Below are 55,857 nucleotides of genomic sequence, written 5' to 3'. Positions count from 1 at the left end.
AAAAGAAAAGATAGTCAACTTTATTTTTTAACATTCTGAATCAACAAAAATCCACACAAGTTGTTCTTTAGTTATGCTTTTAAATAGTATCGCTCTGCTGTCGTCCAGTAGAGGATTATTACACTAATCAATCAAAGACATTTGCTTATCTTGTTTAGCGAGCTGACTATCATATCATGTTTATATAGTCTGTCAACCCTTTATTCTAATTCGTTTCAGTAGATTCACATGCTAATTATTAAGTGACTTATCACTTCCTAATTGCTGCCGCTTGTCTTGCTGAGGTGCGTATTATAGACGCTTTAATCTGAGTGTCAAGAAGTTATTTAGCTAACTTTATTTCAAGCGGTAAACCACTCCCACAACGCCGCTCTTCTGTTCCGACTGGGACGCATTATACTCGTTTTCATGCAGCGGTCAAGGGCTTTGTCTAAACTGTTTTTATTATAAGCCTAAAGGTAACGATTGTTAGTCAATCTGCTCATCCATACATTAATCATTAAATCTTTATTACTGTCCTAAACTTAGAACTAAAAAAGCCGCTTATGAATAAGCGGCTTTAAAGTCTACATACAATAGCTACTGTCGTTAACTGCTAGCTTTCGCCTTCATAGTACTAACGATACCTGATAGCGCATAGATAATACCTATAGCTAAAATACCAACCGGTATGTCATAGATCACAATACTCAGTACTAATACTGCAATAATTAAAGCCACAAAAGGGACTTTCTTTTTATCAAACTCTTTAAAGCTATAGTATTTAACATTACTGACCATTAGCAGACCACAGATGACTACCCAAGCGGCGAATGCAGCCATAATTAAATTATCCTGCTGGCCAATCCACTGGTTGTGATCGATAGCAACCATCACTGCTGCAGTAACTAAGATAGCGGCAAGCGGACTTGCTAAACCCACAAAATACTTTTTATCGACTATGCCAACTTGCACGTTAAAGCGAGCCAAGCGAAAGGCACCGCAAGCCGTAAACACAAAAGCACAACCTATACCAATTCGACCTAACGGCTCTAAAGCAAAGCTATAAACCAAAATTGCAGGGGCAACGCCAAAAGCCAACATATCTGCTAGTGAGTCATACTGCTCACCAAACGGGCTTTGCGCATTAAGCATCCGCGCCACTCTACCATCGGCACCATCAAGGATCGCCGATAGAAATATCGCTAAAGCAGCTGGATAAAAATCACCTCTAGTACTGGCTAAAATAGAGAAAAAACCGGACAGTAGCGATAAAGTAGTAATAAGATTGGGCGCTAAGTAAACACCCCTACTCACTACTGGCTTTCCTTCAGCCACTTCAGTCTCAATAACTTCAAAGGTCAGACCATCATAATTATCGTTATCTGCTAAGCGTATATTGAACTCATTCTCATTAATGAAAGGCGGCTGAGTAGCCGCGCTATCACTAATATTATTTCGAGTGTCATGGGGTGATTGCTCAGTGCTCATAACCGTATCCTTATTAGCCTATTCGCCGACTAACCAGCGCACATTAGTAGCACTATCTGGTGACAAGTTAGGCGCATCAGCAACTTTTAGTATCGGCTGTAAGAAACGCAAGATTTCACGAGCGTGATTATCGAACTGCCAAGGTGGATTGATAATAAGCATACCAGTGCCGTTAAGACCAACAGCAATATCGTTAGGATAGATATTAAGCTCACAAATCAGCTGACGTCTCATCTCAGTACGTTTTAGCTTTTTATAAAATAGCTCAACAGCATCGATGTTCTTGATTGGAAACCATAAAGCATAAGTGCCTTGTGGCCATTTATTATAAGCAGTTACTAATAAATCGATAAGACGAGTAAAGTCTTTGTGTTCTTGCTCATACGGTGGATCCAATAGCACTAAGCCACGCTTTTCTTTTGGGGGAATGACTGCTGTAATACCCTCAAAAGCATCACGATGTTGAATACCAATCGGTAATCTATGTAGCTGATAGTTTAGTGCATCATACTCGCTAGCTTTAGCTTCAAAGGCTTCGCCGCGTACGCCAGCATCTGGATTGGTTTCAATATGATGACCAATCCACCACGGTGATCCCGGACAGACTTTAGTATCGTAAGTAAAACGAGCTTGCTTAACCCCTTCTACATACTGTTTGACAGCAGCAGGAGCTTTTTCGGTATCAGCATTCACTACAGCTTGAATACCACCTTTGGCTTCACCGGTTTTGCGGGCCTCTTCACTGCCAAGCGAATACAGTCCACGACCGCCATAAGCGTCTAACACATAAAAAGGCTTATTTTTTTGCCCTAATTGATTGAGCAATTGTATTAATAAAATGTGTTTGACCACATCGGCAAAGTTACCAGCGTGGTAGGCGTGTTTATAGTTCATAAGTTCAAAAGTTTAAATAAGAAAAATTGCATCTATGGTAGCATAGGATGGCTAAAAGATAACGCTGGTTTTGGTAAATAGGCGTGATTGAGCACCGATTGATGCCGCTAGAGATAAATAAAGGTCTAACAAGGGTAAAAATGAGCGTAATCGCCAGTAATCTAACTACTAATTTAACTGATGATTTAAACAGTCATTTAAATAGTATAGACGCAAATCTTATAGAACTAGCTATCGATCATCCGATAGGTGCTGATAATCCACCTTTGCTTACTCCTAGCCCTAACTGCAATAGCAAGCTCAGTCCTGATGCCCATTCAGCTATTAATTTTAATAACCCTACCCAGCAAGGACTACAAAGCTCTGACTTTTTAGTCGATTGGCAAAACAACCTTAACGATAGCCAACTTGATCAGTTAGTAAATGACGGTTGGATAGTTATTGATAAGGTTTTCACTGATAAAGCGCTACTGGCTCTACAATCCGAGAGTGGTTTTGTCGATTATCGTCAAGCCCAGCTGACTGCTGGTATTCGCCTCAGTGATATTCGTGGTGATAAGATTCGCTGGATCACTGAAGACTTTTTTGCTGGATCTTATTACCTACAAAGTATTAACCAGCTGGCCACTGTCTTCAACCGTAGTTTATTCGCCGGTATTCGCCATAGCGAAGCACATTATGCTTGCTACCCTAGCGGTTTTGGCTATCAATGGCATAGAGATAATCCTGCTAATCGCAATGAGCGTGTTATATCAGCAGTGCTTTATCTCAATGATGACTGGCAAGCCAAAGACGGTGGTGCCTTAGAAATAGTGGATAAGCATGGAATTCATCATCAGGTAATGCCCGTTGCCAATCGTTTAGTGGTTTTTGATAGCGACTTACATCATCAAGTACAAATCGCTCATCGCCAACGCTACTCTATCGCAACTTGGATGCGCCGTGATGGCTTAGTACCGTTTGTTGAAGAAGGCAGTTTGTAAATGCTGGACTGAGCACAGCCTACCAATTATTCATAGAGTGAGCTATGCACCCAGACTACACAAATTAAACGGGGTCATTTAGAGTATATCAACACTTTCATTTAAAAATAAAAGGTTCGACATGTCTAATACTAACAAGCAAGCAGTAACCCATCAACAAGCCACTGTTGATCTTAGCATCACCTTGCTAGAACGTCCTTCAGTTACCCCTGATGATGATGGTTGCCAAGATATTTTATCAGAGCGTCTTACCCAGGCAGGTTTTGACTGCGAATTTATGTATTTTGGTGATAGAGATAAAACTGGCGAGCATGCCGAAGTCAAGAATTTATGGGCGCGGCGTGGCACTACAGATCCGGTGATTTGCTTCGCTGGTCATACCGATGTCGTGCCAACAGGCGATGAAAATAATTGGACTTATCCGCCATTTACCCCAACCTTAGCTGATGGCTACTTATGGGCACGTGGTGCTGCTGATATGAAAACTGGTATTGCTGCTTTTACGGTAGCCGCCGAACGTTTTGTCGCCACTCATCCTCAGCATAACGGCTCAATTGCCTTTTTAATCACTTCCGATGAAGAAGGTCCTTCTATCAACGGCACCGTTAAAGTCATAGAAGCTTTAGAGGCGCGTCAAGAGAAAATCACTTATTGCTTAGTCGGTGAGCCCTCTAGTACTGAGACTCTCGGTGATATTATCAAAAACGGTCGTCGTGGCTCTCTAGGGGCAGTATTAACTGTAACTGGCAAGCAAGGTCACGTAGCTTATCCCCATTTAGCCTGTAATCCTATCCATGCCGCCTTACCAGCATTAGCGCAATTAACCGCAGCGACTTGGGACGCTGGTAATGAGTATTTCCCTGCAACTTCCCTGCAAATCTCTAATATCAATAGTGGCACTGGGGCTACTAATGTCATTCCTAAAACTTTAGAGATGGTATTTAACTTTCGCTTCTCTACTGAAACGACTGAGGATGAGTTAAAAGCTAAGACTCATGCGATATTTGATAAGCACTTCGCAGATAGTAAGGCTGAATACGCAATCAATTGGAAGCTATCTGGTCAGCCTTTTTTAACTCCTGAAGGTAAGCTAGTATCGGCTTGCCAGCAAGCGATTAAATCTGTAACAGGCACTGACACTACCCTCTCCACTTCTGGTGGTACCTCCGACGGTCGCTTTATTGCGCCAACCGGAGCGCAAGTAGTGGAGTTAGGGGTGCGTAATGCCACTATCCATCAAGTCGATGAAAAAGTTGAGATTGATGATTTGGGTAAGCTTGCCCAGATTTATGAAGGAATTTTAGAAGGATTACTGTTAGATAAATAAAGCATTTTTCGATTTCTAGTTTCTAGTTTCTAGTTTCTAGTTTCTAGTTTAGTCGATGTTAAAACCGCTGTAAAACAAACTGAGCGCTGATGGTTTGTTTTACAGTTTCATCTCAACCTTGCCTTAGCGTTAGCCTTAGCCTTGCCTCAACCTCCACATCCATTAGTGATATCTCTCATCTCTATACCTCTCTATACCTTCCCCTAAACCTTTGGCAACTAAATTTTTGTATAGACCATCGATATTGGAATGGCTAAATATTGCTATCGTGTTGCAAACGATAATGATTATTGTTATTATTATTTCTTACAAATGTTTGGTTGTAATTAATAATAGCTAAATTTTAGCTATGCTTTTTTTAATAGTATCTAACTCCGGAGTTTATGAGATGCCCCACCCTTATCGATCTTGCACTTTATTTTTTTTAACGACCTTAGCGCTATCTATGCAAACAGCATATGGTCAAGGTAAAAATAGTCAACAAGAAATGAGTAATGATGCAGGACTGTCCGTAACTTTGGATGAGATTACCATTATAGGTAGTAAAGATAATGTGCCACTGCTGACTGGCTCAGGTTATTACGTAGACCCAGAGCAATTAGAAAACGAACAGATTACTGATATCAATCAAGTGCTAAAGACCGTACCAGGTATTTATGTCTCTGAAGAGGATGGCTTAGGTTTACGGCCTAATATCAGTATCCGTGCTGGTATCGGTGGCCGCAGTAGTAAAGTGCATCTAATGGAAGATGGCGTACCTATCGCACCAGCACCTTATGCAGCCCCTTCCGCCTACTATCATCCTACTGCCATGCGCTTATCTGCTGTTGAGATTCTAAAAGGTGCGCCTCTCCTACGCTATGGACCACAAACGACTGGTGGCGTGATCAACTATCTATCGACAGCTATTCCTAATAAAAATGGCGGACAAGCAACTGCCTCAATCAACGATCGTGGCGGCGTTGATATCCATGCTTATGCAGGCGGACGCCAAGGTGACTTTGCCGGTTCTGTTGAGACCGTACAGCAAAACGGCAAAGGCTTTAAGGAGATTGACGGCGAAGATATTGGCGACTATGACAATCAAGACTATGTACTAAAAGGACGCTATCAGCTAAGCCCTGCTCATAGTTTATTCGCTAAGGCTCAGTATTCTGACAAGTCTAGTGATGAAACTTATCTGGGACTAACAGATGCTGATTTTGATAAAAATCCTAATAGACGCTATGCGATGTCAAGTGTTGATAACATGCAAAACCAGCATACTGGACTGAACTTAAGCCATAACTGGTTAACAGATAATAATTCTGAGCTGCGTACAACGGCTTACTATAACAAGACCCATCGTAATTGGTACAAACTCAATGGCAATGTCATTAAGGCGTTTTATAAAGGTGATATTACTCAAGGTCAGCTAGATGGCACTGAAGATTTAGAAGGCATTCCGGTAAAAGCAAATGACCGTACTTACCATAGTACTGGCATCCAAACCAATTTTAACACTGATATTCCAACTGCTTATGGCGATCACAATATCGATGTAGGCGCACGCTTCCACCGTGACAAAGTGTCACGTTATCAACCAACGGATGTTTTTGATCAAGTCGATGGCCGTTTAGTCTATCAAAAAACTAAAGCCCCAAGCGCTAGTAATGATCGTCAAGAGACCGCTGATGCTACTAGCCTATGGCTCACTGACCGCTGGCAAGTCACTGACCCTTTAACTCTAAATCTTGCCTTGCGTTATGAGCACATCGATACTGAAGAGATAAGAGGCGTTAGCAGCGACAAGCAGGCCATTAAAAACAATACTCAATCTATCCTGTTACCAGGTTTGTCCGGCAGCTATCAGCTTAATGATGAGCTGCAGCTTATAGCTGGAGTACACAAAGGCTTTAGTCCATTGGGCGCAGGGGTATCTGAAAATGATGCTAATGAGCCTGAAGTCAGTATCAACTATGAGCTTGGCACTCGCTATATTGAGGGTAATAACTATCTAGAAGCCGTTGGGTTCTATAGTGACTTTGATTCCGTCCTAAAAAACTGTTCTGAGAACTCGCCTTGTGATTTGAGAACCTCGGGTACTGAAAAAGAGAGTGGTTCAGCAGTAATTGCTGGTTTAGAGCTATCGGCAGGCACGAGCTTTGAGAGGTCCGGCTATAGAATTCCACTCAATGCCACTTTTACCCATACTCAAGCAGAGCTGAGCGAAGATTATAAAAGCAACAGGGATGGTGATCGCCTGACTTTAGTACCCAAAAACCAAGCTAGCTTACGCGCAGGTATTGAGCTGGATTCAGGCTGGGACACCTACTTGACTGCAAAATACACTAGCGGCATCTGTGAGTCGGTAGGCTGTGAGCGTACTAATGAGCCACGTAGCGAAACAGAGTCACTACTCACTTTTGATGCTATCACTCACTTTCCTATAGGTTCTGACATTAAAATATTCGGTAAAATTGAAAACATCGCTGATAAACAAGTCATCGTCAGCCGCACCCCTTATGGTGCACGTCCTAACTTACCACGCACTTTTACTTTAGGCTTCAATAAAACCTTTTAATGGCTGTTAATAATAAGTTTTTTATTAAAAAGCCGCGACTAAAATAATAGTGGCGGCTTTTTTATGCTTAGACACTTCTGCTACTACAGCCAATCTGCTGCATTAGTCCAGTTAATGGTTAGATGAACAAAAAAACGCCACCATAGCTTTAGCTAAGCTTTGCAGATAATCAGTAAAGATTACTTCTACTGGGGTTAATAGACTTATTCAACACCAATATAAAGATCAACTTGACCATACTCTAAATTACCATCGATATAACGCTCAAAATCAACGTTAAAAGAGCGGGTATGCTCACAGCTTGAGCTATTAAAATACTCAGAAACCTTCTCCCAAGCATTCATTACAGTATTAGGCATATAGCCTTCTTCAGAGAACAGCAAATACTTGCCAGCAGGAATAGTTACTGCCACTTTAGTACCATTATAAGCCGTAGTTTCTGTACCTGTCTCTTCGCTCTCACCTTCTTGACTACCTAATTCCCAACCAGCCACGACATCAAAAGCACCGATTTCATCATCACTCTCGTAGTTGTGGTAAATACCATAGATGTCAGCATTATCTATCAAAAGACCAGCTTGATCTTGATAAAACTTTTGCCATAATCGACCTAGTTTTGCCGTTTCATGGCTGATCTCAGCGATGTTGGTAGTACGAATGCTGATACCTTTACAAGCTAACGCTGTGGTTAACTCTTTAATTTGTGGAGTCATGGTGTTGCCTATCCTGTTTTTTTGTTTAGAGTAGTGCTTATTGTAAAAAAATAATTAGAGCTCAGCAAAAATACTAGAGAGATAACTAATCAGCTTCATCAATCCAGTTCATTTGAATAGACTCTAAGATGCCTTCATTTGATTTATTAGGATCATCATCAAAACCTTCAAGCTCAGTTATCCAGCGATGCAAATCGGTAAAGCGCACATACTGTGGATCAGTCTCAGGGAACTTTTCGTAGAGTTCGATGGCGATATCTAAGCTGTCTGTCCATTTTAATTTTTGCGGGGTCATAATAGCTCCTTACAGGTTAGTAGCTTTGGTAGAAATAGATTAATAGCAATAGGGTGGAATTGATAGGCACCATCCTAACAAAATTCAGCGTCTACTGTATAGATAAGCTTAGCATCTAGACGACAGAAGAGTATCTTGCCCCATAAAAAACTCGTTATAAACAACTGTAGTTCATTGACCTTGCTAGTCTGACAAGGCAGCTGTGAGTATTAACGACTTTTAGGTAAGGCCTTAACCGCTACTTGGTGAGTATTCCACGACTTAATCACCTCAGTAAGCTGCTCCCCTAACATATCTAAGACACTAGGAGCACATTTACCTTGCTTGTTCATTAGCACAAACTTCGTCATGCCTACTGCCATCAATTGATTTTTTACTAGGAAACGATGCTCAAAGTAAACGTATTTGCTATCCCAGCCTGCCAGCATACTGTTTACCATCATTTTATCTAAGAACTTAATCTCTTTTAGGTAAACCACCTCTTGCATGGCGATGATCCATTGCAAACGCTCAGTGTCTTTTTGATGACAACAAGCCAGCAGCCAACGAGTGATATTGAGCTCAATAAAAGACAAATAGCGATAATTGGGCAGATGATTACGAAAGCCCATATCTTGTGGCAATACCCGATAGCTGCGTACCACTGGTGCAGTCAAAGTTTCCATGCTTAGTTTTTCATTAATAGCTTGCTGCTTTAATTGCTGCTTAAGCAAGCTGGTCATAATAAAAAAACGCAGTAACATATTCATAAGTAATATTCTTATTAACTAGTATAAGGGGTGCTAAAAAAGTATAACTGTATTTAGGATCGTAAGCATGCAAGGCTGCCAGCATTTAAAGCTAATCTTATCCCTAAGTGAAAAGCATACAACACCAAGAGCCGTTAACGCAAAAAAGCCACCGCAGTGACTTCCTTGTTAAGCATTGATGCCTTTTAAAAAACACTTACTGACTTATAAATAAAATCAGTGACCTGCGCCATTGATACTACGCACCATCTCTTCAACCATTTTCTTCGCATCACCAAAGATCATCATCGTCTTGTCCATATAGAATAGACTGTTATCCAAGCCAGCATAACCCGTACTCATAGAACGCTTAATGACCATAACGGTTTGCGCTTTAGTAACTTCCAAGATCGGCATACCAAAGATCGGTGAACTAGGATCTTCTTTAGCAGAAGGGTTCACTACATCATTAGCACCGATTACTAATACTACGTCAGTGCTAGCGAAGTCAGAGTTTATCTCATCCATCTCGATGATATCATCATAAGGCACATCAGCTTCAGCAAGCAAAACGTTCATATGGCCAGGCATACGACCAGCTACTGGGTGAATAGCGAAACGTACTCTAACCCCTTCGGCTTTTAGTAACTCATACAATTCTTTCACGGCGTTTTGTGCCCGCCCTTGTGCCATACCATAACCAGGTACGATAATCACATCGCTGGAATTGGCCATCAAGAAGCCAGCATCTTCTGCTGAGCCTGATTTGTAGTTTTTAGGAGCGCCATCATCGCTACCCGCTGCTACCGCTGTCGTACCCATTCCACCAAACAATACGTTCAGTAGTGAACGGTTCATAGCCTTACACATAATGTAGGACAAGATAGCACCCGATGAGCCCACTAGCGAGCCGGCAATAATCAACATCGAGTTGCCTAAAGTAAAGCCAATTCCTGCTGCTGCCCACCCTGAGAATGAGTTCAATAGCGACACTACCACTGGCATATCACCACCACCGATAGGCGCAATCCACATCCAACCAAACACTATGGCCAATACGGTCATCGCATAAAACGCTGGTAGTGAATCAGTAATAAAATACACCGCCCCAAAACCAACCATAGCGATAAATAATAACGCTTGGACTGGCTTGACCCAGCCGCCCACTAGCGTTTTGGCCCAGCTCTTAGCGGCCAACTTACCAAAGGCAAAGAACGAGGCAGAAAAAGTAATCGCCCCGATAAAGCAGCCGATAAATAGCTCTAAACGGGTGATAGTGCTATAAGCTTCCTCGGTATGTAATACAGTCGCTAAAGCAATAGCTACAGCGGCAAGACCGACGAACGAATGCATCAAAGCCACCGTTTCTGGCATCTGAGTCATAGCAACGGTTCTAGCTTTCCATAAACCGACTAGCGCGCCCAATACCATTGCGCCAACGATCATCCACACTACAGGCCCTTCTGCTAAGAAGAAAGTAGTCACCACAGCGATAGCCATAGCTACCATACCTAAGCGATTACCGCGAATAGCAGTCTTAGGACTGGACAAACCCCGTAAAGTTAAGACAAATAATATAGCCCCTACTAAATAGAACCAATCGGCATTAGCAGCAATCATAGTGGTCAAATTACTCATACTTTGCCCCCTTTGTTAGTAGCGTCATGAGCGATAACTTTTACTTTAGGTTTGAACATCGATAGCATACGTTCAGTCACTGCAAAACCACCGAAGATATTGACACTAGCTAAAAATACTGCAAAAGCACCAAGTAAACTAGTGGCAGTAAATGCACTGCCGTCGATAGTGACGGTCTGGAGCATAGCGCCGACTATAACAATACTAGACAGCGCATTAGTCACCGCCATCAATGGGGTATGTAGCGCTGGGGTGACGCCCCAAACTACGTAATACCCTACAAAAATAGCCAACACAAATATGGTAAAAATCGCAACGAATGGCGTGCTACTCATGGCTGCACCAGCTGGCGCTGCAGCTAAAATAGTGGTAATCATTTTATCCTCCTAAAATTTATCACTTTTGCTTATTAATAGTTATCAAAGAGCAGAGCTAAAAATTAACGCTTAGCAAGGCGCACTTGACCATCATGAGTTACTGCTAATGCGCCTTGGATTTCATCTTCCATATCCAGCGTTAGCGCCAAATTATTGGCTGTAGGGTTGTCTGCTGATTGTGCGATTAAGGTAGTAATAAAATTAACCAAATTATTAGCATATAAATCCGAAGATTGCGCAGCTAGCATTGAGGGAATATTGTCCGCACCCACTATGCGTACCCCATTATCAGTAGTTATAGTCTGATCAGCGACACTACCCTCGACGTTGCCACCAGTACCAGCAGCCATATCAATTAATACTGAACCGGCTTTCATTTTGGCGATGGTTGCTTGATGTATTAATCTTGGTGCTTGTCGACCAGGAATTTGTGCTGTAGTAATAACGATATCAGCCGCGCTAACCGCTTTGTCTACTATTGCGGCTTGATCCTTGATGTACTGCTCAGAAGGTGTCCAAGCATAACCGCCTGTCGCCTTAGCTTTTTGCGCTTCATCATCGCTCATAGGGACATCCAGCCATTTACCACCTAGTGACTCGACTTGCTCTTTAGCAGCAGGACGCAAATCACTGGCTTCGACTACGGCGCCTAAACGCTTAGCAGTGGCAATCGCTTGCAAACCGGCGACTCCTACTCCTAAGATAATCAATTTGGCTGGCTTGACAGTACCCGCTGAGGTCATAAACATGGGAAAGGGGCGCGCGTATTCGTTAGCCGCTAACAATACCGCTTTATAACCGGCAAGGTTAGCTTGTGAGGACAGCACATCCATATTCTGTGCCCGTGATAAAGTTCGCGGCAGTAGCTCCATCGCAAAGGCCGTAACGCCATGACTAGCATAATTATCAAGCTGAGTATTGCGATAAGGATCCAGCATACCGACTACTATCTGACCAGCAGTTAATTGCTCGACTAGGGTAGCTGGCAAGTCATGAACCGTCGTCAGGATACGAGCATCGGCAGCAGTTTCAGCAGCAGTAGCCGCAATACTAGCCCCAGCCGCTTGATACATAGCATCATCATAATAAGCACCACGACCGGCACCAGCTTGCACAATGACTTCAAAACCGAGTTTAAGTAGTTTTTTCACCGCATCTGGGGTAATAGCCACCCGATCCTCGTAGGTGTTATCTGCACTGATTACTCCGATTTTCATAGCATCTCCTTATGACAAATGAGTTTTGATTAATAGCTTTTGCTTAACCACTTCTGCTTAACAGCTTTTGCTTGATAGTTCTTTGCTAATACCCGCTGTTTAACTACTGCGGTTTCACTGAGGTTGTACTTATCATCTAACTAAAAGTATCTCGGTAAATATTAGCCACATAAGACAGTAGTATTTTAAATAGCGCTTTATTAGATAGTTGCTTTTTAATAACTCTGTCTTAAGTAGCTGTTTTTTAATAACTGTTTTAGCCATCTAAAGTATTATAGATTTACTAAATGCTTATGCTTAGTTCATCATTGCTTTTTATTATAGAGATATCGACGGTTACTATTCATTTACTATTGATGACTGACAAGTAAATAAAAAGTTAAGGGTTTACTGCATTTATATAACTTTTATTGTTATATTCAAATGTTTTATTTTTATCAACTATTATTGACCCTAGTTATAGCGATATTATCGACCGTTATATCAGCTAGGTTTTAGCAAGGCAGATGCAGTCGCTAAGGGCTTTGTGCTATGGTAGTCACAGTGTATTAATAAACCATAACGACTATAATTACTGTAAGGAATAAAGATGTACTTTTTGCTTTCTCCTGCAAAATCTCTTAATGAGACCGATGCTGTGCCACTAAATCTTGGCAACTACTACAGCCAACCAGCACTTATCGATAACTCAGCCCAGCTAATAAAAACTCTAAAAACGAAAGATCCGATAGATTTGCAAGAATTAATGAGCATCTCATTTGAGCTGGCAACCCTAAATGCTGAGCGCAATCAAGCTTGGCACCTACCATTTACAGCTGATAATGCTAAACCTGCAAGCTATCTATTCGATGGTGATGTGTATACAGGTCTTGATAGCTATAATATGGATAAAGACACTATTCTATATTTAAATGAGCACTTAGGAATTCTGTCAGGACTCTATGGTCTGTTAAAACCACTAGATTTGATGCAGCCGTATCGGCTAGAGATGGGCACTAAGCTTAAAAACGAGCGTGGTGATAACTTGTACGAATACTGGGGTGAGCAAATCACTGACGCTATTAATGAGCATATGGCAAAGAGTGAAAACAAAGTGTTGGTTAATTTGGCCTCCAATGAATACTTTAAAGCGGTTAAGAAAAAGGCATTGCAGGCCCAAATTGTGACCCCACGTTTTGAAGATGAGAAAAACGGCGTTTATAAAGTGATCAGTTTTTATGCCAAAAAAGCCCGTGGGCTGATGGTGAAGTATGCCGCTGATAACAAACTCACTGATGCTGAGCAGCTCAAGCAATTCGATTTAGCGGGCTATTATTATTGTACTGATGCTTCTAACGAGCAGACTTGGGTATTTAGACGGGATGCTGGGAATCAGTAACATAGTTTTTGAATTTTTAATGGCTATAAAATTTGGTCTGTCCTTCTTAAGTACCAACACATAAAAAACCCCGATAAGCTCTCGCCTATCGGAGTTTTCTTTTACAGCAATGTTATAAAGCTTTAGTAGCTATATAACATTAGGGTTTAAAAGCAGCTTACATCATGCCGCCCATGCCACCCATACCGCCCATTCCACCAACGCCCATGCCAGCCATAGCGTCACCGCTTTCTGGTAGGTCAGTGATCATCACTTCGGTAGTTAGCATAAGACCTGCGATTGAAGCCGCGTTTTCTAGTGCTGAACGAGCAACTTTAGCGGGATCAATAATACCCATTTCTAGCATATCGCCATATTCACCAGAAGCAGCGTTGTAACCATAGTTACCGCTACCGCTTTTCACTTCGTTAACCACTACTGAAGCTTCTTCGCCTGAGTTAGTTACGATTTGACGTAATGGAGATTCCATTGCACGACGTAAGATATTGATACCAGCATCTTGGTCATCGTTATCGCCTTTTAGCTCAGCTAGGGCGTTCATTGCACGAATTAGCGCAACACCACCACCAGGGACAACACCTTCTTCAACTGCTGCACGAGTAGCATGTAGAGCGTCGTCAACGCGATCTTTTTTCTCTTTCATTTCAGTTTCAGTGGCTGCGCCAACTTTGATAACAGCAACACCGCCAGCTAATTTAGCCATACGCTCTTGTAGTTTTTCTTTATCATAGTCAGAGGTTGACTCTTCTACTTGACGACGGATAGAGTCTACACGCTCATCAATAGCTGTTTTCTCGCCAGCACCATCAACGATAACAGTGTTTTCTTTACCGATAGTGACTTTTTTAGCAGTACCCAATTGCTCAAGGGTAGCAGTCTCTAAGCTTAGGCCAATCTCTTCAGAGATCACCGTACCGCCAGTCAAAGTAGCGATGTCTTGTAGCATAGCTTTACGACGATCACCAAAACCTGGTGCTTTTACCGCACAAGTTTTTAAGCCGCCACGCATGTTGTTCACTACTAGAGTTGCCAATGCTTCGTTTTCAACATCTTCTGCGATGATTAGCAAAGGTTTGCTTTGCTGCATTACTTGCTCAAGTAACGGCACGATTTCGCGGATATTGCTGATTTTTTTATCAACTAGCAAGATATAAGGATTTTCAAACTCAGCGGTCAAGCTGTCTTGCTTGTTAGCGAAGTACGGGCTGATATAACCACGGTCAAACTGCATACCTTCAACAACTTCTAAGGTATCTTCAAAGCTTGAACCTTCTTCAACAGTGATAACGCCTTGCTTACCGACTTTTTGCATCGCTTGCGAAATCAATTCACCGATTTTGGTGTCTGAGTTAGCAGAGATAGAACCAACTTGAGCTATGGCTTTTTCGTCGTCAGCTGGAGTAGATAGCAAATGGATTTGCTCTACAGCAGCGCGTACCGCTTTATCGATACCACGTTTAAGATCCATTGGGTTCATGCCAGCAGCTACTGACTTCATACCTTCTTGCAAGATTGACTGAGCCAATACCGTTGCAGTAGTAGTACCATCACCAGCGACATCGTTAGTACGGCTAGCAACTTCACGAACCAATTGAGCGCCCATGTTTTCAAATTTGTTTTCTAGCTCGATTTCTTTGGCTACAGATACGCCATCTTTAGTGATGGTTGGTGCGCCAAATGATTTATCGATAACGACGTTACGACCTTTAGGGCCTAAAGTAACTTTTACAGCGTTCGCTAGGACGTTTACACCGTCCATCATTTGTTTACGGGCATCTATGCCGAATTTTACGTCTTTTGACATGTTAAATTGCTCCAATTATTTATAATTTTTGAGAGTTTGCGAAACCTTAACCTTGTATCTTAGGTTATTAAGGGTTATTAAGCTTCTAGAACACCCAATACATCAGATTCTTTCATGATAAGTAATTCTTCGCCGTCAACTTTAACTGTCTGACCAGCGTATTGACCGAATAATACTTTATCACCAACTTTTACATCTAGCGCACGAGTGTCGCCATTATCACGGATTTGTCCGTTACCAGTCGCTAACACTTCACCTTGTGACGGCTTTTCTTGTGCTGAACCTGGTAAAAGAATGCCACCAGCTGTTTTTGTTTCTTCTTCTATGCGGCGGACGACAATACGATCATGTAAAGGACGGATATTCATCGATCTGACTCCAATAGGTTATTTGAGTTAAAAGTTATTTCATTTAGCGTTCTCAATATCGCTACTTTCTAAACCATTATTGTGACTACTAGTATTTAGAAGATAACTATTGAGCTTGTACCAAAAAGTGGGGGCATCGTTAAACAGCTTCAAGTGCAAAGCCCAAAAATTTACAAGAATATTATGCAATATTATTCATAGTGAACGTCTAGTAGTAAAAAAACCACAAGCAAATATTGAAAATCATAATGTCTAAAGGCAGAGCCTGTAATTAGAGTGATTGCAGTGATTAGATTGAAAGCGGTAGCTTTACTTACAGGACGTTACTGATACTAGAGACTTGAGCTTTATTAGTAATAAAAAATACAGCAATCAAACATCTCCCACTGCTACTACCCTTGAAAATGTAACAGGATATGACCATTATAGCTGTTGACCTATTAAGCTCAGTCCCTGAAATAAATAATAGCTAAAAAACTCTAAGGGGTGCTGCCCACTCCACAATAAATACTGGCTATGCTTGCATCAATTTAACAAGACTCTCCTGCTGCAAGCACATGAGTTTTATTTTTTGCGCTGACTATAAATTAATTAAGGAATTCTATGAATATTTTTCATGCTACTAATTTTAAAACCGTTAACAAAGATTCTACTGCAAAAAAATCCAGCAATAAGCGGTTATCTGCTCTTACTATGGGTGCTAGCATTGCGGCTATCGGAGCATTAAGTATGACCGCCCCTACTCTTGCAAGTGCAAAAACCATTCAACCTTCTAGTGCTAACTATAATTTTACCGTGGAAGATAAATACAAAGGTACAGCCACTCGCACCTTAAACAAATCGGGCAACGTCTGGAAATACGATGTCAATGCTAAAGTTGCTGGTGTCGCTAGTGCCTCTCAAAAAAGCACTTTTGTTATTAATGGCAACAGTGTGGCACCGACCCAAGCTAGTACTACTTACAAGCTATTCGGCGTTGGTCGCACTCATAACCTCAGCTTTAATTCGGGCAAAAAGCAAATTGCTAGTAGTTATAAAGGTAAAACTATTAACCTGAATATGGCCCAGCAAGCTTTTGATGATCTAAGCTTAGAAGTTCAGATTCGCCAAGACCTATTGAATGGTACATTCTCTGGTAACTACTATATGGCCAAAAAAGATAAAATAGAAAAGACCCCATTTAAAAATTCTGGAAAATCTAAGATTACTGTTCCTGCTGGTACTTACGATACGGTACGTATTGATCGTATCCACGATGATAATAGTCGCTCAACTAGCTTTTGGCTAGCACCGAGCTTAGACTATCTACCAGTAAAAGTCAGCCAAGTGAATGAGGGTAAAAAAATGGATCTAGAGCTAACCAAAATCAACTAAGCTGTTAGTTATTGTTTAGCTTATCAATGCCTTGGTTGATAAATTGCTTATTAGTTAAAACTTAGTTAAAACCAATAAAAAGCTGCCCTCTAGATTTAGAGGGCAGCTTTTTATTGAGTAACATATAGACTAAAATCCTAACGTCTATTGACAACCATCACTCTATTCTAAGTTAGCGAGCACGCGGCTGCTTGACCACGTTATTCATCGATGGCAAACGTTTTAGTAATAAAAACAACCAAGCATTGATGGACAGTAGTAAAACGAAATCCAATAGGTACAGGAGAATTTCAGCCCAGCCACTACCATAAACTCGAATGAATAGGGTAACGCCGCTAGCCCCTAAATACACTAAGGTGAGCATACTACCAACCAGCAATATATAAGGGGAACGGCCACGTAATATGGCTGGGGTCAATATAAACGCTGGGATCAGCCATAAGCCATACCACACTATACCGCCAACGATATCGGGACTAGTAGGGTTGACGATACTGATCAATACTGGCATTACCAATAGTCGATAAGCCAGCCATAGCAGCCAAGTCATGACTAAAAGTCTATGCATAGGTGCTATAGGCTTACTGACTTTTTCTGCTTTAACTGACTTCTTGCTAGTGTTGATAGCAGAGTTAGTGCTGGCAACACTTGCACTAGTCATAGTATTGGTATTGATATGAGTGTCAGCAGCTTCAGTACTGGCTATAACGCTAGTAGCTATCTCAGCTTGGCCATCAAATGTGGATGAATCATTGGCCAATACTGAACGCTGGGCTTCATTATTAGGATTATTAGTAGCCATTAGAGAGGTCTGTTTCCTAGTTAAGGGCTGCTATCGAAGGTGCTTGTTAAAACTACACTCAAACACCATCTTTTAGATAGTGTTCTATAAAGCTGTCTTCGACTGAGCAAGCTTATTAGCGTTTCCATTTGGCTTGAGCCAAAGCGGTGGCCGCAATAGTCAGACGATAACCTTGAGCTATCGCCAATTCACGTTCGTCTTCACTCACTAGCTTATCGTGCGCTGCGCCGCTGACGTGGCTAGCACCATAAGGCGTGCCGCCTCGCTGAGTACGATTCAGCGCCGGCTCTGCATAAGGCAGACCTACGATCATCATGCCATGATGAATCAGGGGCAGCATCATAGTTAGTAATGTAGTTTCTTGTCCACCATGCATAGAGCCAGTAGCGGTAAATACTGCAGCGGGTTTATTCTGTAAATTACCAGCCAGCCATATCGTAACCGTATTGTCCCAAAAATACTTGAGCGGCGCTGCCATATTGCCAAAATGAGTAGGACTGCCTAGTGCCAAGGCTGTGCAATCTTTTAGATCATCCATTGTACAGTAGAGATCACCTTCATCAGGAATAGACGGCAAGCTGGCTGTAGTCTCAGGGGCTACTGGCGGCACCGTACGAATCCTTGCAACTAGGCCTGCATCCTCGATACCTTGAGCGATAGCATAAGCCAAAGTTTTGGTAGTGCCATGATTAGAATAATAAAGCACTAACACGTAAGGGGTCGTTTGACTCATTAATAACATTCCTTTTAAATTTGCTCTTATCATCAGTATTAAAAGATATCAGCAATTAGCGGTAGTGAGTAGTCGCAATGATTGATTATACCATGCAGCCGTTAAGCACTGACAGGCAAAGCTGTGACTTAGCACTCTTAAACAGCGTTAAAACTAACGATTATAGCTATGCATTTTGACACAAATAATCAGAAGATACTAAACTGCTAATTTTGTTACAATATCGTATCTTAACCCCTATTAAATGGCCGATATGGAAAACTTATTAAAAAAACTGCCCTTTTTACAACAGCATTGGTTTCAGTTCTTAAGATTTTTGGTTCGGCACTTTTTTCAAGATAACTGTCAGCAAAAAGCCGCTTCGCTTACTTATACTACTATGCTGTCAATTGTGCCTATGCTGACCGTACTGTTGATGATTTTATCTTCAGTGCCAGCATTGTCATCGGTTAGAGCACAGATTTACGAAGTCATTTATAGTAATTTGCTGCCACAATCGAGCCTACAAGTTAGTAAGTATATTAATAGCTTCGCCGAAAAATCATCTAACTTAACTATTATCGGGGCGATGATTTTACTGGTTACTACTATTATGACCTTAACCACTATTGAGCGCGCTTTTAACCAGATTTGGCAAGTTGAAGATAGATCAGGTGGTCTAAAGAGCATCCTGCGTTACTGGACTATAGTGACTTTAGGGCCGCTAGTATTGGGAACAGCATTTCTGGCATCGAGTGCAGTACAGAGCTTTAGCTTGTTAAATCGACAAATAAATGGTTATGGTATTGACTGGGGGTTTTGGATTCAGCTGGTCTCTACGGGGGTCACTGTTGCTGGCTTTACTGCTATGTACTGGTTTATACCAAAAGCTAAGGTCCCCTTTAAAAATGCCGCTATTGCTGGGATTTTTGTAGCGATTATCTTTGAGCTGTTAAAGCATGTCTTCGGTACAGTTATGAGTAACTTTACCAGCTATGAGGCTATTTATGGCGCCTTTGCAGCGCTACCGATTTTCTTGCTGTGGATTTTTTTATCGTGGAATTTAATCTTGCTTGGGGTTGAGATTAGCTATACTTTAACTATTTTTGCAACCAAAGAAGTTTATCCCCGCCATCCGTTGCTAAGCCTGCTAGATATGCTAAACCTGGTTTATAGCCATCACTTAGAAGGTGACGCTGTCAGTGAACAAGACTTACGTAATGTGCTGGGTCGTAAAGAGCTGCCTAAATGGTATACCTATATTAATTATCTGCAAGATAGCAACTTGATTACTCTTACTGAAAAAGATGAATATGTTCTTAAAAAAGACTTAAATCGGATGACTCTATGGGACTTCTACCGCACCTTGCCCTATCCGCTGCCTATCAAAGATGAATTAGATGAAATGAAGCGTGGCAGCCAATATCCTTGGCTCAGCTTATTGGTCAATCGTTTTGTCAATACTGAAGCTTGTGCCAAACAGCAGCTGGACTTGTCATTAGCGACTATCTTTACTCATAGTGAACCTCGGGAAAAAACCTCTGCAGATGGCAAGAAACACTCCCATAATGGGCTTATAAGTGAGCAAGAGCAGTATGATCGGTATGGCTATCAGAGCAATGGTCATAGCGACGATGACAGTACCCCACGCTTTGAAGCGGAGGCTTACGATAAAGACAGCGAAGTTATCCATGACAACAATAACCATGACATCGTCATTCCAGATGGTGATCCAGCTGATGCTATAAGCAAAAACATGAACGTTAACCCTACTAGTAAGCCCGCAGCTATGCCAAGCAAAGCCAACATCATTACTGAAGCCGATAATCCAGCAGCGTCGCTGTAAGCTTGAACGCTTAAATAAGGTTATTAGCCTAGCTAGCACTCAAGTTACGCTCTGTATTTGAGCTTGGCTTTAATAGAAAAACCTCTACTTATATTGCGGAGCTCGTGCCGGTGAAAGACCACTCTAAAGATAATCTGTCTGCCTCTATCTTTGCCTCACTAATAGCTTGGTTAAAAGATTTTAGGCAGCGCTGGTCGTTTGAAAATCTGACCAATTTGCCTGATCGTTTAAAAAATATTTGGCAAAGGCTGCTTGGCTCTTATTGGTTTATTCCTACCGCTTGCATAGTATTAGGGCTACTTCTAGCGCCGCTATTGCTGTCTATTGACCAGCACTTTGATCGTGAAACGGTGAAAGACATTAGCTTTGCATTTACTGGTGATGCGGATGCTGCGCGGGCTATTATGACAGCAATCGCCGGAGCAGTATTAGGAGTAGCGGGCACCACGTTTTCTATTACTATTGCCGTATTATCGATGGCTTCATCACAATTTGGCCCACGGCTACTACGGAACTTTTTGACCGATACTCCTAATCAATTTGTTCTAGGTATCTTTTTGGGTACTTTTAGCTATAGCTTATTAGTACTAAAGGCTATTCATAAGTTTGACGTTGGTTTTGGTGTGCCACAGTTGGCAGTTACTTTTGCTATCGCTCTTGCGGTCATTTGCGCGCTATTGCTAGTGTATTTTGTCCAGCATATGGTACATGCGATTCAGGCCTCACATGTCATTCAAGATGCCAGTAATGACGCCATTAACAATATCAATTATTGGTACAGTGCCACTTGTGATCTGCAGCATCAACAAAATATGACTGCCAAAGATATTGATCGCTATCAGCAGTGGCCAATGACTGCCCTCTATGCTCCAGCTTCAGGATATTTAGGACAATTATATGTAGAAACGCTGATAGCGCTAGCGAGTGACTATGGTGGCGTTATCCAACTGCATACTAATCTTGGCAACTTCGTTACTGATGCTAATGTTATAGGGCACTTCTATCAACGCCCAGCTGATCATGCAAGCTTATTACAAAAAACTAAAACCTCAAACTTAGCACTTCTACCACGCAGACCTGATGGTTTATTCTGGCAGCGCTTTGCCGCAGGCTTAGCTATTGACGCTAGACTGTCACACTCAAACGATATCGCTTACAGCTTAGGGCAAATGACTGAAATTGCGCTACGGGCTTTATCTCCAGGAATTAATGACCCTAAAACAGCAGTAAACTGTGTGCAATCTTTGACTACTTGCTTGAGTATCATGTTGCGTCGACAGCCTCCCAGCCCCTATCACTTCTATATACCACCACATGATAGCGATACTGACGATATTGCGGTCAACCAGCCAGTACCCGCAATCTTAGCGCTCATTACTAAGACCCCTAAGATATCAGACTTTATCGATACCTCACTAGGTGAAATACGGCGTTATGCTACCGCAGATTTGATGGTGCTAAAAGCGCTGTGTCAGGCGATTACTGATCTAAATTATGCTAAAGTGAATAGCGCTCAACGTCAGACCTTACTGCATGAACTAACGCTGATTGAACGAGCTGGACAACAAAACTTAGCTTATAGTGAGCTTACCGCCGACTTGCAAGCCATGTGTTTACAGGCAAGAGCGTTTATCCATGATGATAACGCTAAGCACTTACACTTTGAATATGTTAGCGGATTTAATGCTCATATTCGTAAGGCGCTAGAGACTCAAGCTAGCTAGCTTGTTTAATCCCCATTTTATATATTTGAGAATTTTTTATGGCTTCTGCAACCAGTCTAACCGTACTCGAAATCAGCGCCATATTTTTATCGATCACAGCTTTGCTGACTTATTTTAATCATCGCTTTATTGGTCTACCGACTACTATTGGCGTGATGGTAATCTCTATATTATTATCTATTGCCGCGATATTCCTAGGTTTCTTAGGCTTTGATCAGTTAATTGATTATGAGGTCAGCTTACTAGATCAGCTTGATTTCACTGAAGTATTGTTAGATGGTATGCTCTCAATGCTATTATTTGCTGGTGCTTTGCACGTCAATATCGGCGATCTAAAACGTTATAAGCTGCCCATTGGTATTTTAGCTTTCATAGGAACCATAGTCTCAGCCGTGCTTATCGCTGCTGCGGTCTATTATATGCTGCCCCTATTTGGTTTTGGTTTACCTTTTATTTGGTGCTTGTTATTTGGCGCTTTGATATCACCAACGGATCCGATTGCAGTGATGGGCATCTTAGCTTCAGCGAATGCGCCAAAGAGCATCGAAACTGTTATCGCTGGCGAGTCATTATTTAACGATGGCATCGGAGTAGTGATCTTTGTCATCCTTCTTGGCATTTTGAGTAGTGGTAATATCCCAACAGTCAATTATGTCGCTCATGCGCTAGCATTCGAAGCTGGCGGTGGTATCGTCTTCGGCTTAGTACTCGGCGCTATCTTGTACTATATGCTCAAGAGTATTGATAGTTATCAAGAAGAAGTGCTGTTGACCTTAGCTGGGGTAATCGGTGGTTATGCGCTCGCCAGTCATTGGCATCTATCGGGACCATTAGCTATGGTAATGATGGGACTAATGGTTGGTAATCGCGGTCGCGAATTAGCAATGAGTGATAAGACTCGCCACTATATCGATCTATTTTGGGAGTTAATCGATGAGATATTGAACGCTATTTTGTTTGTATTAATCGGTTTAGAAGTAGTAATGATTGCTTACTCAGGTAATCTATTTATCGCTGCAGGCTTAACTATTGTCATTGCTCTAGCAGCACGGCTTATCGTAGTCGGCATGACCACTAGGACCTTTAGACACCAACTCAATTTACCAGTAGGTGCTTGGAAAGTGCTGACTTGGGGTGGCTTACGTGGCGGTATCTCAGTGGCGCTAGTGTTGCAGCTACCATCCGGTGCCGAGCGTGATATCTTATTGGCCCTTACTTATGCGGTAGTTGTATTCTCAATCCTAGTACAAGGCTTAAGTATCGGTAAAGTTGCCAAAAGCATTAGACCTATCAACGAGCTTTAGATGCAGGCTTATAAAACCATTTACCATTTACCATTTACCATTAACTATTAAAGCAAAAAGCTATCTTATTAAACAATAAAACTGCCAGAAGAGAGTCTCTTTTGGCGGTTTTGTTTGTGCTGTTAAACAGGGCTAATAAACAATGCTGATAAACAATGCTAATAAATAACATTATCTGTAGTTATACCTGTCTAGTTAGGGAGCTAAAATTATTAACAATCAACTTAGTAGCACAAACTAGTAAACCTAAATCAAGCCTTTATGCTTCATATTTCGATAAACTACGATAACGATGACTATGTTTAGTAGCAATATAAATAAGTTAAACCCATCAAATGTATTAGCGAACAGATAGTACAGCTCTACAGGTATAAAAATACCGTATCCGATGACGCTAAACCAATAGGCCCAAGTTTTATCTTGCCATAAGCCGTAAGCTTCCATGAATCGCAAACTGGCATAAGCAAAAATCAACAATAAGAATAACGTCCAGTTGTGACTAGCTTTTTGTGCTAGCTGTACTATGCTTTCTACTTGCGCTGCTAACAGCTGACCAAAGTTTTGCTGCCAAGTATTAGTAGCCGTCGCTAGCCACTGATCTAAATCTTTGTGCCATAGCCATAAAGCAGTCGCTCCTAGCAGCGCGCCAATACCTTTGATTATCTCATAGATAGCTACTGCCTTGATCGACTCACTAGATTGACTAGCTGTGCTCACCTTTATAGGCAGCTTGGCATTAGATAGATTAGCCAAAGAATGTCTCCACGACACGACCTTGTAACTGTTGGCCAAAGAAAGGGGTATTTTTACCATTAGACAGCATAGTTTCAGTAGTTACTTGCCATGTCATATCAGGGTCTACTAAGATAGCTCCGCCCGTTTCTAGATATTGATCTTCAATACCAGCAATCTTTGCCGGATTGAGACAAATCTTAGCCACTAGTTGCTCTACTGTTAGCACCTCATCACGCACTAGCTGACACGCCAGCGCCATAAAAGTATCGAAGTTGGAAATACCTGGGGTACTCTCAGCAAAAGGGGCTTTTTTGGCAGTAACGTTGAGCGGCTCATGATGGCTACAAATGGCATCGATAGTGCCGTCTTTAAGACCACGACGTAGCGCTTGCTGATCGGTGTTACTGCGTAATGGCGGCAGTACATATGACATAGCATTAAAGCCTTCTAGATTATCATCGGTCAAATGCAACTGATGCATCGCCACATCACAAGTGACTGGTAAACCCTTATCTTTAGCCCAGCGCATAAGCTCCACTGAAGACTTACAAGATAGTTGACTAAAATGAGCGGCAATGCCGGTCTCTTCAACCATTAGTAATTGCGTTGATAAAGCTACGGTCTCGGCAATCCAAGGAATGCCTTGCAAACCATGATAAGAGGCGATATAGCCTTCATGAGCCACGCCATCACCAGATAAGCTAGGCTCATCAGGATAGAAGAATACTTTCATCCCAAAGGTAGCGGCATACTCCAAGGTACGCAACTGGACTAAATCATTTTCAAAAGGTCGACGAGCATTAGAGACTGCAATACAACCGCCTTTTTTGAGGCCAGCAATATTAGAAGGCCTTTCCCCCTTTAACCCTGCCGTCAGTGCACCTAAGATATGTAAGTGAATGCCACCATCTTCTAACGCTCGTTCTCGCAACCCCTTTAGCAATGAGCCATTCTCTAATATAGGATTAGTATCAGGCGGAATGACTACATGCAAAAATCCATTAGCCAGTGCTGCGCTGCCTTCTGATGCCAGCGTCCCATGCTGCTGCAACCCTGGTTCACGTAAGCGGGCGCACAAATCAACCAAAGGCGGTAGTAGCCACAGTTGATGATCTGATGCGTTATTAGTCAACTGCTCACTCACTGAACTGGGTAGTGATTGGCTAAAAGCGGTAGGCAATAGGTCGATTATCTGTGCTGTAGTGTTATTATTATCGATCATGAGCTGGGTACCATGTAAATAAGTTAAATAGGAAAGTAGACAAAAACTAATCAACAGCTATGGGCTAAATTAGTATCACATCAAAATCTAATCTACTGTTAGCAATTATCCTCTATTCGCTTGGTGAGCACGCTGCCCTTCCATAGTCAAAGCCAATACTGCCATGCGAATAGCGACCCCATTACTCACCTGCTTTAAGATAACGGATTGCGGGCCATCAGCCACGCTTGAGGCAATTTCCACCCCACGATTCATTGGCCCAGGGTGCATAATTAGCGCATCGGGTTTGGCTAACGCTACCCGCTCAGGGGTAATGCCATACTGCTTATAATATTCACTCGATGAAGCTAGTAGAGGCGAGCCAATACGCTCGTTCTGTATTCTAAGCCCCATAATCACATCACAGTCACGCACGCAGCTGTTCATATCCTCATACACTTGCACCCCAAAACGCTCAATACCTTTTGGTAGCAGCGTACGTGGCGCTATCACTCTTATATCTTTGACACCTAAGGTTTGCAAGGCACTGATATCGGATCGAGCTACTCGTGAATGCTTGACATCGCCAATGATAGCCACTGACAACTCTTCAAACGGACGCGGCGCTTCACGGTGAATAGTGAGCATATCGAGCATACCTTGCGTAGGATGTGCATGCCAGCCATCACCGCCATTAATAATAGCAATATCTGGGGTCACCTCAGTAGCCATAAAATGTGCAGCGCCAGAAGCGGAATGACGCACTACAAAAATATCAGCAGTCATTGCTTGTAGATTCCACAGCGTATCGCGTAGGCTTTCGCCTTTTTTGGCACTAGAGCTGGCAATATCAAGGTTCAACACATTAGCACCAAGACGTTTTTCAGCGACCTCGAAGGTAGTCCGCGTACGAGTTGATGGCTCAAAAAACAGATTCATCACCGTACAACCTTCCAACTCAGGACGATTAATCAGTTGCCCATTTTCATCGAAGAAAGTTTCAGCTTTGGCAATGATAGCTTGCAATTGCGCTTTATTAAGACCTTCCACTCCCAAAAAATGCCTTATGCTACCATCACTATTTAATTGTGGTCGACTAAGCGAAGTATTGAGTCTTTGATGAATAGTACTAGGATCAAACTTGGCGTATTCAGAAGGGGAAACGTTATTCTTGGTATCGTGAGTATTTGGCATAATGGCAAGTCTTTATGATAGGTTTATATTTAGGATTGAATTTACTGATTCAAACTGAATATTACAGCTAAGGTTATTATACTTATAATCATTGGTATTTTGCTTAAAACACTTAGTTAACCGTCTAGCAATAAGGACATTTTGTCGCTTATTTGCTACACTTTACCGCAATAACTTTATAATGCTAATGACTACTGATAATGAATGCTACAACTTAAGGCTATTATCAACTCTTTTAATGACGGTTGTACCAAAATTTATCAGCGCTAATGACATTAAGACGGCTCATCAATTAGCGAATGAGGATAAAAATGCGCTACATTTTTGTCAATCAAAATAATTGTTGTAGAGAATATCATCTTATTGTCTATAAACGCTCAAAGAGTCACAGTAATATAGAGAGATAGCCATTTTAAGCCCAGTAACTATTTATGCTGTTAAATGAGGACATGCCTTAGCCATAGTGTAGCTGATTTTGTCATAGTCATAAACATAGCGCTCTGACTAATTTAGCACAGTTATGTATGTAGCTATTATTTGACTACTAAAGATAGGCTAAGGTCTATTGATATAACTTTTTATCGAGCTTATCAATAGCCTTCAACCGCCATCATTACCTTTAATAGCTAATAATTAACACTGTAATGCACTGCCTGATCACTATTTATTAAAGATTCAGTTAAGATTTATAGCCCAGTCGTTTTATCACTTTTTTATGATAACACTTTTATTATAATCCTACTTACTAGGAAGCTTTATGACCACTTTGACCGACTACTTAAACCATGTTTCTTGCGACGCTGCGCTTAGCGAAGTAATCACCACTGTTACTGACGTTGGTAAAACCATTGCCCAGCTATTAAGAAAAGGCGCGCTTGCAGATATCTTAGGGGAAGCGGGCAATCAAAACGTTCAAGGCGAAGATCAAAAAAAGCTCGATGTTTTAGCCAATGATTTGTTATTAGACGCTTTAGCACAAAATAGTCATTGCGCTGGGGTTGCCTCAGAAGAACTAGATCATGCTACTCCTGCCAATGTAGACGGTAGCTTATTAGTATTATTTGATCCTCTTGATGGCTCCTCTAACATCGACATCAATATGGCGGTGGGAACTATTTTCTCCATCCTTCCTTATAATCGTCAAGGCCAAGCGAGCGAAGATCAAGACTTTTTGCAGCCAGGCACTAAACAGCTAGCAGCTGGCTATTTATTATATGGCACTTCTACGATGCTAGCGCTGACTATCACTGATACAGTAGTTATGTTCAGTCTCGATCCTGATACTGGAGATTATATCGTGGTTGAAGAACAAGTCCAAATCGATGCAGACACTAGCGAGTACTCGATTAACAGCTCCAACTATCGCTATTGGCGTGCGCCTATGCAGCAATATATAGATGAGTTGATCGCTGGTGAAGCTGGTGTGCGCGAGCGTGATTTTAATACCCGTTGGGTAGCAGCCATGGTCGGTGATGTGCACCGTATTTTATGCCGCGGCGGTCTCTTTACTTATCCGTTTGACACTAAGTATGCCAATAAAGCTGGCAAATTACGCTTGATGTACGAGGCCAACCCGATGAGCTTATTAATCGAACGAGCTGGTGGTAGTGCTACTGATGCTGTCAACCGTATCCTCGATATCGAGCCTACAGATATTCATCAGCGGGTGCCTGTAGTCCTTGGTAGCAAAAACGAAGTCAATTATGTCAAAGAGCTACATTTACAGCATGCTAATAAACAGGGCTAACTTAGATGACCGTCTGTAATAGGCGGTTATCCATAAATGACCTTGACTGGGTTTACCTTTTTGACGACTAATTTTTAGCCAGTTGAACGGTTAAGCCGCGCAACTTTATATTGATTTTTAAGCGGTCTATTATGACATTATATGCAAACGAGCTAAACCCCCTAGTTACTTCTGATAAGAACCAAACGATAAAGCTGGCCAAAGCTTTATTAACTCAAGCACGCCAACGCAATAAACAAGCGCAGACTGTACTTGAAGGCATACATTTAATTGATGCCGCTTTACGCAGCGATTACCCATTCGAACAAATACTAGTAGCAGAATCCGCTCATGGCCACCCTGAAGTACAGCAAATACTAAGCCGCCTGACTACTGATATTAGTGTTTTAGTCATGTCAGACTCGTTATACAAGAGCATTCGTAGTTTAGGCTCAGGTATTGATGTTATGGCCATAGTCAAGATACCAGCGCCTATTCTGCCGATGATTACTACTGACTGTTTGATATTAGATGACGTCCAAGACAGTGGTAACGTAGGTACTTTACTGCGCACGGCTGCAGCTGTTGGCATTGATACTATACTTTGTACTAGTGGCACCGCTCAAGCATGGTCACCGAAGACTTTACGGGCTGGCATGGGTGCGCAGTTTGCATTGACTATCTATGAAGGGCTAAGCGTGACCGATATTTTAGACAAAGTACAAGTACCGCTCTTAGCTACGAGCTCGCACACCGATACTTTAATCTACCAGCATGATCTACGCCAGCCTACTGCTTGGATTATGGGTCACGAGGGTCAAGGGGTTTGCGCTGAGCTCATGCAATGTGCTACTCCTATCGCCTTGCCGCAACCTAATGGTCAAGAGAGCCTGAATGTCGCTATTGCCGGAGCGCTCTGTCTGTATGAAACTTTGCGTCAACGTCAATATTCCTAAAAACAGTGATTGAAGAAGCACTTTGATGGGTGACAAGTGTATAAAAAATCCCGCTATCAATGATAGCGGGATTTTTTATATAATAATATATTAAACAGTCAATGATTTGGCTAAGCTTAAATCTTGCTAGTCAACTCAGGTAACGCCTGGAATAAATCTGCTTCTAAGTAGTAATCAGCCACGCTAGCGATAGGTGAATCTGGATCATTATTGATAGCTACGATAACTTTAGAGTCTTTCATACCCGCTAAATGCTGAATGGCACCTGAAATACCAGCGGCAATGTATAGATCTGGGGCAACGATTTTACCAGTTTGACCAACTTGCATATCGTTAGCAACATAACCTGCATCGACAGCAGCACGTGAAGCGCCAATAGCAGCACCTAACTTGTCAGCAAGCGGTTCGATATACTTAGTAAAGTTCTCACTGTTAGCAAGCGCACGACCACCTGAAACTACGATTGATGCTGAAGTCAATTCAGGACGGTCAGACTTAGCCATCTCTTCATTAATAAAAGTTGCTTTACCAGCTTCTTGTACATTATCGATAGTTTCGACAGTGGCTGAACCACCTTCGGCAGCAACAGGATCAAAAGCTGTAGCACGTACCGTTATCATAACTTTTTCTTCTGTAGTCTTAACGGTAGCAGTAGCATTACCTGCGTAGATAGGACGTTCAAAAGTTTGTGGATCTATAACTGCAGTGATTTCAGACAGCATACTTACATCAAGTAATGCTGCTGCACGTGGCATAAATCCTTTACCAGTACTGGTTGCAGGAGCCAAAATATGGCTGTAGTCACTAGCAATATCAGCAACTAATAACGCAATATTTTCTGCCAATTGATGCTCATAAACGGCGTTATCTGCTAATAGGACTTTAGTCACCCCTTCAGCTTTCGCAGCTTCGTCAGCTACCGCTTGATTGCTACTACCAGCAACCAATACATGAACATCAGCGCCTATTTGTTTAGCGGCGGCGATAGTGTTTAAAGTTGCCTTTTTTAGACTGGCATTGTCATGTTCTGCATATACCAAAATAGCCATGATTTTTGTCCTTTATTTATTCGTATCATCTATTCGTATGGTCAGCTGTTAGCCTAAATGACTTTGGCTTCATTTCTTAGCTTGTCGACTAATTCGTCTACTGACTTAACCGTGATACCCGCTTTACGCTCAGCAGGTGGCTCAACTTTGGTGATCTCTTGTTTAGAGGTCATATCTACCCCAAAATCAGCAGGCGTTTTTTCATCAAGTGGCTTTTTCTTAGCTTTCATGATGTTAGGCAGCTTGGCATAACGTGGCTCATTAAGGCGTAAGTCAGTAGTGATAACTGCTGGTAGAGACAGTGCTACTGTTTGTGCACCACCATCCACTTCACGAGTGACGTTTACTTTATCGCCTTCTACTTTAACTTCTGAAGCAAAAGTACCTTGACCAATGCCCATCAGTGCCGCCAGCATTTGACCAGTTTGATTATTATCATCATCAATGGCTTGCTTACCTAACAAAATAATATCAGTACCTTCAGACTCAGCGATACTTTTTAGGATTTTGGCCACTTGTAGTGGATAAGGCTTAGCGTCAGTTTGTACCAATACGCCACGGTCAGCTCCTAAAGCTAATGCCGAACGAATCTGTTCTTGTGCTTCTTTAGGACCAATTGAGACTACGATAATCTCTTCGATAACGCCTGCTTCTTTTAGACGAACCGCTTCTTCAACCGCAATTTCATCAAAAGGGTTGATAGACATTTTGGTGTTAGATAAATCAACCGCTGAATGATCAGCTTTTACACGAACTTTTACGTTGTAATCAATGACACGCTTGACCGCGACTAATGCTTTCATACGTTCCTCGTTTGTTATATGTGAATTTAAAAGTATTAAATAAAAAACAGCTATAAATAAAAAGTGGAGCTTTACGGTCGTTCAAAGTTATATTTAGCAGTTTTAGCTTATAGCACATAATGGTTAGCACTTAGCTGTACTTATTAGACTAGACTATCTTGCGTGAGAGCGCTTATAAGGTCAAGATGACGCCGTGAATAATCGGTCATAAATTTGTCACTATTTCTGAAAAATAGCCAATATAAGCTTAAAACCTTTAGTTATAGCTAATTATATATAGTCATAATAATTATAATAGTTATGCTTTGTATCACAGCTAAGTGCTTATTTACTTAAGGTTTTATCATTACTTCTATAGTATCTAAAGCTGAGATTTTTGGTTGATATTACTATTATAAGTAGTTACTAATACTTGCTTATCATCGATATCATCAAATAATGACCAGTCAGGAACAACTTCATTATTCTTGATCACACTTATATCGGCCGTGGTTTCCATAATCACGGCAAAAACCTCAGACTTAGCCTTAATACCATTTTTGCGTAAAATCTGTTTAATATCATTAGTACTTAGTTTGGCTTTTTTTAAGTTATCCCAAAGATACTCACCGTTAGTCATCAAAACAAGAGGCTGATTGTCTATCAGCGCTTTGATGGGTTTAAATTTGCGTCTGACAATAGACAGCAGCGCTTGTAATAGAAACAACACGCCAATAGCAAAAACACCTTGTAATAGCGAGGTTGATTTTGATAGCACGGTAGAGGCCAAAATGCTACCAATGCCAACGGTCATGGCAAGATCGTAACTTGAGAGCTTAGAAAAGCTTCGTAAACCTACGATACGAGTAAACATTATCAAAAAGAAATAAAAACCAATAACCGATACAGTTATGCCAACGATTTGCTGCCAATCCATCCATAGCCAAGCTTGCCAATCCATAGTACACCCTCAATAGTTATCAAATTATTTATCTTCACTACTATCAATCACCAGCTAATATAAAAAATTCGCTTCTCTCCCTTGTTTTACTTATCTATAGCTAAATTTTGGCCAAAAAAAAGCAACCCAATAAGTGGTTGCTTTTGCGATACAGTCTAAACAATATTTTTTTGTTTTAACAAACAAAGTAATCTAGTGACGATTTAATCTTTATAGAATTAAGCTAACTGATAAATCAATTGAGCCTAACAAATAAGATTAGATAGCTTCGATTTGCTCAGCTTGTGGGCCTTTTTTGCCTTCACCTAAAACGAAAGACACTTTTTGACCTTCGGCTAGGGTCTTGAAACCACCACCTTGGATAGCGCTGTAGTGAGCGAATACGTCTTGTCCACCGTTATCTTGCGCGATAAAACCAAAACCTTTAGCTTCATTAAACCACTTTACAGTGCCTTCAACTTTATCAGACATAAATTTTCCTAACTCTTTAACTGTTGGCAAGACGTATGTCGTTGCCTATTGATTGATGAATACTTAATTAATTTGTTAGCAGAATGCTAAAACTAAATAACGCTTTATCACAGTGATATTGCACTATTTTTGTCGCAAACCTCTTAAGTACAACTTTATTATAGCAGTTTTTATAATCAATGATAGATTAAATTAAGGAGTTTTGTAAAAGTTTTTTACTAGTACTAAAAGCTGTAAATACCACCGAAACTAGTGGTTATTAAATTTAACCTTAACCTTTATGCGTAAGAATTTTATAGCATTAAGGCTGCATAAATTCACTTAGTTGCATATAGTCTCTTCTAGTAGTAGCTAAACTGAGGTAAAAGCTGCATTACAGCTATAGAAAAGTCATTGCAAGCAAATAGCACTTGCCCAAACTAGCATTTACTTGATCATTGAGTAGGTAGTGCTAGCCAAGGTGAAGATAATACTAATAGACACAAGGCAAAGAATACTAGCGCAAAAGATTGGCTGTAAGCGATGTATTTAGAAGGTACCACTAAGTCTTTAGTAGAATCAGGAATGCCTGTACGCTTGAGCAGACGAGTGCCGTATATCCAGCCAAATACGGTATAAATTCCATAAGCAGCAGGAACAGCAACTGCTAACGGGGTCAGCTCAATCACATATAGCATAGCTACTGAGATAAAGAACCAAGCCGTATCTAATAGTGAGCTGACTCGAAAAAATAATGATTTAGGAAGTTTGCCATTATTACGCTTAAGCATCTCCCCTTCTATCAAAATAAGTATAGCAACTACTGCACTACAACCTATATATGCAAACTGTGGATTCAACCATTCTGGAAAAGACATTAGTGCGACACAACCTATAGTTTATAAAAAGAAAAAATAAAACAATGGGGATCAAAGAATGACAAGATTTTAAATAGCCCTTTATTCGGTGGCTTTAATGACTAACAAGCACTCTATCGCTTGCTTATATTGGGCGGCTAATAGTGGTTTTCAACCATTATGCTCAACTTAATTGCAAAACATAGCTTAGATTTGTGCGTATATTCGCCTGCCTTTACCGCTATTATTTTATTATTAGCAGAGCAGCATGAGAATAATAGTGAAAGAACAGAACTGCCAATAAATAAAAGCCCATGCTATCAATTTGATAACATGGGTTAAAAGTCACGGATCTAATAACTATTAATAATTAGCTTTTGCTAAGCAAAAAATTATTTGATTAATTAGTTTTTGTCTTTATCGATGATTTTATTACCACCAATCCAAGGCATCATACCGCGCAATTTAGCACCAGTTATTTCGATTTGATGCTCAGCATTGTTACGACGACGTGCAGTCATTGAAGGATAGTTAGTTGCCCCTTCAGAGATGAACATTTTCGCATACTCACCAGACTGAATACGTTTAAGAGCGTTGCGCATAGCTTCGCGAGATTGCTCATTGATGACTTCAGGGCCAGTAACATATTCGCCATATTCAGCGTTATTACTGATTGAATAATTCATGTCAGCGATACCGCCTTCATACATTAAGTCAACGATAAGTTTGAGCTCATGTAGGCACTCAAAGTAAGCCATTTCTGGAGCATAACCGGCTTCAGTTAGGGTTTCAAAGCCCATTTTAACTAGCTCAACAGCACCACCACAAAGTACCGCTTGCTCACCGAATAGATCGGTTTCCGTTTCGTCTTTAAAAGTAGTTTCGATAATACCTGAACGACCACCACCAACACCAGCAGCATAAGATAAGGCTAGTTGTTTGGCTTGACCAGACGCATCTTGGTAGATAGCGATAAGATCAGGGATACCACCGCCTTTTACAAACTCATTACGTACGGTATGACCTGGTGCTTTTGGCGCTACCATGATCACGTCAAGATCGCTACGTGGCTCTACTTGGTTGTAATGAATGGCAAAACCATGAGCAAAGGCAAGGGTTGCACCCTCTTTGATATTAGGTTCAATCTCGTTTTGATATAGCGCTTTTTGGAACTCATCAGGAGTCAAAATCATGACCACATCAGCCGCTTTTACCGCATCGGCAACTTCAGCAACTTTTAGACCAGCATTTTCAGCTTTTTTCCATGAGCTAGAATCAGCACGTAAACCAACAGTAACATCGACACCTGATTCTTGTAGGTTCAAAGCGTGGGCATGGCCTTGTGAGCCGTAACCGATAATAGCAACTTTTTTGCCTTGGATAATAGATAGATCACAATCTTTGTCATAAAAAACGTTCATAGGTAGAGTCCTTTTCCTCAATCATGGAGAGCCATGGATAGTAAGATACTTATAACGCACTATTCCTATAAGAAAAAGTGCGCTTTATAAGCGTTATGTTAAATTCTAAGTGTTAATTTTTAAATTGAAATTTGGAAATTCGGTACTGGTTAAACGCTCAGTGTTCTTTCACCACGAGCGATACCGATGACGCCTGAACGTACCACTTCTAAAATACGTTCACGACCAAGCACATCTATAAAGCCATCAAGCTTGGCCGTATCACCAGCGATTTGAAGGGTATAGATACTAGCGTTAACATCAACGATTTGCGCCCGAAAAATATCCGCACTGCGTTTAATCTCTTCGCGTATATTACCAACTGCGCGAACTTTAATCAGCATCAGTTCACGCTCAACGTGTACAGTATCAGATAAGTTAAGGACTTTGACTACTTCTATCAGCTTATGCAACTGTTTAGTCATTTGTTCGATTTTTTCAGGTGAAGTAATAGTCGTCAAGGTCAAGCGTGAAATAGTAGGATCGTCTGTCGGTGCGACGTTCAGAGTCTCGATATTATAGCCGCGTTGGGAAAATAAACCAACGACCCGCGACAACGATCCCGCTTCGTTTTCCATCAATACCGAAATCAGATGTTGTTGCATTAGGTACGCTCTCCTTTAGTTAACCACATATCACGCATAGTCTGTCCAGCAATTTGCATGGGATAAACATGCTCATTACGATCGACATAGACGTCAATGAATACTAGTCTATCAGTCATAGCCATTGCTTCAGCTATCTGTGCTTCCATAGTCTGAGGATCAGTAATTTTGATACCTACATGACCGTAGCTCTCGGCGAGTTTTACGAAATCTGGTAAAGAGTTCATATAAGACTGGGCATGACGACCTTCATAAAGCATATCTTGCCACTGCTTAACCATACCCAGCTGCGCATTATTTATATTTAGGATTTTGACTGGTATGTTGTATTGTAAGCAAGTTGACAGCTCTTGAATATTCATCTGAATAGAGCCTTCGCCAGTGATACAAACCACATCACGATCCGGACACGCCAGCTTAGCAGCCATAGCATACGGCAAGCCGACGCCCATAGTACCAAGGCCACCTGAGTTTAGCCATTGGCGCGGCTCTCTATAAGTATAATAAAGCGCAGCAAACATTTGATGCTGACCAACATCACTAGTGATGATAGCGTTGCCATCGGTTACTCTGCACATTGCTTCTACTACACTCTGAGGCTTGATGCCATTTTCGGTGCTAGTGTCATAGCGTAGACCATGACGCTTACGCCATTCATTAATCTGCGACCACCAATCTAACAATGCCGGCTGATCTAACTGACTATCAGTGCCAATCAGCTCTAACATATCAGTCAATACAGATTTTACATCACCAACGATAGGCACATGAGCAAAGATAGTTTTCGAAATAGAGGTAGGATCGATGTCGATATGGATAATAGTAGCATCAGGACAGAATTTTTTGACGTTGTTAGTCACTCGATCATCGAAACGCGCACCAATAGCTAAGATAACATCCGCATGATGCATGCTCATATTGGCTTCATAAGTACCATGCATACCGAGCATGCCTAGGAACTGCTCATCGAAACCGTCGAAAGCACCTAAACCCATCAAGGTATTAGTCACTGGTAAGTTCAAGCGATGAGCAAGATCTCTAAGCTCGTGATGAGCATTACTCCAAATTACTCCACCACCAGAATAAACAACCGGACGCTTGGCGGCGAGTAGAGTCTCAACCGCTTTCTTGATTTGACCGCTGTGGCCTTTTATCGATGGCTGATATGAACGGACAAATACTTCGCTTGGATACTCATAAGCATACTTCTCACTCGGAGCGGTCATATCCTTAGGCACATCGATAACTACTGGACCTGGACGGCCAGACTTAGCGATATGAAAAGCTTTTTTGACAATCATTGGGATTTCGCTAGCATGGCGCACTTGGAAGCTATGCTTAACGATAGGGCGCGATACACCGATCATGTCAGTTTCTTGGAAGGCATCTTCACCAATCAGGCTGCTCGGTACTTGTCCGGCAATCACTACCATCGGTACTGAGTCCATAAAAGCTGTAGCTATAGCAGTAACCGTGTTAGTCGCACCAGGACCTGATGTCGCTAGTACTACTCCAGTGTCACCTGTCACTCGTGAATAAGCATCAGCCATGTGACCTGCTGCTTGCTCGTGACGCACTAAAATATGCTCGATATTATCTTGTTGGAATAACGCATCATAGATATGCAGAACCGCACCACCTGGATAGCCAAAAATATATTTGACACCCTCGTCAGTGAGCGACTGTACTAGCATTTCAGCACCAGTCATCATTACTGGTTCGTTACCACCTTCAGCAAGCAGTTTTTGTTTCTCTTGGAAGTTTTTGGCAGCATTAGCCGTTTGAGTATGTCCAGTCATATTTGGACTTTGAGTAGTTTGCGTCACTGTCATCACCTTTATTTACGGCGCAGACTAGCAGAGTTTTGTCAGTATTTATAATGGCGTCAGTTATGGCTTAGACGTAGTTATAGTACCTAAAAATAGTGCTGGTCGTTGTCTATATAAGAATATGTACCCACTATGTAAAAGTAGCGCTACTTTGTAGGCTAGCCTGCTATTTGCACATAACAATTTATAGGGTCAGCTTTGTGATGGGATATTATCGGATACAGTGACAAGATGCGAGCGCATCTATAAAAGAAAAAGAAGCTTATTATTATTTTAAACACTCATATTCAACGATAAAGTAGAGAGGCCTAACAGTCATATATAGCTAGCAATCATTGTAGATTGTGCTATCGCTAACTGTTGCCCTTTGCAGGTTAACAGTAGCCTATTGACTATCATTTAAGCTGTCTATCCTATCTATCAAATTAGCAAAAACCATTATCCTGATATAGGCTTATGTCAGTAATGACAACCAGCAAATACAGCTATGGCTAATGAGTAGTACAAATAATGGTAAATAATAAGTTTATCTTAGTCATTGTAGACCGATAAGTCCGGAGACAAATAACACTGCTGATAATTATAGTCATGATGACGATTATCTTTACTGTGCTATTGCCACAAAGAAGGTAAACCAACAGAGCTACTGATAAGTAGCCAAATAGGCTTTATCTTCAAGTGCTACGGCAATATTGTAAATGCCGCTCACTGACCAACCAACTAGGATTAGTTTCAACGGTTTAGCCCCTATTGTCAAGAAAAAATTATAAAGCCTATCCCCAACTAATGGTTATTAAATAATATCCATTGATAAGTATTTTTTGTTAGAATCAATAGTTAGCATATAAGCATTGGCTATGCAAAGCCCTAAGGTTTTACTCCTAAGCTTGGCTTACTATTGCTCGAATCGATAACTGGCTGTAGGCCTTGGCGTTACCATACTTTTAATATTAAATCGACAGGACAGCTATTATGGCAGCAGTATCTATGATGAATTATGTGACTAAACTATTTATGCTATTAATGGCTATTAGTATGTGGGCACTATCAATAAATGCTAGCCACGCTGTTGAAGTTTATAAATCGATTGGCAGTTATGGCGAAGTCAAATATAGTCAACATCCGCCAAAAAACGGTGAGAGCATCGAAACGATTGAGTTTCGCAATGATGGCCGCCAGAATACTCCAGGGCAGCTGGCCGGTAAAACTGACGCTAATCAAACTAATAATAGCCAAAGCGCTGAACAACAGCGAGTGGCTCAGCTAGAAGCTCGTATTAAAGATCAAGAAGCGCAAGCTAATGCTCAGCGCTGTCAAACACTACGTAATAACTTGACTAACCTCAATGCCAATGGCCCTATCTATGAGACGGATGCTAGTGGCAAGCGTGAATATCTTGACAGTCGTGAAATCGAACTAAAACGTGAGCGAGTACAACAAACTATTGGTCAATATTGCAGTTAATCTATGCTATTGCTAGATTAGATAGCCAATACTATTAGCCCCTCTCTATCATTAGCCGATATTTAAAGGCTAATTAGCGCAATAACTTGTCGAACAGCCGCAGGCATATCTTGTGCTTGCAGGCCACGCTGACCTATTAAGGGTCGTCTATCTAAGTTTGCCGTACAGCTGAAACTATTATCCCCTTTGTCAGATAATTGGTTCATCAACAAATCTGCTGCTAGGCCATGAATAAGTACCGCTTGGCGTAGACTGTGCTGCTCAGCGCTCAAGTCTTGTTGAGCCAATAACCCAGCGCTCACCCCTGATAACACATCACCCATGCCAGCGCTTGCCATACCCGCATTACCAGCTGCGCAAACATAAACTTGACTCTGTGTTTCTGATACCTGCCCTAGCCCCTTTTCTAAAACTAAAGAACCGGCGCCTTTTAATACCCAATCACCACCATAAGTAGCTGCGCATTGTTTTATCGCCGCTAGTCGATCATCCTCTATAGCTATAATATCTTTATCTAATAGACGTGCTGCTTCGCCACTGTGCGGAGTCAAGAAAACTTGGTGAGTAACAGAGTAGTGTTTTAGCTGAGCAATTATTTTATGGCCTTGTTTATGTAATGAAGCCAAATGATAAAGGCCATCAGCATCGATTACTATGGCATGATCTTGCTGCATTACCGCTTGCAGGTAGTGGGCCAATAGATTTTCCGCACTTTTATCACGGCCAAGCCCCATTCCTATCGCCACGACACTCGCCTCTTTAATGAGACTTTTGACTCCTGCAATATCATGTAAATCAATAGTCATAGCGTCTGGTAGCGAGGTTAGTAGCGCCCCATGAAAGGCGGTATGACAAGCTACTGTTATCTTACCGGCCCCAGTAGCCATAGCACTAGCCAAGGCTAGGATAGCAGCTCCGCCCATACCTTGTGAGCCCTCTATCTGATTACCGCCTATTACTAACACATGACCATAACTGCCTTTATAACTGTTTTGGCGACGCGCAGATAATCTCTGTGCGGTACTTAATAAGGTAGCGGCGGCTGTTAGTTTGCCATAAGGTATCAGCGGGATATCGATGATGACGCCCGCATAGTCCATACCGTCTTTAGTATGCAGGCCAAACTTACGAGCTATCAAGCACAAAGTTACGTCAGCTTCGATAGCTAGGCGCTCGAATACTTGGCCAGTTGTAGCTACTAAACCACTAGGAATATCTACAGCCACTACTAGCGCTTCACCATAGTTATGATGCTGTTTAGCAGCTTTATTAAAGCACTCAATAGCTTGTTTATATATACCGCTTGGTGAGCGATTTAGACCAATACCGAATAGCGCATCGACAAAGACATCAGCCGATAAGTTAGAGGCAAATGCCATAGCGTTAGCTTGCTGATCCTCGAAGCGTAGACAAGGAACAGCTGCCCTCAAAGCCAACTGCTGAGCTTTTATGGCGTCTGGCATTGGTTCATTTTTAGAGGCTTTATCTCCATCTTGTTCCTCATTACAGTTATGACTAAGGTCGTCAATAGCTACTGTCAGTACGGTTACCTGCCAGCCTGCTTGTTGCAGATAATAAGCTACTAGCCAACCGTCACCGCCATTATTGCCATGACCAACCCAGATAATTGCACTTGGCGTTCTATCAACAACAGCATAAATGTACTCCTGTCTTAATGCAGCAGTAACTAGCTGTTGATAGTGCTGCGCTTCAAGTTGAATAATATGCTGAGTCATTTGCCAAGCTGCTTGTTGCATAAGCGCAAAACTATCATAACCTTGTGCAAACCAAGCTTGTTCCATAGCATAGAGCTGTTGACTATCATACAAGCTGACAGGTAACTTAGTAGTTGCCATCGCCATTGTTGGGTCACTAATTAATAGATGTTTTTTAGTAGGCATACATAGTCCTTAATGACTGGTTTAAAATGGCTATCTCTAAGCGGCTATCTGATAGTTTAATAAGCTGATCTAAGCATACCTGATATTGTCTAATAACATGAATGACTATTTATTAGCGGTTATATTATTAGCTGCTATACTCACACTACTAGTCATCTAAGCTATGCAGCTTATCACTATGGCATACATTTAATGATCTTAACTTTGTTCTTTCACGCTACTATTTATTACCCACTATGACTATTAAGCCCACAGTAACAAATGTAGAAAACAATATTATAATGGTCAATCAAGGCGCATTTGCGACAGCCGATGATGTCAAGCTATGGATAAAAGCACAAGCGCAAGCCTTAGGCTTTGGCGACTGTGGGTTTTTATCTGTACATCATCCACTGTTTACTCAGCAGATGGAACAGTTACAGCGTTGGCTAGCTAAAGGCTATGAAGGTCAGCTCCAGTTTATGCATCAAAACCATGAGCTGCGTGCTCATCCTGATCAGCTAGTGGCTGGGGCAAAAACTATCATTAGTGTGCGCATGGACTACCTGTCTCAAGCACCAAAATCCCGTACTGTTGAGGATAATGATCGCCCCAATCACGGCATCATTGCGCGTTATGCCCGAGGTCGTGATTACCATAAGACTATGCGTGCTAGACTCAAACAATTAGCTTTAAAGATAGAAACTATGCTTCCTGAGTGGCAACATTTGGCTATTGGTGCTGACAGCGACTTTGTGTTTCGACCTTTTAGCGACTCTGCACCCATATTTGAGCGTCCGATAGCGGATGCCGCAGGGCTTGGTTGGACGGGCAAACATACGTTATTATTGAATAAACAAGCGGGCTCGTTCTTTGTATTAGGCGAGCTGTTCATGAGCTTAGAGCTACCTGATGACCAGCCTATTGCTGCTCATTGCGGCAGTTGTAGTGCTTGCATCGATATTTGTCCTACCCAAGCAATCGTTGCCCCTCATGAACTCAATGCCGCCGCTTGCATCTCCTACCTGACTATTGAGCATAAAGGCAGTATCGACATAAAGTATCGCCGTGCCATAGGCAATCGAGTATTTGGTTGTGACGACTGTCAACTTATTTGTCCTTGGAATCGCTATGCCCAGCTGACAACCGTCAACGACTTTGCACCTAGGCATGGGTTAGATAACAGCAGTCTGCTTGAGCTTTGGCAATGGCAAGAGCCGGATTTTTTGCGTTATACAGAAGGTAGCCCACTTAGACGTACTGGCTACCTCAGCTTCCTACGCAATATTGCTATTGGTCTAGGCAATGCTGCTGGTAATCCTGAGGTTATAAGCCGATTACAAGCTAAATTAGGTATTCATGGTGATTTGCTCGATGAGCACATTGATTGGGCCTTATTAGAGCAGCAAGCAAAGATAAGCACTAATGACTAACTGGCTAGTCATTAAATAGAAAGTTATTGCCTCGAATGAAGAGTTATCCCCTCCTTCATTTTTGGTTTTTTGTTATTCATGGTTAATAATCGTTAATTAATAAAGGGCAATAGTAAAAAACTGAATAAATGAGGGTAATAAAAGCCCTTAACTAATAGTTACTATCAAAACATATTTAATAAAAATTAATTAATAGATAGCCTTTAATAAAGCTATTTAATAAAAAAGCGCCTCTTAGCTATTAAGAGGCGCTTTTTGCATTATAGTGACTAATTTAAAAAAATTAATACTAAACAGTGTTTTATTTAAAATCTTATGGCTTAGGAATACGTAGTACTTGACCTGGATAGATCTTGTCAGGACTAGATAGCATAGGCTTGTTAGCTTCGAATATTTTCATATAATCGTTAGCTGAACCGTATACGCTCTGTGCAATCTTAGACAAGTTGTCACCAGATTTTACAGTATACATAGTTGATTCAGGTGCATCTTCTTCAATATCGATGTTATCAATGACTTTAGCTACGTTTTGTACGTTACCAATAGCGATGATAGCTTTTTCACGATCTGCTTGAGTCTTAGCGTTACCACTGATTTCAGCAGTATCAGTAGATCCATCATACTTAATTTTTAAGTTAGTGATGTTAAGGTTCTGTTGTTGAATACGACGTAACAAGATATTGGCTACTGACTGGGCAGAAGGCTCACTATCTTTTACTGGCGTATTAGAATCTGCTTTACTTTCTTTTTTGGCATCGTGTTTAGCATCATCACGATTAAAAATTTTATCACCAATATCCTTTGCGAAACTAAAAATTCCCATTAAATTATTCCTTAAATTGTTGTTATTGAGGTTTGTGGCTTGTTCTGACAATAAGTATAACAAACCAATAAAAATTACATAGTAGGTGTTTGTTGAATAATGTTAAGGAAATTTAACTCATACGGTAGCAAAATATGGATAAACGTAAAGCGGATAATATTTTTCTCACAAAAAAACCGCTTATCTATAAAGATAAGCGGTCTAGTACTATCTACTAAAGTATTAAGTTATTACAATTGTGCTTGTACGTAGTCTACTGCTTTTTGAACAGTAGTTAATTCTGCTGAATCTTCGTCAGGAATAGTGATACCAAAATCACTTTCGAATGACATAACTAGCTCAACTAAATCTAATGAATCAGCACCTAAGTCTTCCATAAAAGAAGCTTCATTGCTGATATCTTCAACATTCATGCCTAACTGTTCTGCTACTGCAGACTTTACTCTTTGCTCAGTATCATTACTCATGTAGGTAACTCCCTTTTATTTATCACTTTTAAAAATAACCATCTGACTGCTTAGATGAGCCGATGGCATATATAGAATTTGGCAAATTATGTCAGATTAACACTCTCAACTTGCTCCAACGGTTTTAGGGCACACTTGATGTCAGTTGAGACCTTGTTATAATACAGGGTTTGACATAAAAGTGTCCGTTATTATATCACCATTATTTATAGTTTACACTCGTTCACACAGATTTTTGTTGATTGAATGTAACTAGTTATCCACTCTACATATACATGCCGCCATTGACTGGTATTACAGCGCCAGTAATATAGCTAGCCTCATCGCTGGCTAAGAATAATACTGCAGTGGCAATATCTTCTGGCTGCCCTAAACGACCGATAGGCACAGCGTCCAGCATAGAGTTGAGCAAACGCTCATCCATCTCATCCGTCATATCAGTTTCGATAAGTCCAGGAGCCACACTATTGACAGTGATTTGGCGTGAACCGATTTCACGGGCCAGCGTACGGCTGAAACCTTCAACACCAGCTTTGGTAGCAGCGTAGTTAGCTTGGCCAGCATTACCCATTTGAGCAACTACTGAACTGATATTAATAATACGACCACGACGTGCTTTCATCATGCCACGGATAGCACGCTTACTCATGCGATATACTGATGATAAGTTGGTATCTATGACATTATCCCAATCTTCATCTTTCATGCGCATTAATAAGCCATCTTGAGTGATGCCTGCGTTATTAACTAGTACTTGTACCGCACCATAAACGCTCTCAATCTCTTCAAACAGCTTTTCGATCTGCGCACCATCACGCACATCCAATACTCGACCAATACCACCAGAATCATGCAAATAGTCATTGATAAGCGTTGCGCCTTTGTCACTAGTGGCAGTACCTATAACGAAATGACCTTCTTTAGCAAAGCGTTTGGCTACTGCTTTTCCGATACCACGACTGGCACCAGTAACTAATGTAATCGTACGACTCATGATAATACCTCGATTAATTTGTCTAAGCGAACAGGTTTGTCGGTTGGGTAACTGGCGATAGGATGAGCCTGGCGCTTAGCTAAGTTACTCAACACATTACCACTGCCACATTCTATCAAAATATTAATTTGCTTATCAGCCAGCTCTTGCATAGTTTTCGACCATAATACGGGCTCACTAAGCTGCTCAGTTAAGGCTTGCTTAATACCTACAGCGCTGCTTTCAACATGAGCGTGACGGTTCTGAATAACTGGAATAGTAGCTTGGTCAAATTTTATTTTAGCCAAAGCTTCAGAGAGTGCTTGACTTGCTGGCTGCATCAAGGCGCAATGTGAAGGCACGCTTACCTTTAGCGCTATAGCCTTTTTGCCAGTGTTTTGCACTTTATCTATAACGGCATTCACCCCTGCAGCATTACCAGAAACCACTACTTGTCCTGGACTATTAAAGTTCGCCGCCCCGACTATCGCCTCTTCCACATGTTCAGTAGCTTGCTCACATAAAGTGACAACTCTACTATCCTCAAGACCTAACACTGCAGCCATCGCTGTATCAATACCAACAACGGCGTCTTGCATCAACTGACCACGCTTATGGACTAGCTGTATCGCATCGGCAAAAGAGATCACCCCAGAGGCACATAGGGCGCTATATTCGCCTAAAGAATGCCCAGCAAAGTAGCATGGCATTTCAGTCATTTTAGTTTGCAAAACTCGCCAAATAGCAATACTAGCTGCTAGCAAGGCTGGCTGAGTATATTGAGTTTGATTGAGTAGGTCTTCATCTTGGCAGATCGCCCACAAATCTTCACCAAGCGCTTGGCTAGCCTCAGCAAACGTTTCCTTAATTTGTGGGTAAAGTTCACTCAGCTCGGCAGTCATTCCTAAAGCTTGCGAGCCTTGTCCAGGGAAGATTACCGCAATGCGTGGTGCCGGTAGTGCTGTATCGGGTGCCGATGCCATAGCCAATATTCCTTAAGTAAATTGGGCAGATAACTAGAACAGATCTGCTATCTTATTAGGTGTACTGCGTATTTAGATATAATAATTAACGAGATAGGTGCAAGAGAATTATAGCAAATGCTTAGTAGCAAACTATACACTGCTGAGCGCTATTCTCCTAGTCTAGCTAGCCTAGGAACAATAACTATATAAAAAATTCGCTGTTTATGACCTGCACCTATTATTCATAATAGTAACAATAATAACTAGGTATCGGTAATAAATACTAAAGGGGACAAATTAAACATAATAAAAAGCCAAGTTATCCAGCCACATAATATATGGTAGCGAAATAACTTGGCTTTTATTAGCTCAATAGCTATGACTTTATTATAGTAATAAGCAGCAGTTACAAATGATGATAAACACCTTAGGAACTAACCGCCTAGACTATCATTAAGTCAATAAACTAAGCTTCTTGACTGACTTTAAACAATTGACGACCACGGTAGAAACCATCTTTAGTCATGTGATGACGACGATGTTTTTCACCAGTAGTGGCATCTATGCTTAGCTCAGCAATTTCCATGCGGTGATGTGAACGGCGCATGTCACGACGAGAACGGCTTTTACGACTTTTTTGAACAGCCATGATATAGCTCCTATGCTTAAAAAGGGTAAGCTTGAAATTCAGCTTTAATGGATATTGGCTTGGGCTTATATGATAATTTATATCACAATTATCACCAGCTGACCTACCATTGAATTAAAAGGGTGACTACTTGCAATAAACCGCTGATCGAATCTAAACTCTATGGATAAATCCGTTCAATCAGTAGTGCTTGGCAAACAGGGTATTGTCAGTATGCAATAAACCGGACATTATACGCATGTTTAACTAAATAATAAAGCCCTGCCAGCAACACTTTTATACAAAGACCACAAAAGGTCTCTTAAGACTTTATCAGCTAGTAGTAAATCGAAGTATAGCGACTATAGCTTACCTTTTAGTGCTCCTAGAGCGGCAAAAGGATTTTCGGTCTCTTCTTCAGGAATATCACCTACTTGCTCGACACCCATTTCGCAATCTTCATGCTTGGGCGCCATTGGTGCTTTAAGCAATATTTCATCTTCAACTAACTTTTTAAAAGGCAGTAAACGTTCAGGCGCAGGCTCAGTAATGACTTCGTCTAGTACTAAGTAATCTTGCTCTTCATTAACCATGTTTATTTGGCTTTCATCATCCAACAGCGCGATATTATAGTCATCCGTAAGATCTATAGCTATCGGTTGCAGACAACGCTGACACGTAAGCCATACTTCACCAGTTAAGGTGAAAGCCAAGTGCAGCACATTATTACGACGGTATAGCGTCGCGTTTAGTTGTAAATTGCTTTGTTGGTGCTCATCACTTAATAGCGTGGTAAGACGACTAAAGGTCGCTGGCGCTACCTCTCCTGTCCACTCAAATCCACTATCTGCCCACTTATCTAACGAGATAGTTTCAGGCATAGTTGCTGAGTCAAGCGCTTGGCTGCTGTCAGGACGAACATCAGCTGCAATGCTAGCTTTAGGGTTTGACATAAGCGGTCTCAACGATCAAAAAGGAGTATAATATTGCCTGCCATACTAACGGAAACTGTCTCTTGACGCTAGCGCTAGTATGTTACGATTTTTGCCACTGACAGTGGCCAATTTCAGGCTATAAGGACAAGTTACGGCTCAATATTATTAGATAGTACTGCCTCCTGATTTTACTACTTTATTGACTAGCGATAGCGCTGATTTTTTAAAAGCTAGACCCCAAAGCTTAGAATTAAACTACTTTTTTTTGTATAAATTTATATTCACAAAAAGGCCTCACCCATAAAATAGGCAAGGCTAAAACGCTAGTATTTATTTACAAAAACAACAATCCCAAACCAATGATTACTCCGCTGACAACCAGTACAATCACACAAAACCCCATGATATCCTTAGCTTTGAGTCCAGCTATTGCCAGTGCTGGCAAGGCCCAGAACGGCTGAATCATATTAGTCCAAGCATCGCCCCATGCAACAGCCATGGCAACTTTCGCCGGGTCACTGCCAAGCATTTCGGCAGCTTCTAACATAATGGGTGCTTGAACGGCCCACTGTCCACCACCTGAAGGGACAAAAAAGTTGACGAGTCCTGCACTTAAGAAGGCAAAAAGCGGCAGAGTGTCCGTTGTCGAAACACTAACGAACGCGTCTGACATGACTCCGGCCAAACCGGATGCTGTCATCATACCCATGATTCCGGCATAAAACGGAAATTGAACGATGATGGCGCCCGCTCCTTTGACCGCTTCTTGAACCGCAATCAGATATTTGCGAGGCGTTCCATGGAATATAATGCCTAGGAACAAAAATATAAAGTTAACTAAGTCGAGTGTTAACGCAAATCCATTTTGCACAAAATAATAAATGATAAAGGCAATGCCCATTGCGCCAATGAGCATTGATAAGACCCAGCTGTTTTCTATACGCTCTGCTGGTGTCATAGCCGATTTTGCAGGGAGTTCCTCAATGACTGGATCCATAAGGACTTTGGGATCTACTGTAACCGTATCTTCTTTGCTCGGCATCATCAAACGGTTTAGTAAAGGTACAGTAATAACTAACGCAGCAACAATGATTAAGTTATAGCTCGCAAAAATGGTTGCGCTTGTTGGAATGATACCAATCTTATCAACGAACGGATGTCCTTCTGTCGCAATTGACAACGGAATAGATCCGGAAAACCCAGCATGCCAGATTATAAATCCAGAATAAGCACTGGCAATCAACAAACGGTAATCGACATTTTCAACACGCTTCGCTAATTCCTTTGCGAATAACGCACCAATAACCAATCCAAATCCCCAGTTGATCCAGCTGGCTGCAAGCGATACTAAGGTTACCAAGATAATCGCACTACCTGGCGAATTGGCGAAACTTGCCAATTTGCCTAATCCTGTTTTAAATATTGGACTACTTGCCAAGACAAAACCAGTAACTAGTACCAGCACCATCTGCATTGAGAACGCCAGTAACGCCCAAAACCCTTCACCCCAAAACGCCACCATCTGTACAGCTGAAGAATCGGTTAAGCCTAAGCCTAACCCAAAGATGACTACCGTTAAAATAATGACGAATAAGAAAGGATCCGGTAAATACTTTTCCATCAAATTATTTGAGAAACGTGTGATTCCTCTCATTTCCTAACTCCCTTTTGTCAAAACTGCCAGTTCCTTGTTAGTGCTGGCTAATTTCTTATTGTTAATTATTCAATAAAAAGCTGTTTTCTAACACTAGGTTGCCTTCTCAAACTGCCCTTATCACCTTTCAACACAAAAAGGCTTTGTAGAGTTCTATCGCTCTACAAACATTCGCAGTCATTCTTATATAAAAAAAGATAGTAATCAGCTACCTATCATGATCTAAATACTTTTTATTTAACTAATTTTTATTTATATAAGCTGTAAAATGCAGTTGATAGTTAAAACGAACCAAACAGCGTACCTAAAGTAATCACTACCACTACGGCAACGAGCGGGATTGCCATAGTGACCATAGCAATGTTGAGATAAGACTGTCTATGGCTCAAGCCACAAATGGCTAGCAAGGTGATAACTGCACCACTATGCGGTAAGGTATCAAGTCCACCTGCGGCCATGACAGCCACGCGGTGCATGAGCTCTGGATCAATACCAGCTTTGAGCGCCATCTGCAAATAATCCTCACCCAACGTTGATAGCGCAATACTTAGACCACCAGAAGAGGAACCAGTAATACCAGCAAGAGTGGTCATTGCTACCGCTTCTGAAATTAACGGGTTTTCAGGACTTAAATTCAAGATACTGTCACGAATAATAATGAAACCAGCAAGTGAGGCAATAACAGCACCATAACCCACTTCTGAGGCTGTGTTAAAAATAGGCAGCATTGAATCATAAGTACCACGGTTAATGGTTTTTTGTAGATCGTTCCAATGACCGATACGCATCACAATCAATACTATAGAGGCAACGACCAACGAGATAATAATAGACCATAGTCCCAGTGATCCTGCGATATTAAGATCTGGGAACTGAGTTTGCAAATCATTGAAATCCATTGAAGGAAAGATGGCATAAGTAAGAAGGGCATTAAGAATAATGACTAGTGTTAGCGGTATCATAGCAACTAGGAACGAAGTGTGATGAGTATCGCGTGCTTCAGCAGTAGCTGCTAGATTGCTTTGCCCATTATGATTTTTGACATCGCTATTATGCATATCGTTAGCGGATTTTTTTTCAATATCAATACTACCCAAATCTGCATCTTCATTATGCTCACCGTAGCCTTCACCCATAGCACTGGCTTTTCGCGCCCGTGACTGTAGCCATAACCAGCCCAGCATAAACATAATCGTCCCACCAATGATGCCTAAGATAGGCGCGGCGAAGACGTTGGTATTATAGTAAGGAATAGGAATAGCATTCTGAATCGCTGGTGTACCTGGTAGTGCCGTCATGGTAAAGGTGAACGAGCCTAAGGCAATAGCGGCTGGAATCAAGCGCTTAGGAATATCAGCAGCTTTAAATAGGTCTTTAGCGATAGGATAGATGGCAAAGGCTACAACGAATAGCGAGACACCGCCATAAGTTAAAATGGCACAAACCAAAATTACGGCAAGAATAGCTTTGTTTGCGCCCAGTTTGTTGACTACACCGTTAGCGATCGCTGTTGCCGCTCCAGAGTCTGCCATCAAGCGGCCAAACAGTGCGCCTAGTAAGAATATAGGAAAGAATTTGAGTAGAAAACCACTCAATGCGCCCATAAACACATCGGTATAGGCAGGAATACTGCTTAAAAAATCACCTGAAAATAAGACGGCTAAAGCAGCCATAATCGGTGCTAGAATTAGCACTGAATAACCGCGGTAGGCAAAGAACATCAATAATAACAAAGTAATTACAATAGCAAGTGTGCTAAACATGACCGCCCTCCTTGGCTAAGCTAAGCTTGAGAGTATGCAGTGCATAGAAAAATAGGTCAATAAGATTAAACTTAACGTATTTTATCCAACGTTATTCTAGCTAAATAGTGTAATTATCTCCCCTATATTGATCAAGCTGCTCTACCCTGTAGGCGCTTCATACTATCTTCTAGTCGCTACTAGAATTATATGTTAAGTTGTTACGGCTACACTCTGTATTTTATAGTGATATAAAATTTATTACTTTAAATGTAAGACTAATTAGTAATCTAGTATTTGCTTGAATGAGCGAAACCCATAATAAATCAATGTAAATAATAAAAACGAGACTTGCAAGGAGATAAGCATGAGTCAATCAAAGGTGTATCACAGCGCAAAAGCGGCGCTGAGTGGTGTTGTGCGTGACGGACAAACGCTCGCAATCGGTGGTTTTGGTCTATGCGGTATTCCTGAAGCATTGATTGAAGCACTGCGTGATAGTGAGGTTAAAGATTTGACCTGCGTCAGTAATAATGCAGGAGTTGATGAATTCGGTCTTGGTCTATTACTACAGACTCGGCAAATAAAAAAAATGATTTCCTCTTATGTAGGCGAAAATAAAGAGTTTGAGCGTCAGTACTTAGCTGGTGAACTAGAAGTAGAGCTCACCCCGCAAGGCACACTTGCTGAGAGACTGCGTGCAGGTGGTGCAGGTATTCCGGCATTTTATACCGCAACCGGCGTTGGCACCTTAGTCGCTGAAGGTAAAGAAACCCGTGAATTTGACGGTCGCACTTATGTGCTTGAGCATTCATTACGTGCCGATGTCTCTCTAATTAAAGCGCAAAAAGCAGATAAGGCAGGTAACTTAATCTTTAATAAAACTGCGCGTAACTTTAACCCAGACTGTGCAATGGCAGGCAAGATTACTATTGCTGAAGTCGAAGAAATCGTAGAGATTGGTGCACTTGACCCTGACGAGATTCATCTACCAGGCATTTTTGTGCAGCGTATTGTGCTAAATAGCAGCCCTGAAAAGCGTATTGAAAAGATAACGACTAAAGCGGTTGAGAGCGTTTAATTCATGCTACAGACAAGTGAATATTATAAAAATTAAGGAAGATACTATGGCTTGGACACGAGAGCAGATGGCGCAGCGTGCAGCGCAAGAACTACAAGACGGTTATTATGTGAATTTGGGTATTGGTCTGCCAACTCTAGTTGCTAACTATATTCCAGAAGGTATGGATGTGTGGTTACAATCAGAAAATGGCCTATTAGGTATTGGTGAGTTCCCAACGCCAGAAAATGTCGACGCTGATCTAATAAATGCGGGTAAGCAGACTGTTACGACGGCACTAGGTGCCAGTTACTTTAGCAGCTCTGAGTCATTTGCAATGATTCGCGGTGGTCACGTTAACCTTGCGATTTTAGGGGCGATGGAAGTTTCAGAGAAAGGTGACTTAGCTAACTGGATGATCCCGGGTAAGATGGTCAAAGGTATGGGCGGTGCGATGGACTTAGTCGCAGGCGTGCAGCGCATCATCGTAATAATGGAGCAAGTCAATAAACATGGCGATCCAAAAATCCTTGCTCAGTGTGAACTGCCATTAACGGGTAAAGGTGTGGTTGACCGTATTATTACTGAGCTGGCGGTGCTCGATGTTACTGATAAAGGGCTAAAACTGGTTGAGTTAGCAGAAGGTATCAGCTTTGAAGAGCTGCAACAAAAAACGCCAGTAACTATTATTAAATAATTATTATCTCACGAGATAGCCACAATAAGGATCGTTCATGGCAACGCTATTAGAGAAAGACTTGACTGGTAAAGTAGCCTTAGTTACGGGTTCTGCTAGTGGAATCGGACGCGATATCGCCGAAATCTATGCACTAGCAGGTGCTGCTGTTGGCATTGCTGATATAAATATTAATGCGGCGCAAAGCACGGTTGATGCTATTGAAGCTGCTGGTGGACGTGCGCTGGCTATTGAGATGGATGTGACTTCTGAGGATGCTGTTAATAGTGGTGTGCAAAAGCTAATAGATACTTTTGGCAGCATTGATATCTTGGTTTCTAACGCTGGTATTCAAATTATTAATCCTATTGATAAAATGTCTTTCTCCGACTGGAAAAAGATGCTAAATATTCACTTAGATGGTGCATTTTTGACCACTAAAGCCGCTATAGAACATATGTATAAGGATAATAAAGGTGGTACCGTCATCTATATGGGTTCAGTACATTCTCACGAAGCGTCAATGTATAAAGCTCCTTATGTCACTGCTAAGCATGGCTTACTGGGCCTATGCCGCGTACTAGCTAAAGAAGGTGCCGAGCATAATGTGCGTTCGCATGTGATCTGCCCTGGATTTGTCAAAACACCCCTAGTTGAAAAACAAATTCCGCAGCAAGCCGCTGAAAAAGGTATTAGTGAGGAGTCAGTAGTTAATGATATTATGCTAGTGAATACAGTGGATAAAGAGTTCACAACAGTAAATGACATAGCTCAGTTAGCACTATTTTTAGCCGCTTTTCCAACCAATGTGTTCACCGGACAATCCATAGTTGCCAGTCACGGTTGGTTTATGAATTAATGTTTTAGATAAATAATAGCGAATGGGCAAACTTTAAGTTTTAATACAAAAGGGTTATCGTTCGCTATCTATCACACTGTTCTTATTATCAGACTGTTCTTAAGAGCAACGTTAGACTAGACTAAAAATTATTTTATGCATAATAAAAGATTCGGTTGAAACTAGGAATATTCAATACGACTGCAGTTTAAGCAATCTCAATAATAACTGCCACAGATTTACCCTCACCCTTACTGATATATAAAGCTGCAATGCTAGCTTTAGGGTCTGACATAAGCGGTCTCAACGATCAAAAAAGTGTATAATATTGCCTGCCATACTAACGGAAAGTGCCTCTTGAAACTTGCGCTAGTATTTTACGACTTTCACTAATGACAGCAGTTAATTTAAGGCTATAAGGATAGGTTACGGCTTTATGTTATTAAAAACTACCACTCCTGATTTTGCCGCTTTATTAACTAGCGATAATACTATTTTATTATTAAAACAACTTCATAGGCTAGCAGATACTAGCAGGCATGGTCTACACCAAACCTCTACACTCACTGATGATTTATGCCTTTGTCCAGCGATTGATCTAAAGCTTTTAGCAACTCACAACTCATCGCTAAATTACACAGCGTTATCAAGTTTGGACAACGAACCACTGGCTACTGAGTGGCTAATCGAATTATTTAATGCTTTGTTTGTTGAGCAAAATGTCCAGTTGGTACGCGGCGATGATGAGCCTGAGTACTTCCCTGCTACTGCCAGCAGTCCTGCACGTATCGAGTTCGCTCACGGGTTTTTTGCCAGTGCGCTACATGAAATAAGTCATTGGTGTGTGGCAGGTCATAAGCGCCGCCTACTTAGTGACTTTGGCTATTGGTATGCTGCCGATGGCCGTAGTCAGTCTCAGCAACAAGCTTTTGAGTCCGTAGAGATCAAACCTCAAGCGTTAGAATGTCTATTCACTACTGCCTGTCAGCGACCTTTTAAAGTATCACAAGATAATCTATTTGCCAGCTTTGATACTAGCGCTAGCACTTTTGCTAATGATGTCTATACACAGGCTGAACATTACATTGCTAACCCGCAAACGCTACCTAGGGATGCGCAGACTTTATTAGCAGCATTATTAATGTTTCAGCTAGAGAGCTAGATTTATAAGATACTGTTAGTCCTTAGAATGAAAATTAGTCAAAATAAAAGAGCTCTCAGAATACTGAGAGCTCTTTTATTTTAAAACGATTTCGATCAAACCTGATAAATAACTTTTCTAAATATTACCATTGACAAAGTCAGCACAGACTTGATCTTTCCAAGTTAACTTCTCAACACGGTTATTTCTATCAAAATCAATTCTCAAACGACAGTTTTGGTAGTCGTTATTTGCTGAGAGTTTCAACCCAAGGGCATAATTCCAAACTTTTGGGCTAAAAATACCTTCATTAAAATGAGGGTTACCCAATATTTGTCTGACTTGGTCTTTATGCTGTGCAACTTCGAGCAGACGTACTTGACTGACATCGTAATTTGGTAAACCCTTTAGATGACTATATTCTACCTCTGAAAACGCTGGTGTTTTTTGTGAATTATTCATAAACACGTTGGTACAAGCAGTTAACGCTAGTACAGCTGATAGCATTACAGCTTTCAAAATTACTTTCATAACTTTATCTCAAATAGATTAGGTGAGGTGACCTAATAATTAGACCACCTGCAAAATATCTCTAGTTCTAGTTAATAACACCACTAATACCGATACGTGCACTTGCTCCGCCTTCAGAGTCTGTTGCTACACCACCGGTTAGACTCCAGCGACCACTATCAGCTGTACGACGCAATGAACCACCAATGGCATTTTCACCGCGATGATAACCTGCTCCTATAGAGTAAGTGAACTTACCTGGAATATATGGCGCAGACTCAAGTGACAAGGCTGCAGCAATACCAGCATTGCCTTGTTTTTCAACTTCATCGATACGGTCATTAGTGTAATAGAACGCATCATCAATCCTACTATTTAGAGAGTCAAAGCGTTTGAGAGAGGCGCTATCGACTGCCGCTAAAGCAGAACCAACATCAGTATATGCCTCACCTGCTACACTATAACTAGGGGCCGTAATATTACCACTAGCATCTACTTTAGAACCACCACCTAGAGCATTAGATATATTGGTATTGGCTGCATGTAATTGTGAGCCATTGACTGCCTCATTACTCTTAGCGGTCACTGCTCCGGCTTTGACACCGCTCACTGTACGATCACCAGCTGTCCCTGACATGTTGACTGAATTACCGCCTTTGTCTGCGGCAACTTTAATCTCCTGAGTTATCGCATCTTGCTTCACAAGACCAACTCCACCATTATTAATATCATTTTTTAAGTTATTAATATCAGTAGTATTGCTTTCAACTCGCTGCTCAGTTTGAAATAGCTGATCACCAGTTATGGCATCTTTACTACCTTTAGCAACTTTACCATTTTTCACATTGGTTAAAGTTGTGCCGTCAGCACCGCCACCTAAAGTAACCCTATCTTTATTAATGGAACCATCAGCGTTTTTATCATACTGTACTGCCGAATTAGTTAGTGACTCATTAGCAGCTTTGATGTTATTAATAGCCCCATCAAGCGTATCTAGTGCATCGCCCACATTGTTCTGCGCGCCGCCTTGAACCTTGTAATTAGGGGCAGTTACTTGACCTGTGACTGGGTCATACTTCGAACCGCCACCTAAATTATTAGCGGTACTATTGCCCAAAGCATCGTTTTTAGCATTATTGCTATTTGCAATAGCATCCAACTGGCCTTTATTGACTGCATCATTGGCAGCAGTTCCATTAGCAATATTAATAATCTTAGCGCCACCAGCGTCGAAGCCGTTAGCTTTCACTTGACCAGTAAAGGTCGGAGCGTCTACAAATTGGATATCGATATTGCCATTAGACACTACGGTCTTGATATTGCTATTGCTTGCAGCAGCAGTAGCA

At 41.4% G+C, this 55,857-nt stretch carries 49 protein-coding genes and 1 pseudogene (1 of these 50 cut by a window edge); 16 read left to right on the top strand and 34 right to left on the bottom strand.

The annotated features are described in order from the left end of the window. Positions 1–588: 588 nt before the first annotated feature. Positions 589–1,470, bottom strand: a complete 882-nt coding sequence (gene pssA / locus JMY09_RS08005) for a CDP-diacylglycerol--serine O-phosphatidyltransferase (RefSeq protein ID WP_201623071.1) — start codon at positions 1,468–1,470, stop codon at positions 589–591. Between the two features lie 18 nt (positions 1,471–1,488). Next, positions 1,489–2,364, bottom strand: coding sequence for a 23S rRNA (adenine(2030)-N(6))-methyltransferase RlmJ (locus JMY09_RS08000; protein WP_201623070.1), 876 nt, complete (start codon positions 2,362–2,364; stop codon positions 1,489–1,491). Positions 2,365–2,504: 140 nt separating this feature from the next. On the opposite strand from JMY09_RS08000, the gene JMY09_RS07995 reads away from it, so the two are divergent. The 3 genes from JMY09_RS07995 (at position 2,505) to JMY09_RS07985 (ending at position 7,237) form a co-directional block, all read left to right on the top strand. Continuing rightward, positions 2,505–3,347: a 2OG-Fe(II) oxygenase gene (locus JMY09_RS07995; protein WP_201623069.1), complete on the top strand. Its 843-nt coding sequence runs from the start codon at positions 2,505–2,507 to the stop codon at positions 3,345–3,347. Between the two features lie 121 nt (positions 3,348–3,468). After that, positions 3,469–4,674: a succinyl-diaminopimelate desuccinylase gene (dapE, locus tag JMY09_RS07990; protein ID WP_201623068.1), complete on the top strand. Its 1,206-nt coding sequence runs from the start codon at positions 3,469–3,471 to the stop codon at positions 4,672–4,674. A 445-nt stretch (positions 4,675–5,119) separates the two neighbouring features. Next, positions 5,120–7,237, top strand: a complete 2,118-nt coding sequence (locus JMY09_RS07985) for a TonB-dependent receptor family protein (protein WP_201623067.1) — start codon at positions 5,120–5,122, stop codon at positions 7,235–7,237. Positions 7,238–7,440: 203 nt separating this feature from the next. On the opposite strand, the gene JMY09_RS07980 is transcribed toward JMY09_RS07985, so the two are convergent. From JMY09_RS07980 to JMY09_RS07955, 6 genes are all read right to left on the bottom strand, one after another. Further along, positions 7,441–7,950, bottom strand: a complete 510-nt coding sequence (locus JMY09_RS07980; protein ID WP_201623066.1) for a GyrI-like domain-containing protein — start codon at positions 7,948–7,950, stop codon at positions 7,441–7,443. Positions 7,951–8,035: 85 nt separating this feature from the next. Next, entirely contained in the window at positions 8,036–8,245 is a 210-nt protein-coding gene (gene iscX, locus JMY09_RS07975) for a Fe-S cluster assembly protein IscX (protein ID WP_201623065.1), read from the bottom strand. Positions 8,246–8,454: 209 nt separating this feature from the next. Further along, complete coding sequence (locus JMY09_RS07970) at positions 8,455–8,994, bottom strand: thioesterase family protein (protein ID WP_201623064.1); 540 nt, start codon at positions 8,992–8,994, stop codon at positions 8,455–8,457. Positions 8,995–9,210: 216 nt separating this feature from the next. After that, a complete protein-coding gene (locus tag JMY09_RS07965) occupies positions 9,211–10,593 on the bottom strand; it encodes an NAD(P)(+) transhydrogenase (Re/Si-specific) subunit beta (RefSeq protein WP_201623078.1) in 1,383 nt (460 codons plus the stop codon). Between the two features lie 14 nt (positions 10,594–10,607). Beyond that, complete coding sequence (locus JMY09_RS07960; protein WP_201623077.1) at positions 10,608–10,946, bottom strand: proton-translocating transhydrogenase family protein; 339 nt, start codon at positions 10,944–10,946, stop codon at positions 10,608–10,610. Positions 10,947–11,050: 104 nt separating this feature from the next. Then, positions 11,051–12,205: an NAD(P) transhydrogenase subunit alpha gene (locus tag JMY09_RS07955; RefSeq protein WP_201623063.1), complete on the bottom strand. Its 1,155-nt coding sequence runs from the start codon at positions 12,203–12,205 to the stop codon at positions 11,051–11,053. A gap of 589 nt (positions 12,206–12,794) precedes the next feature. On the opposite strand from JMY09_RS07955, the gene yaaA reads away from it, so the two are divergent. Further along, the gene (yaaA, locus tag JMY09_RS07950) at positions 12,795–13,583 is read left to right on the top strand and encodes a peroxide stress protein YaaA (RefSeq protein WP_201623062.1); all 789 of its coding nucleotides are present in this window, start codon (positions 12,795–12,797) and stop codon (positions 13,581–13,583) included. A gap of 157 nt (positions 13,584–13,740) precedes the next feature. On the opposite strand, the gene groL is transcribed toward yaaA, so the two are convergent. Together groL and JMY09_RS07940 are read right to left on the bottom strand one after the other, a co-directional pair. Beyond that, the gene (gene groL / locus JMY09_RS07945) at positions 13,741–15,387 is read right to left on the bottom strand and encodes a chaperonin GroEL (protein ID WP_201623061.1); all 1,647 of its coding nucleotides are present in this window, start codon (positions 15,385–15,387) and stop codon (positions 13,741–13,743) included. A 77-nt stretch (positions 15,388–15,464) separates the two neighbouring features. After that, complete coding sequence (locus JMY09_RS07940; RefSeq protein ID WP_201623060.1) at positions 15,465–15,755, bottom strand: co-chaperone GroES; 291 nt, start codon at positions 15,753–15,755, stop codon at positions 15,465–15,467. Positions 15,756–16,358: 603 nt separating this feature from the next. Between JMY09_RS07940 and JMY09_RS07935 the strand changes: the two genes are divergently transcribed. Then, positions 16,359–17,129: a DUF3108 domain-containing protein gene (locus tag JMY09_RS07935; RefSeq protein ID WP_201623059.1), complete on the top strand. Its 771-nt coding sequence runs from the start codon at positions 16,359–16,361 to the stop codon at positions 17,127–17,129. A gap of 172 nt (positions 17,130–17,301) precedes the next feature. On the opposite strand, the gene JMY09_RS14765 is transcribed toward JMY09_RS07935, so the two are convergent. Together JMY09_RS14765 and wrbA are read right to left on the bottom strand one after the other, a co-directional pair. Continuing rightward, positions 17,302–17,931, bottom strand: a complete 630-nt coding sequence (locus tag JMY09_RS14765) for a hypothetical protein (protein ID WP_320157831.1) — start codon at positions 17,929–17,931, stop codon at positions 17,302–17,304. Positions 17,932–18,046: 115 nt separating this feature from the next. Continuing rightward, the gene (gene wrbA, locus JMY09_RS07925; protein WP_201623058.1) at positions 18,047–18,664 is read right to left on the bottom strand and encodes an NAD(P)H:quinone oxidoreductase; all 618 of its coding nucleotides are present in this window, start codon (positions 18,662–18,664) and stop codon (positions 18,047–18,049) included. Between the two features lie 253 nt (positions 18,665–18,917). Between wrbA and JMY09_RS07920 the strand changes: the two genes are divergently transcribed. From JMY09_RS07920 to JMY09_RS07910, 3 genes are all read left to right on the top strand, one after another. After that, complete coding sequence (locus JMY09_RS07920; protein ID WP_201623057.1) at positions 18,918–20,489, top strand: YihY/virulence factor BrkB family protein; 1,572 nt, start codon at positions 18,918–18,920, stop codon at positions 20,487–20,489. 110 nt (positions 20,490–20,599) lie between these two features. Next, a complete protein-coding gene (locus JMY09_RS07915) occupies positions 20,600–22,213 on the top strand; it encodes a DUF2254 domain-containing protein (protein WP_201623056.1) in 1,614 nt (537 codons plus the stop codon). Positions 22,214–22,251: 38 nt separating this feature from the next. Continuing rightward, positions 22,252–23,517, top strand: coding sequence for a cation:proton antiporter (locus tag JMY09_RS07910; RefSeq protein ID WP_201623055.1), 1,266 nt, complete (start codon positions 22,252–22,254; stop codon positions 23,515–23,517). 246 nt (positions 23,518–23,763) lie between these two features. Here the strand turns inward: JMY09_RS07910 and JMY09_RS07905 are convergent, their stop codons facing one another. From JMY09_RS07905 to JMY09_RS07895, 3 genes are all read right to left on the bottom strand, one after another. Next, positions 23,764–24,270, bottom strand: coding sequence for a DUF2127 domain-containing protein (locus JMY09_RS07905; RefSeq protein WP_227677228.1), 507 nt, complete (start codon positions 24,268–24,270; stop codon positions 23,764–23,766). Further along, a complete protein-coding gene (locus JMY09_RS07900; RefSeq protein WP_201623053.1) occupies positions 24,263–25,474 on the bottom strand; it encodes a dihydroorotase in 1,212 nt (403 codons plus the stop codon). The genes JMY09_RS07905 and JMY09_RS07900 overlap by 8 nt, the downstream gene beginning before the upstream one ends. Positions 25,475–25,579: 105 nt before the next feature. Further along, entirely contained in the window at positions 25,580–26,647 is a 1,068-nt protein-coding gene (locus tag JMY09_RS07895) for an aspartate carbamoyltransferase catalytic subunit (protein WP_201623052.1), read from the bottom strand. A gap of 757 nt (positions 26,648–27,404) precedes the next feature. Here JMY09_RS07895 and JMY09_RS07890 point away from each other — a divergent pair. Continuing rightward, the gene (locus JMY09_RS07890; protein WP_201623051.1) at positions 27,405–28,394 is read left to right on the top strand and encodes a class 1 fructose-bisphosphatase; all 990 of its coding nucleotides are present in this window, start codon (positions 27,405–27,407) and stop codon (positions 28,392–28,394) included. Positions 28,395–28,525: 131 nt separating this feature from the next. Then, a complete protein-coding gene (locus JMY09_RS07885; RefSeq protein WP_201623050.1) occupies positions 28,526–29,329 on the top strand; it encodes a TrmH family RNA methyltransferase in 804 nt (267 codons plus the stop codon). A gap of 116 nt (positions 29,330–29,445) precedes the next feature. On the opposite strand, the gene JMY09_RS07880 is transcribed toward JMY09_RS07885, so the two are convergent. The 8 genes from JMY09_RS07880 to JMY09_RS07845 all read right to left on the bottom strand — a co-directional run bounded on the left by JMY09_RS07880 (position 29,446) and on the right by JMY09_RS07845 (position 37,205). Beyond that, the gene (locus JMY09_RS07880) at positions 29,446–30,378 is read right to left on the bottom strand and encodes an electron transfer flavoprotein subunit alpha/FixB family protein (RefSeq protein ID WP_201623049.1); all 933 of its coding nucleotides are present in this window, start codon (positions 30,376–30,378) and stop codon (positions 29,446–29,448) included. Between the two features lie 53 nt (positions 30,379–30,431). Beyond that, positions 30,432–31,181, bottom strand: coding sequence for an electron transfer flavoprotein subunit beta/FixA family protein (locus tag JMY09_RS07875; RefSeq protein ID WP_201623048.1), 750 nt, complete (start codon positions 31,179–31,181; stop codon positions 30,432–30,434). Between the two features lie 361 nt (positions 31,182–31,542). Continuing rightward, positions 31,543–32,121 (bottom strand): DUF421 domain-containing protein, encoded by a 579-nt coding sequence (locus tag JMY09_RS07870; RefSeq protein WP_201623047.1) that lies wholly within the window; start codon positions 32,119–32,121, stop codon positions 31,543–31,545. A 258-nt stretch (positions 32,122–32,379) separates the two neighbouring features. Continuing rightward, positions 32,380–32,592: a cold-shock protein gene (locus JMY09_RS07865; protein WP_201623046.1), complete on the bottom strand. Its 213-nt coding sequence runs from the start codon at positions 32,590–32,592 to the stop codon at positions 32,380–32,382. 434 nt (positions 32,593–33,026) lie between these two features. Beyond that, on the bottom strand, positions 33,027–33,449 hold the full coding sequence (locus tag JMY09_RS07860) for a hypothetical protein (protein ID WP_201623045.1): 423 nt from the start codon (positions 33,447–33,449) through the stop codon (positions 33,027–33,029). A 383-nt stretch (positions 33,450–33,832) separates the two neighbouring features. Next, positions 33,833–34,849: a ketol-acid reductoisomerase gene (ilvC, locus tag JMY09_RS07855; RefSeq protein ID WP_201623044.1), complete on the bottom strand. Its 1,017-nt coding sequence runs from the start codon at positions 34,847–34,849 to the stop codon at positions 33,833–33,835. A 149-nt stretch (positions 34,850–34,998) separates the two neighbouring features. Beyond that, positions 34,999–35,493: an acetolactate synthase small subunit gene (gene ilvN, locus JMY09_RS07850; RefSeq protein WP_201623043.1), complete on the bottom strand. Its 495-nt coding sequence runs from the start codon at positions 35,491–35,493 to the stop codon at positions 34,999–35,001. Continuing rightward, positions 35,493–37,205, bottom strand: a complete 1,713-nt coding sequence (locus JMY09_RS07845) for an acetolactate synthase 3 large subunit (RefSeq protein ID WP_201623075.1) — start codon at positions 37,203–37,205, stop codon at positions 35,493–35,495. The genes ilvN and JMY09_RS07845 overlap by 1 nt, the downstream gene beginning before the upstream one ends. 1,089 nt (positions 37,206–38,294) lie before the next feature. Between JMY09_RS07845 and JMY09_RS07840 the strand changes: the two genes are divergently transcribed. Continuing rightward, on the top strand, positions 38,295–38,786 hold the full coding sequence (locus JMY09_RS07840; RefSeq protein ID WP_201623042.1) for a DUF4124 domain-containing protein: 492 nt from the start codon (positions 38,295–38,297) through the stop codon (positions 38,784–38,786). 62 nt (positions 38,787–38,848) lie between these two features. On the opposite strand, the gene JMY09_RS07835 is transcribed toward JMY09_RS07840, so the two are convergent. Beyond that, positions 38,849–40,687 (bottom strand): NAD(P)H-hydrate dehydratase, encoded by a 1,839-nt coding sequence (locus JMY09_RS07835; protein WP_201623041.1) that lies wholly within the window; start codon positions 40,685–40,687, stop codon positions 38,849–38,851. Positions 40,688–40,968: 281 nt separating this feature from the next. Here JMY09_RS07835 and queG point away from each other — a divergent pair, with 281 nt between their 5' ends. Next, complete coding sequence (gene queG, locus JMY09_RS07830; protein ID WP_227677231.1) at positions 40,969–42,099, top strand: tRNA epoxyqueuosine(34) reductase QueG; 1,131 nt, start codon at positions 40,969–40,971, stop codon at positions 42,097–42,099. A gap of 313 nt (positions 42,100–42,412) precedes the next feature. On the opposite strand, the gene lysM is transcribed toward queG, so the two are convergent. From lysM to JMY09_RS07790, 8 genes are all read right to left on the bottom strand, one after another. Continuing rightward, positions 42,413–42,922: a peptidoglycan-binding protein LysM gene (gene lysM / locus JMY09_RS07825; RefSeq protein WP_201623039.1), complete on the bottom strand. Its 510-nt coding sequence runs from the start codon at positions 42,920–42,922 to the stop codon at positions 42,413–42,415. 230 nt (positions 42,923–43,152) lie between these two features. Next, positions 43,153–43,389 carry an acyl carrier protein gene (gene acpP / locus JMY09_RS07820; protein ID WP_201623038.1) on the bottom strand — a complete coding sequence of 79 codons (237 nt, stop codon included), beginning with the start codon at positions 43,387–43,389 and terminating at the stop codon, positions 43,153–43,155. 265 nt (positions 43,390–43,654) lie between these two features. Then, complete coding sequence (gene fabG, locus JMY09_RS07815; RefSeq protein WP_265088008.1) at positions 43,655–44,389, bottom strand: 3-oxoacyl-ACP reductase FabG; 735 nt, start codon at positions 44,387–44,389, stop codon at positions 43,655–43,657. Continuing rightward, on the bottom strand, positions 44,380–45,345 hold the full coding sequence (gene fabD / locus JMY09_RS07810) for an ACP S-malonyltransferase (protein WP_201623036.1): 966 nt from the start codon (positions 45,343–45,345) through the stop codon (positions 44,380–44,382). Before fabD ends, fabG begins: the two co-directional genes overlap by 10 nt. Before the next feature lie 448 nt (positions 45,346–45,793). Further along, on the bottom strand, positions 45,794–45,976 hold the full coding sequence (gene rpmF, locus JMY09_RS07805; protein WP_201623035.1) for a 50S ribosomal protein L32: 183 nt from the start codon (positions 45,974–45,976) through the stop codon (positions 45,794–45,796). 341 nt (positions 45,977–46,317) lie between these two features. Next, positions 46,318–46,908 (bottom strand): YceD family protein, encoded by a 591-nt coding sequence (locus tag JMY09_RS07800; RefSeq protein ID WP_201623034.1) that lies wholly within the window; start codon positions 46,906–46,908, stop codon positions 46,318–46,320. Between the two features lie 316 nt (positions 46,909–47,224). After that, positions 47,225–48,544, bottom strand: coding sequence for a short-chain fatty acid transporter (locus JMY09_RS07795; RefSeq protein ID WP_201623033.1), 1,320 nt, complete (start codon positions 48,542–48,544; stop codon positions 47,225–47,227). A gap of 281 nt (positions 48,545–48,825) precedes the next feature. Further along, positions 48,826–50,307: a GntP family permease gene (locus JMY09_RS07790; protein ID WP_201623032.1), complete on the bottom strand. Its 1,482-nt coding sequence runs from the start codon at positions 50,305–50,307 to the stop codon at positions 48,826–48,828. Positions 50,308–50,653: 346 nt separating this feature from the next. Here JMY09_RS07790 and JMY09_RS07785 point away from each other — a divergent pair, with 346 nt between their 5' ends. The 4 genes from JMY09_RS07785 to JMY09_RS07770 all read left to right on the top strand — a co-directional run bounded on the left by JMY09_RS07785 (position 50,654) and on the right by JMY09_RS07770 (position 54,022). Next, positions 50,654–51,367: a CoA transferase subunit A gene (locus JMY09_RS07785; protein WP_201623031.1), complete on the top strand. Its 714-nt coding sequence runs from the start codon at positions 50,654–50,656 to the stop codon at positions 51,365–51,367. 46 nt (positions 51,368–51,413) lie between these two features. After that, on the top strand, positions 51,414–52,043 hold the full coding sequence (locus JMY09_RS07780; protein WP_201623030.1) for a CoA transferase subunit B: 630 nt from the start codon (positions 51,414–51,416) through the stop codon (positions 52,041–52,043). 37 nt (positions 52,044–52,080) lie between these two features. After that, positions 52,081–52,881 carry a 3-hydroxybutyrate dehydrogenase gene (locus JMY09_RS07775; protein WP_201623029.1) on the top strand — a complete coding sequence of 267 codons (801 nt, stop codon included), beginning with the start codon at positions 52,081–52,083 and terminating at the stop codon, positions 52,879–52,881. Between the two features lie 415 nt (positions 52,882–53,296). Continuing rightward, positions 53,297–54,022, top strand: coding sequence for an elongation factor P hydroxylase (locus JMY09_RS07770; RefSeq protein ID WP_201623028.1), 726 nt, complete (start codon positions 53,297–53,299; stop codon positions 54,020–54,022). 117 nt (positions 54,023–54,139) lie between these two features. Here the strand turns inward: JMY09_RS07770 and JMY09_RS07765 are convergent, their stop codons facing one another. Next, positions 54,140–54,532, bottom strand: coding sequence for an outer membrane protein assembly factor BamE (locus JMY09_RS07765; RefSeq protein ID WP_201623027.1), 393 nt, complete (start codon positions 54,530–54,532; stop codon positions 54,140–54,142). A 67-nt stretch (positions 54,533–54,599) separates the two neighbouring features. Next, positions 54,600–55,857: pseudogene (locus tag JMY09_RS14910) on the bottom strand (ESPR-type extended signal peptide-containing protein); its annotated part runs 3,191 nt beyond the window's last position; the annotation flags it as partial.

It is taken from the genome of Psychrobacter urativorans, assembly GCF_904846695.1.
In the GTDB taxonomy this organism is placed as follows: Bacteria; Pseudomonadota; Gammaproteobacteria; order Pseudomonadales; family Moraxellaceae; genus Psychrobacter; species Psychrobacter urativorans.
This window is presented reverse-complemented; position numbering and strand designations above follow the sequence as displayed.

Excerpts from the sequence above, each read along its gene's own strand:
- pssA (WP_201623071.1), bottom strand. The coding sequence starts at position 1,470 with ATGAGCACTGAGCAATCACCCCATGACACTCGAAATAATATTAGTGAT.
- JMY09_RS08000 (WP_201623070.1), bottom strand. The coding sequence starts at position 2,364 with ATGAACTATAAACACGCCTACCACGCTGGTAACTTTGCCGATGTGGTC.
- JMY09_RS07995 (WP_201623069.1), top strand. The coding sequence starts at position 2,505 with ATGAGCGTAATCGCCAGTAATCTAACTACTAATTTAACTGATGATTTA.
- dapE (WP_201623068.1), top strand. The coding sequence starts at position 3,469 with ATGTCTAATACTAACAAGCAAGCAGTAACCCATCAACAAGCCACTGTT.
- JMY09_RS07985 (WP_201623067.1), top strand. The coding sequence starts at position 5,120 with ATGCAAACAGCATATGGTCAAGGTAAAAATAGTCAACAAGAAATGAGT.
- JMY09_RS07980 (WP_201623066.1), bottom strand. The coding sequence starts at position 7,950 with ATGACTCCACAAATTAAAGAGTTAACCACAGCGTTAGCTTGTAAAGGT.
- iscX (WP_201623065.1), bottom strand. The coding sequence starts at position 8,245 with ATGACCCCGCAAAAATTAAAATGGACAGACAGCTTAGATATCGCCATC.
- JMY09_RS07970 (WP_201623064.1), bottom strand. The coding sequence starts at position 8,994 with ATGAATATGTTACTGCGTTTTTTTATTATGACCAGCTTGCTTAAGCAG.
- JMY09_RS07965 (WP_201623078.1), bottom strand. The coding sequence starts at position 10,593 with ATGATTGCTGCTAATGCCGATTGGTTCTATTTAGTAGGGGCTATATTA.
- JMY09_RS07960 (WP_201623077.1), bottom strand. The coding sequence starts at position 10,946 with ATGAGTAGCACGCCATTCGTTGCGATTTTTACCATATTTGTGTTGGCT.
- JMY09_RS07955 (WP_201623063.1), bottom strand. The coding sequence starts at position 12,205 with ATGAAAATCGGAGTAATCAGTGCAGATAACACCTACGAGGATCGGGTG.
- yaaA (WP_201623062.1), top strand. The coding sequence starts at position 12,795 with ATGTACTTTTTGCTTTCTCCTGCAAAATCTCTTAATGAGACCGATGCT.
- groL (WP_201623061.1), bottom strand. The coding sequence starts at position 15,387 with ATGTCAAAAGACGTAAAATTCGGCATAGATGCCCGTAAACAAATGATG.
- JMY09_RS07940 (WP_201623060.1), bottom strand. The coding sequence starts at position 15,755 with ATGAATATCCGTCCTTTACATGATCGTATTGTCGTCCGCCGCATAGAA.
- JMY09_RS07935 (WP_201623059.1), top strand. The coding sequence starts at position 16,359 with ATGAATATTTTTCATGCTACTAATTTTAAAACCGTTAACAAAGATTCT.
- JMY09_RS14765 (WP_320157831.1), bottom strand. The coding sequence starts at position 17,931 with ATGGCTACTAATAATCCTAATAATGAAGCCCAGCGTTCAGTATTGGCC.
- wrbA (WP_201623058.1), bottom strand. The coding sequence starts at position 18,664 with ATGAGTCAAACGACCCCTTACGTGTTAGTGCTTTATTATTCTAATCAT.
- JMY09_RS07920 (WP_201623057.1), top strand. The coding sequence starts at position 18,918 with ATGGAAAACTTATTAAAAAAACTGCCCTTTTTACAACAGCATTGGTTT.
- JMY09_RS07910 (WP_201623055.1), top strand. The coding sequence starts at position 22,252 with ATGGCTTCTGCAACCAGTCTAACCGTACTCGAAATCAGCGCCATATTT.
- JMY09_RS07900 (WP_201623053.1), bottom strand. The coding sequence starts at position 25,474 with ATGATCGATAATAATAACACTACAGCACAGATAATCGACCTATTGCCT.
- JMY09_RS07895 (WP_201623052.1), bottom strand. The coding sequence starts at position 26,647 with ATGCCAAATACTCACGATACCAAGAATAACGTTTCCCCTTCTGAATAC.
- JMY09_RS07890 (WP_201623051.1), top strand. The coding sequence starts at position 27,405 with ATGACCACTTTGACCGACTACTTAAACCATGTTTCTTGCGACGCTGCG.
- JMY09_RS07885 (WP_201623050.1), top strand. The coding sequence starts at position 28,526 with ATGACATTATATGCAAACGAGCTAAACCCCCTAGTTACTTCTGATAAG.
- JMY09_RS07880 (WP_201623049.1), bottom strand. The coding sequence starts at position 30,378 with ATGGCTATTTTGGTATATGCAGAACATGACAATGCCAGTCTAAAAAAG.
- JMY09_RS07875 (WP_201623048.1), bottom strand. The coding sequence starts at position 31,181 with ATGAAAGCATTAGTCGCGGTCAAGCGTGTCATTGATTACAACGTAAAA.
- JMY09_RS07870 (WP_201623047.1), bottom strand. The coding sequence starts at position 32,121 with ATGGATTGGCAAGCTTGGCTATGGATGGATTGGCAGCAAATCGTTGGC.
- JMY09_RS07865 (WP_201623046.1), bottom strand. The coding sequence starts at position 32,592 with ATGTCTGATAAAGTTGAAGGCACTGTAAAGTGGTTTAATGAAGCTAAA.
- JMY09_RS07860 (WP_201623045.1), bottom strand. The coding sequence starts at position 33,449 with ATGTCTTTTCCAGAATGGTTGAATCCACAGTTTGCATATATAGGTTGT.
- ilvC (WP_201623044.1), bottom strand. The coding sequence starts at position 34,849 with ATGAACGTTTTTTATGACAAAGATTGTGATCTATCTATTATCCAAGGC.
- ilvN (WP_201623043.1), bottom strand. The coding sequence starts at position 35,493 with ATGCAACAACATCTGATTTCGGTATTGATGGAAAACGAAGCGGGATCG.
- JMY09_RS07845 (WP_201623075.1), bottom strand. The coding sequence starts at position 37,205 with ATGATGACTGGTGCTGAAATGCTAGTACAGTCGCTCACTGACGAGGGT.
- JMY09_RS07840 (WP_201623042.1), top strand. The coding sequence starts at position 38,295 with ATGGCAGCAGTATCTATGATGAATTATGTGACTAAACTATTTATGCTA.
- JMY09_RS07835 (WP_201623041.1), bottom strand. The coding sequence starts at position 40,687 with ATGCCTACTAAAAAACATCTATTAATTAGTGACCCAACAATGGCGATG.
- queG (WP_227677231.1), top strand. The coding sequence starts at position 40,969 with ATGGTCAATCAAGGCGCATTTGCGACAGCCGATGATGTCAAGCTATGG.
- lysM (WP_201623039.1), bottom strand. The coding sequence starts at position 42,922 with ATGGGAATTTTTAGTTTCGCAAAGGATATTGGTGATAAAATTTTTAAT.
- acpP (WP_201623038.1), bottom strand. The coding sequence starts at position 43,389 with ATGAGTAATGATACTGAGCAAAGAGTAAAGTCTGCAGTAGCAGAACAG.
- fabD (WP_201623036.1), bottom strand. The coding sequence starts at position 45,345 with ATGGCATCGGCACCCGATACAGCACTACCGGCACCACGCATTGCGGTA.
- rpmF (WP_201623035.1), bottom strand. The coding sequence starts at position 45,976 with ATGGCTGTTCAAAAAAGTCGTAAAAGCCGTTCTCGTCGTGACATGCGC.
- JMY09_RS07800 (WP_201623034.1), bottom strand. The coding sequence starts at position 46,908 with ATGTCAAACCCTAAAGCTAGCATTGCAGCTGATGTTCGTCCTGACAGC.
- JMY09_RS07795 (WP_201623033.1), bottom strand. The coding sequence starts at position 48,544 with ATGAGAGGAATCACACGTTTCTCAAATAATTTGATGGAAAAGTATTTA.
- JMY09_RS07790 (WP_201623032.1), bottom strand. The coding sequence starts at position 50,307 with ATGTTTAGCACACTTGCTATTGTAATTACTTTGTTATTATTGATGTTC.
- JMY09_RS07785 (WP_201623031.1), top strand. The coding sequence starts at position 50,654 with ATGAGTCAATCAAAGGTGTATCACAGCGCAAAAGCGGCGCTGAGTGGT.
- JMY09_RS07780 (WP_201623030.1), top strand. The coding sequence starts at position 51,414 with ATGGCTTGGACACGAGAGCAGATGGCGCAGCGTGCAGCGCAAGAACTA.
- JMY09_RS07775 (WP_201623029.1), top strand. The coding sequence starts at position 52,081 with ATGGCAACGCTATTAGAGAAAGACTTGACTGGTAAAGTAGCCTTAGTT.
- JMY09_RS07770 (WP_201623028.1), top strand. The coding sequence starts at position 53,297 with ATGTTATTAAAAACTACCACTCCTGATTTTGCCGCTTTATTAACTAGC.
- JMY09_RS07765 (WP_201623027.1), bottom strand. The coding sequence starts at position 54,532 with ATGAAAGTAATTTTGAAAGCTGTAATGCTATCAGCTGTACTAGCGTTA.